The following is a 57,671-nucleotide window of genomic DNA, read 5'->3' on the forward strand; positions in this document are numbered from 1 at the left end:
AATAGAAACGATAAGCTAAAATCTTTTACTCAAAAAATATCTGAAGACATTACCGCTTATCAGAAATACAAAGAAATCGAATTTTGTTACGAAAAATTAATATCAACACTAATATAAACTACAGCCATTAAAATAATTAAACATCTGATTATCAGGTTTTAATATATCGAACTCACGTTAAAATATTATATTTAAATGTACTGTTATGTAGAAAGCATCAGGCATATTCTTGCGAATGTCTGTATCCTCATAAAAAGGTTAAAAAGATGGTAGTTATATATGTATTAATATTTTTTACCTATCCTACAAAATAATATTCAAGGTATATCGTTATTTCGCAGTTAAAGATTCACTAATACAGCTGGTTCTAAAGTGATAATCTTATCTGTTGCTTGTATTTTTTACTCTTCTAAAGCTGTCAACTCAGCAATCTTACAAATCACTTCTGTTGCTTTAATCATACTTTCAACAGGCACATATTCATAACGGCCATGAAAGTTATGCCCACCAGCAAATATATTAGGGCAAGGTAGGCCCATATAGCTTAATTGAGATCCATCAGTACCACCACGAATAGCTTTAATGAGTGGTTGAATACCAAGTTGTCTCATCGCTTTTTCTGCAATGTCTACAATATGCATTACGGGTTCGACTTTTTCTTTCATATTAAAATACTGATCCTTAATTTCAGTAGTAACAACTTGGCGTTCGTATTGTGAATTTAATTCGTTTGTTAGTTTCTGCATGACTTCTTTACGAGCTTCAAAATGCCCTCTATCATGGTCGCGAATAATATATTCTAAAACAGTTTCCTCAACATTTCCTTTCATGTTGTGTAAATGAAAAAAACCTTGATAGCCTTCAGTATGTTCTGGAGTTTCTAGTCGTGGTAGAGAATTAATAAACTCTTGCGCGATGTACATAGAATTTATCATTTTTCCTTTAGCATATCCCGGATGTACAATTTTACCTTTTATTTTTACTACAGCACCAGCTGCATTAAAGTTTTCGTATTCTAATTCACCTATTTGACTTCCATCCATGGTATAAGCCCAGTCTGCATCAAATTTTTCAACATCAAATTTGTGCGCGCCTCTGCCTATTTCTTCATCGGGAGTAAAACCGACTCTTATTTTTCCATGCTTGATTTCCGGATGATTCACTAAATATTCCATAGCTGAAACAATTTCGCAAATACCAGCTTTATCATCAGCACCTAAAAGCGTAGTACCATCTGTTGTTATTAAAGTTTGACCTTTGTATAGCAGTAAATCTTCAAAATAATCTGGAGATAATACAATGTTTTCGGTCTCATTTAAAACAATATCATGGCCATCGTAATTTTCAACAATTTGGGGTTTAACGTTAGCTCCTGTAAAATCTGGAGAGGTATCAAAATGAGAAATGAATCCAATAGTAGGAACATCATGATCTACATTACTTGGTAGAGTCGCCATGATATAGGCATTTTCGTCAATACTAACATCTTGTAAGCCAATTGTTTTAAGCTCTTCGGTTAGTTTATTAGCCAAATCCCATTGCTTTTTTGTGCTAGGTGTTGTATTTGAAGATGGATCGGATTCTGTATCAATAGTAACGTAACTTATAAATCGTTTTATGATGTTTTCTTTTGAAATCATTTTAGATAAGTTTGGCATGGTTGATTAAAATAGCTCAATATAATTATTGGGTTTAAAAATACGATTATTAATTTTTTTTGCTTTTGAATTGTTCAATTTTTTATTTAGAAGTACTTTTGCATAAATAATATCGGATGTACAAATTATTCCTTCGCCCTCTTTTTTTTCTGTTCGACCCTGAAAAGATTCATTATTTTACATTTTCGCTAATAAAATTTACGTCTAAGATTCCTGGTTTTACGGCTATTTTTAGAAGCCTGTATGTGGTTAAAGGGGCGAAGTTGAAACGAAATTTGTTTGGATTAACTTTTAAAAATCCTGTAGGTTTAGCAGCTGGTTTTGATAAAAATGCTTTACTGTATAACGAATTAGCAGATTTCGGTTTTGGATTTATTGAAATAGGCACGGTAACTCCTAAGGGACAAGCAGGAAATCCTAAGAAAAGATTATTTAGACTTAAAGACGATCAGGGCATTATTAACCGAATGGGGTTTAATAATGAAGGACTAGAAGCGGCTATTTCTCAATTAAAAAAGAATAAAGGGAAGCTCATTATTGGTGGTAACATTGGAAAAAATACTAGTACAAAACCAGAAGATTATACCAAAGATTACCTAGAGTGTTTTAATGCATTACATCCGTATGTTGATTATTTTGTGCTTAATGTTAGTTGTCCTAACGTAGGCAGTCATGCTAAATTAAATGATAAAGATTATTTAGAAGAGTTGATAGGGGCTGTTCAAAATGCAAATACAACATTTGAAAAGCAAAAACCAATTCTTCTTAAAATAGCACCTGATTTAAATGAAGGACAATTAGATGAAATTGTAGAACTTGTTGCAGAAACAAAGTTAGATGGGGTTATTGCAGGTAATACATCTATGGATAGAAGTGATTTAAAAGCCTCAAAAGAATTACTGGACACAATAGGTCATGGAGGTTTAAGCGGACAACCTATAAAGGATAAAAGTACAAAGGTTATAAAATATTTATCTGATAAAAGCAATAAATCATTTCCAATAATTGGGGTGGGGGGCATACATTCTGCTAAAGATGCTCTTGAAAAAATAGATGCTGGTGCAGATTTAGTACAGATTTACACAGGTTTTATTTATGAAGGCCCGAGCCTTGTAAAACAGATTAATAAAGGGTTGCTTAAAAGAGCGTAGCTATAAAGAAAGCTACCTAGTGGGCAGAGCTTCTGATTATTTAGCTATTTACAATCAAATAAATTTTACTTAACAATCTTCTTAACGATTCTGGAATTTTTATTAGTAAGGGTTAGGAAGTAAGTGCCAGAAGCCAAATCACTAACATCAATGGGCTTTTCGGTTAATGTTCCCGATAAAAATACTTGTCCAAATAAATTAGAAATTTGGTATTTTATAATGTCTTTGGTATTTGTCGTTTTAATATATAGGGAATTGCTTGTAATTGGATTTGGATAAGTTTTTATATTTGCTATGGTATTGGATATGGTTTGTTCTTTTTCTTCATAACTCTTAATAAGGATATCATCAATAGCAATATCTCCATCCCAACCAGCTCCTCTTACAGCTCTAAAGCGAATTTTTATGGTTTGATTCTCATAAGATGATAAATTAACAGTTTGTTTTAAAAACGGATCATTTTGATTTGCTTGTTGATTCCCATAAAGAGCAGGTATAATATCATTAATGTAGCCACTATCAGTTTTTATATCTACATGTAATGCTCCTATATTTTTTCCAAACATGTGATATGAAAATTCCAGTTCGGTATTCGATGTCGTTATATTAATACATGGAGAAATAAATTCAGCGACATCTCCAAGTTTTGCTCCAGAAGCTTCAGCATAAATATATTTTCCTATGTTGTTATTTGATTTATTATCATTTAAAGGTCCAGTACCATTTGTTATCGTTTGTCCTGTATTGGAGTACCAATTATAACCATTTTTTGAAGCATCAATTGTTGTCCAACCATGATCTCCTGCAATTTCAAAATCATCAAAACTTTCTTGAAGAGGATTGATTTTTGTACCAACTTTTATAAATTTAGAAAATGTTTTCTTTATAGTTTTAGATTTATTAGAAACTGTAAGCGTTACATCATATATACCAGCATTATAGGTGTGTGAGGGGTTTTGATTTGTATAGTCAATAACACCATCAGAGTCTATGTCCCATTGCCAATTGGTAATGTTAGAGCAATTATTTTTAAAATTTACAGTTAATGTTTCCTCACAGGTTACATTAGTATCTGCAATGAAATTAGCATTAAATGATGGACATGCTAAATAATTTTTTGTGGTTTGATAAAACGCATACATTCTAGCTAGCTGCTGATCTGTAAAATGATTTCTACATGGCTTTCTGGAATAAGACATCATATTGCCTGTATCTGGATTGAATGTATGTCCGTTAGCATCTGTTTCTATGCCTGTAAACTCACAAAAGTTATTGATATTATTAGAAGAAAGCATAGGGTCTGCAGGTGTGTCGCAAATACCATCTCCATCTGTGTCGCAGTTGCTACCATCCACTAATTCAGAAGTCATTTTGCTATTGTCTGGTCCATGAGTATGCACTAAAGAGAAAAAATGTCCTAATTCGTGAGACAGAGAAGAATTGTTAGTTGCACAGCTATTTTTCATAACAATAATGTCATCGTTTCTTCCAACATTATTGCTATACCCGCAAATACTTTCTTCAGAAGCATTTTCTAAATAATCAGTAAAATAAATATTTATTAAACCAGTAGTATAGTTTGTTGCTTTTAAATCACTTTCATTTCCTTTTTTAAAATGACAAAATGCATCATCATCTATATAATTAATACCATCGCATAAGAAAAATTCCATGTAAGCATCTGCATAAATATCATTAAGGTTATCAATAGTATCATTAAGATCCGAAATATTAAGTCCTCCAGTTCCATTTGAAGATCTAATAATATGAGCTTTAATAGGAATGGAATTAACTATTTTATGGGAATTACTTTTACTAGATTTATAAGTAGTAAATTCTTGCTCATGTTTCTTAATTTGTGGCTTTATACTATTAATGTATTCAAGAGATTCTGGAGTGGTGACTGTGCCACAACTAGATTCTAATTTATTTTGACCTGAAATATAATAAGATACTGATAAAAATACCGAGAGAAGTAAAAATTTTGGGCTAGGAATAAAAATATTCATTTGGGCAAAACATTTTTTCAAATGTATACCTTAATGAAAAAGATGAATAATAAAAACGTTTAAACGTAAATTTTATCGGTTACCTTATTAATTATGTGCTTAATTATTAGTTGATTACTAGCTTTTGAGACCTGTTTGTACCGTCAATGGCTTCTAAATTTAATAGATAAATTCCTTTATTCAGGTTACCTAAATTGGTGCTTAATTTAGATAATCCTTTTGCAATTTCTATTTGTTTAACTAGCTTACCTAATACGTTGTAGACTTTAATTGAGTTTAATTCAATATCCTGAATATTTGAAAGCGTTATACGTCCATTAGTGGGATTTGGAAATATTTTTACAGCATCAATTTTGTTTACTGTTCTGGTACTAAGAGTTGATGAATTATATGTAAAAGTAAGTGTCCCAATTTTCTTTTCATTAAATGGGGTTGTATTAGATCGACTTGTTATGACTCCTATAGGATTACTATCTACATTATCTAATGAATAACCACTTCCATCCTCAGTACCCGCATCATAAGGAAATAAATCTATAGAAAATGTATCTTTCCAGCCATTGTTTATGTTATTATTTCCTGATCTTAAGTTTATACCATTAACAGCTATAAACCAATCAGGGCTGGGAGCTATCATTGAAGCTAAAGTAACCAAGGAAAAATCTTCATTAACGTCCAGACTATTTATTGTAATAGTTCCCTTGGCGCTACTAAGTCCACCGCCATCAATAAATTTATCTGCATCAGCATTATTATTAACTTCAGATTCGAAAGTACTTGTACCTCCGGTTTCAGCAACAGATTCAATACCGGGCGAAGCGGCTGCTCCCATCATTAAAAAGGTATTAGCAGTTTTATGTGTAGCAACAACTAGAGGTGACCAATGGGCTGAACCAGGTAAATCAATTGTACTCTGGCCTTCAGTTGGATTATCAGCAACAGATTCCCAAATACTTTCAAAAACAACCGTATAATTAGCTGTACTTTGGCTAAATGAAGTTATGGAAATAAAAGAAACAAATAGAAAAGTAAAATTTTTCATGGTATGATTTTTAAAAGTTAAAGATAGTGTCGTTTAATTATGCCAAAACTTACAGGTTAATTAAAAAATCTTTATTTTATTGTTAATCGCTTAACTAAATTAATAGTATTTTTATCCTCCTATTTTTTGACTAAATGCAAAACAAAGTAAAGATTATTGAATGCCCAAGAGATGCCATGCAAGGCATTAAGGATTTTATTCCTACTGAGAATAAAGTCCAATACATTCAATCGCTTTTACGCGTTGGTTTTGATACGATTGACTTTGGTAGTTTTGTATCACCTAAGGCGATTCCTCAAATGGTTGATACTGCTGAGGTTTTATCAAAACTTGATTTATCTAAAACAACTAGCAAGTTACTCGCTATTATAGCAAATACAAGAGGAGCAGATGATGCAAGTAAATATTCAGAAATAAATTATTTAGGCTATCCGTTTTCAATTTCAGAAAACTTTCAAATGCGTAATACTCATAAAACGATAGCAGAATCTGTTGTAACGCTCTCAAAAATATTAGAAATTGCTAATAAGTCTGGTAAAGAAGTGGTCGTTTACATATCTATGGGATTTGGTAATCCTTATGGAGATCCTTGGAATGTAGATATAGTGGGGGAGTGGACCGAAAAACTTTCAAAGATGGGAGTAAAGATTTTATCTTTAAGTGATACCATAGGAAGTTCCAATGCGGAAAGTATAGATTACTTGTTTTCAAACTTAATACCTCAATATCCAAATATTGAATTTGGAGCCCATTTGCATACAACACCAAGTACATGGTTTGAAAAAGTTGATGCAGCATACAAGGCAGGCTGTAAACGTTTTGATGGCGCTATTCAGGGGTTTGGAGGATGTCCTATGGCTAAAGATGAATTAACAGGTAATATGCCCACCGAAAAGTTATTGTCATATTTCACTTCTAATAAAAATAACAGTTTAAATGCACTCAGTTTTGAGAGTGCCTATAACGAAGCTTCCAAGGTTTTTAATTTCTATCATTAATTTTTTAATGATTTAATCAATTGATTTTTAGTTATTTAAATCATTTTTAAAAAGTTTATTTAAATTTAATCTAAATAAACTTTGCGTAATTAATTATGAGTTTTATATTTGCAACTTCAAAACAATAATTATTTATAATAAGTCTAAATAAGAATAACAATTTAATCTAAAAGATGAAAAAATTAACCCTACTATTTACAATTTTAATAGCATCTGCTACTTACGCCCAAACGGCACAAGATACTATTACATTTAACCCTCAAAAACAATTGAATGCAGCGCAGCGTATACTTTCTGGTAATTATGGTGAAGCTGTTACTGTTGGTGCTTATGGAGAGCTAACATATAACCAACCTGAAGCCGATAATGGTGAATTAGATGTACAGCGTTTAGTGTTACTTTTTGGATATAAGTTTAACGATAAAACACAATTTGTAACAGAAGTAGAATTCGAGCATGTAGAAGAAGTATTTATAGAACAAGCTTTTGTAAATTATGCTGTAGCGCCCAATGTAAGCTTACGTGGTGGTTTAATGTTAGTACCTATGGGTATTGTAAATGAATTTCATGAACCAACTACATTTAATGGTGTAGAAAGACCAGCTGTAGATAATGCCATTGTACCAACTACTTGGCGTGAAATTGGGGTTGGTGTTACGGGTAGATTTAATGAAATCTCCTTAGGTTACCAAGCTTATGTTTTCAATGGATTTCAATCCGTTAACGGCACAAAATTACTAGGAGGAAGCAGTGGATTAAGAAATGGAAGACAGAAAGGAATTAAGTCGACTATAAATTCTCCTAATTTATCTGCTAAATTAGACTATTACGGACTTCCAGGGTTACGATTAGGGCTATCTGGTTATTTTGGTCGTACACAAGCTGAAGATGATGTTGATATGGTAGACGGATCTGATATAGGAATTTCTATGATTGGTGTTGATGCTCGTTATGCTTACCAACGTTTCACTGCTCGTGGACAATTTATTCACGCAAGCCTTAGTGATACAGAAGATTACAATAATTTATATTATGATTTAGCCACAGAGCCAAATGAAGGCTTAGGTAGTACACTACAAGGATGGTATGTAGAGGCAGCTTATAATTTATTACCACAAAATAAAGCACAGCGTTTATTCGCTTTTGCAAGATACGAGCAATATGATACACATGCAGATACTGAAGGCGCTTTGCAACAAAATGATGCTTATAACAGAAATGATTTTACAACAGGTTTAAGTTATCATATTGCACCAGGAGTTGTTTTAAAAGGAGATTATCAATTTAGAGATAATGCTGTATCAGGTTCGGATGTAGATAACAGACTTAATTTCGGAATAGGAGTTTGGTTCTAATTAAGTTTAGACGTTATAACGTTAATTGGTGGTTGGTTTTTTTTGCCCCGCCCCAAATCTTTAAAAACAAAAAATATCATTTTAAACGTTAACGTATAATAATCAATTGCTTGATAGCTAATTTAGAGATGAATGTTTCTAAATTAGCTATTTGGCATTTAAGTTGTAAGTAACAATAAAAAAACAATACTTTTGCAGCATGAATTTTAAATATATTTCATTTCTATCATTAATGTTACTGTTAATGTCTTTTGGTTTGCCAAAGAATATTCAGAAAAAAGTAGATAAAGAAATTAAAGGTATCTTTAGTGTTGAAACATTTAAATTCACTGGTGTTATTATTTCTTCAGATATAAAAAAAGACTTGCCTTCTAAATTTGAAGAAGATAATTTATTTAAAATTGAAACTAATGATGAATTATTAGGATATGCCTATCTATCTCAAGCCTCAAGTAAAACAGCACAATTTGATTATCTGGTATTACTTGATAAAGATTTAGTTGTTTTAAAATCCAAAGTATTAATATATAGAGAAGAATACGGAGGAGAGATTGGAAGCAAACGTTGGTTAAAACAATTCATAGGGAAAAAAGGAGGTGATACGTTAAAGTATGGTGACAATATAGCTGCCATTTCTGGAGCAACTATTTCTGTACGATCCATGACGAATGCTATGAATAACTTATTAGAATCATTAAAAATACTTCATTCAAAAAACATTCTGTAAATGCAGCTAAACGGATTAATATTTTCACTTCCTAAAGAAATTAAACTGTTAATAGGTGCTTTTATAATTATATTAAGTGTTGGCTTTTACACTGGTTTGTTATTTGTTGGAGAAACTTCTTCTGCGAATCCAAATGGAATTGAAGAACAATATCTAGGAAATGAAGATGATGAAAATGCTGAGGTAATGCGTTTTAAAAAGAGCGATCAGGAAATGCTCACATTAGTTCATAATCATATTTTATCTATGTCAATTATCTTCTTTTTAGTTGGCTTGATAGTTTCTATAACTAAGCTTAATAAAAAGCTGAAATCATTTTTAATAGTAGAGCCGTTTATATCTGTTATACTAACATTTGGAGGCTTATACATGCTATGGACTGGTGTCCTTTGGATGAAATATGTTGTTATGTTTTCAGGAATTTTAATGACACTTACTTTTACTGTTTCGGTACTTGTTATTTTAAAACAGTTACTTCTTAAAAAGTAACATCAACATAATTTCTCGTATTTTTATATACTATGCGATGGATTATATTTTTCTTCATACTAATTTCTAATAATGTATTATTTGCAAAAGAATGGAAAAGCCTTAAGGTTTATCAAAGAGAGACTCAACAAAAATTCTTGTCTCCCTCGGATTGGTTAAAATGCGACAGGACTAAAAACACTTTGGTATGGCAACGCGCTAATATTTATAACTTATCTCATAACTTGCCTGAAGAGTATGTAAACATCAAACAACGTCGAGATTTTTACAAATGGCTTTTTAATGAGTTAAATAAGAAAGAGCATGAGGTAATTTGGGTAAAAATGGCATATTTTATTTCAAAAAAAATGCACCTAGTAGAAGTGTTTCCTTATTCAATATTTTCAAAAAGAACAATAAAGGTGTATGCAAAACAAGGAAGTAAAACGGTCTTCAATAATGTATTTATTGAATTACAAAAACTTTATAATTCACAAGTAATATTAAAAACAGGAAAAGCTATAGGATGGGATAAAACCATTCTTAAAAAAGAACAGTATGAATGGATAGATGGTATTTATAAAACTATGGACGCTAAAAATTTAAAAACCCTAGAACGAATTGCTAAAGGAAAGTTTTTATATGGACTATTGGTACCAAAAATAATTAGGTTTAAAGGAAACCTTTCTGAAGCAGAAATACGCTATAATTATGCTATTGAAGTACTTAAGCCTTATTGTGAAAACAGATACAAATAATATCATACTATCTTAGAATTTAGTTGTATATTTGCACGCAATTATAACGTAATTGCATCATGACTGCACATCAAAATAAAATAGTAGGGGAGGGATTAACCTACGATGACGTCCTTTTAGTTCCAGCATTTTCTGAAGTTCTTCCACGCGAAGTTAATATTCAAACAAAATTTACTCGTAACATTACTATTAATGTGCCTATTATTTCGGCTGCAATGGATACAGTTACCGAGAGTAAAATGGCCATAGCTATGGCACAAGAAGGCGGTATTGGTGTTTTACATAAAAATATGACTATTGAAGCCCAAGCTTTAAAAGTTAGAAAAGTAAAACGTGCAGAGAGTGGTATGATTATAGATCCTGTTACTTTGCCTCTTACAGCTAATGTCAATGATGCCAAACAAAATATGGCGGAGCATGGTATTGGAGGGATTCCTATAGTTGATGAAGCGGGTGTGTTAAAAGGGATTGTAACAAATCGTGATTTACGTTTCGAGCATGATAATTCAAGACCTATTGTAGAAGTAATGACAGGTGAGAACCTTGTAACTGCAGCAGTTGGTACGTCTTTAAAAGATGCTGAAAAAATTCTTCAAAAACATAAAATCGAAAAATTACTTATTGTTGATGATGCTTATAAGTTATCTGGTTTAATTACTTTTAGAGATATTACGAAGCTTAGTCAGAAACCAATGGCCAATAAAGATCAGTACGGACGTTTACGTGTTGCGGCAGCCATAGGCGTTACAGGAGATGCTGTAGATAGAGCAGAAGCTCTTGTAAAAGCAGGTGTAGATGCTGTTGTAATTGATACAGCACATGGTCATACAAAAGGAGTGGTTAGCATACTAAAAGAAATTAAATCTAAGTTTCCGGAACTAGAAGTTATTGTTGGCAATATAGCTACAGGAGTAGCTGCAAAATATTTAGTAGAAGCAGGAGCCGATGCGGTTAAAGTTGGTATTGGACCAGGATCTATTTGTACAACACGTGTTGTAGCTGGTGTAGGATTCCCACAATTTTCTGCAGTTTTAGAAGTTGCTGCAGCTATTAAAGGTACTGGTGTTCCTGTAATTGCAGATGGAGGAATTCGTTATACAGGAGATATTCCAAAAGCGATTGCAGCAGGTGCAGATACGGTTATGTTAGGATCACTATTAGCAGGGACAAAAGAATCTCCAGGAGAAACCATTATTTACGAAGGAAGAAAATTTAAATCTTATCGAGGAATGGGGTCTGTAGAAGCCATGAAACAAGGTAGTAAAGACCGCTATTTCCAAGATGTTGAAGACGATATTAAAAAGTTAGTACCAGAAGGTATTGTGGGGAGAGTGCCTTATAAAGGCGACCTGTACGAAAGCGTTCACCAGTTTATAGGCGGATTACGTGCTGGTATGGGCTATTGTGGTGCTAAAGATATTGAGGCATTAAAAGAGAATGGAAAGTTCGTGAAAATTACGGCAAGTGGCATTAATGAAAGCCATCCACATGATGTGACTATTACTAAAGAGTCTCCTAACTATTCTAGATAGTTTTTGTTTTCTGCTTAATGCAATAAAAATCCAAAAAGGAGTAAAACTCTCATGCTATTTCGAATGGAGAAATGTGTCACTTATATCGTGACAGTTAGACCTTATTCAGATGAGAACCATGAGTTCCTTAAAATTATTAATAGCATTAAACTTGCTATTAGAACAAATCTCAAGTTTTCAAAGGAGGCTGTCTAAAAAGGGTCATTCTGAATGGAATGAAGAATCTCTTTAAAATATATAACTCTGATTATGAGTGAAATAAGATTCTTCGCGTTGCTCTGAATGACAAGATTAACCACTTTTCAGACAGCCTCTTTGGTTCTTTTATTTTAAAAGTCTTTTTAAGTGTTTATTATTTCACAATTTTCTTTATAAATTGCTGTCCATCAACATCAACTTTTAAGATATAAATACCTTTAGCTTTTAATGAGCTAGAAGGAATAGTAATGATATTGTTATCTGATGTTCCAGATGTGACAGATCTTCCATTCATGTCTGTAACGATGTAAGAAGCAGATCCTTTTACTCCTATCAGTTCAACTGTTAGATTCATTTGATCCATAGGGATTGGATAAACTCTTAGACTAGTGCTACCTGTAGCCGATACATGAGGCTTTCTTGTTTTACTATTCAATGATTTTGCTGAAGTACTTACAATATCAGCAAATGCTATTTTTTTATCAATGTTCGTAGAGTAATTGCCTCCTACAGTTCGTAATGCAGATACAAACTTGTAATCAGACCCAATAGCTAATGCGTTTGATACTGTTACATTAACTACAATGGTTTGATTGGAACCAGCACCTACTGTAATAGTCTGATCTGCAATGTGATTATCGGTTGGGCTTTTTATTGCTACATTAACATCTCTTTGCTGATTAGCGGAATAGGTTACCTGAATTGGAAAAGTGGTCGTTTGGTTACTAAACGAAGCAGGAAGATTTGAGAACCCTACAGATTCTGTGATAGAACCATTACCTTTAGTAACTAATACTACCCAGTCTGAATTCGCATTATTAGGAGGGTTTCCGATACTCTTGTTGCCGCCACCAGTTATAGAAGTAATAGATCCGTTTTGTAAACTCCCACCATTTCTAGGATTAAACCACTTAACATTAAAGTTCCCTGATTGTCCAGTAAGGTTTAGGTTTGATGAACCACCGTTTTCAAGATAAATAACATAAGTGTTACCTACTTGAGCTAAACATCTGTTTTTACCACCACTAGCTAATGCATCATTGTTTTGCATTTTCCAGTATTCTAGCCCTTGGCCCTCGAAAAATTGTAATATAGCGATTTTTGACCAGTTGAATAAGGTACTGAATCTGTTGAAATTTTCAGTTCTAAAATCTCCATTCTTTCCACCGTACCACATAACACCAGCCCCACCAGCTATAAGGCTTTTCCATAGAATCTTTGTTCTCGCCTCAACTTTTACACTAGAATTACCTATATTTTCAGATACGAACATGCCTGTTTCACCAGGGTTTTGCTCATCACTGGCTACTACCCAAGGGATATTATTGTTTTTTGATTTGTTAATCCAGGTTTTAATCCCCGATTTCCCGTCATAAGCATCGTCATAGCCGTCACGCGTAGAGCTTTGAACCGATGCTCCAGTTATTTTAGCATTATTATTAATTAAATAATTGTAATATTTTTCATGTCTATCTGGATAAGTATGTAAAACACGGTGGTTTTGCCAAGGGTCAATACTTGCTAACCAGTCTATTCTTGGTATAACATGTTCAGGTTTTGCATCTTCGTCTTGATTATTTCCGCCATATTCTTCAGAGATATTCCATTCAACAGCCAAGTGGTGTCCAAATCTGGCTACCATTTCACGATAGTATACTTTAATCTGGTCTAGAGTTAATTTATCCCAGTTTTCAGCCTCAGCTAATTTAAAGTGTAATACCAATCCGTTTTTTTCAGCATGGTCAAAAACTATTTCCCACTGTTCAAGTTTAGAAACATCATATTTAAACTTATTATTAGGTTCAGTCCAAGGAAATACATTTAAGTCATCTCCACCAAATAACGACATGGACATTGAATTCATTTGTTGGTTTTTCAAATAGTTAACCGCACCAATCAAATTCTTGCCTTTTTGTCCATCCCATGTAGGGTTTCCAGATTGCCAGTCACTGGCATGAGGATTAAATGAATGTTCTGTACAGTTTCCACAACCATTTTTACTAACATCATGATCAAAGTCATTATAATTAAGTAAATTCTCGGGCGAATCTGGACCAAACTTTAAGAAATAATCTCCTGTTTCAGCCCATCGTAGGTAACGACGCTGATTATTAGTGCCCGTTTTCTGGTATTCCAAACGTCCTTTTGCTCTTAGGTCGGGAAGCGTAGCGTTTGTTCCAGTAACATTTCCAACAGCACCCGTTAAGTTGTGTGTTGGACTAGGTAGTTGATTCACATTTTTTAAAGCAACATCTGTACCTGTATAGTAAAGTACTCGATAAGTCCATTGACCTGTTTCGTAAGGTCTCAGATATGCTTTAAAAACCTTACCAGATACAGCATTGGTATTTGCAGCATTACCATCTGCAGCAAAAAAACCAGGGACTCTGATGTTGTTTCCACTTGGATCTGTAAAAACCACATCCATACGGTTGTTTTTAAAGCTTGTGTTAGATTCACTTATATTAGAAGGTAGGGTGAGTGAAACAGCAATTTTGTGCCATTTCCGATAGGGCGATGTACCACTTACGTTGACGGTTTGACTATATCCCGAAAAGGGAATAATAGTCATTAGGATTACTAATAACATCAAACGTGTTATTGGGGCAAATTTAATCATAATAATAAAAAATTTAATAGTTAAAAAAATAACTTAGTTGTCTCTCAACTAAGATTTTAAGTTTGGTTTAGGTTAAATTAAAAGCATTAGTTTTATTTATATTAAGTAAATACCTTACTTTTTATATAAGTTAATACTTGTTAAATTAAATATTTATATATACAATAAGGAAGACATATGATTTTATTAATGCAACAAAATGTTATTTTTTTGAATATTTATTTTTTGATATGATCAGGAAATGTTAGAAATAACGAGGCTATTTAAGGTTTTTATTCAAAACATATTTATTTGAGTAAACACATAAACCCATTAAGATAACGTCAGTTTAATTTTTTTAGAAAAATAATATTAAAGAAATGATTTTCAATTGTTTGTCATTTCTGACAGAGCGAAGTATGAGCCTTTCGACTTCGCTCAAGATAAACTTTCGAGAAATCTCATAAGTATGTCATTCGAATGAGGAACGAAGAGGAATGACATAGTTTCTTTATTAAAACAATTAAACAACTGATTGTCAGGTTTTAATAAGAAGTATGTATTACACTATAAAGGCAACTTGTAAAGAGTTCATTTGTTATAATTTTAGTTCGTTTTGCTTTTAGTTTTTAAGAAGTTTAGACACGAATTTCATGAATTCAGTTATACGAACCAGATCATTTTATATTCCATTATTTTACGAAGCAGACTTTTAGTCTGTCAAACCAAACATAGGAGTGGTTTAGTTATATAGAACTCATCTTGACTTTTTCTATTTCCTAAAAAATGGCTAAAATTCGCCCATATTTTGTTACTTTTTTTATGCTTAGCACAGCTATGCCTTGCAAAAAAATGCCTCATCTGAACAAATTTTATCTCATTTTCGGTTAAAAACAAAAAGTCAAGATGAGTTCATAGTTTAAAACTTAATATTTAAAGCACATAACATAATTGTTGTTACATACATACAATTAGGATGACTTTAATTTTTCAAAAACCTGTTTGTATGTAGCATTATTTGGTGCTATTTGTATAAGCTTTGAACAAGTATTATAAGCCTCAACATGGTGTTTCAAATTAATTTCTCCAAGAAGCTTTACATATAATAGGTTTTCGTTTTCAGGAAAAACAACTAACGCCTTATTAATTATTTCTATCGATTTTTGATTTAAATTTTCTGCTTGAAGTTTTAAAGCATAATTATAGAATGCCCGAATATTTACAGGTTTTTTATCGCATGCTTCAGCAAGATATTTTAAAGCATTTTTAGTATCCCCAATTTCATTAAACAACAAGCCTAGCATATAATAAGAATTGCTATAATCAGGTTCTAATTCAATCACTTTGAGGTAAAGATTTTTAGCTTCTTCAATATTACCTTTTTTATAAAGTAATAGTGCCAAATTCATTCTAGATACATTATAACGATTATCAATCTCTAAGGCTCTTTTATAGGCTTCAATTGCTAGATCCGTGTAGCCTTTCATTTCATTATAAACAGCAATCTGATGTTGACCAGAAGCAAAATCAGCACTCATATCTAATGATTCTAAATATTCTTTTTCAGCTTTATTAAAATCACTATTACCTTCCATGTTGGCTCCAATACTATTAAAATACTTTACCGCAGCAATTCTTACTAATCTCGTAGAGTCTTTTAATAAAGGCTCAATATCTTTATGATAACTTTGATCTTGAATCTTTTCAAATGCACGTACCGCTTCATGTCGCACAAGAATAGAAGAGTCTTTTAAAAACTTTCTAACATCGTTAATTTCTTTACGTGATAGTAAATTGTTTGTGTATTGATATAAGGCAGTTGCTCTTGCGATCTCTGGAAATTTATTCTGAGATATTAGTGTGTAAAAGGCTTCATGATTATCATTATAACCTTCTAGAAGATAATTAGAAAAATGATCAGGGCGTTTAGTGCCGTATTTAGCATCAATAAATTTACTTGCCCATTCAGCAGATTTGTCTTTGTGACACCCGTTGCAAGCGTTTGGCGTTCCATATTTTACGGACTGGTCTGGTCGAGGTACTCTAAAACTATGATCGCGTCTAAAGTCATTACCCATATATGTTTTACCAGTCATGTGACAATTAATGCATTGAGCTCCTTCTGTATTTAATGGGTGATAATGATGTGATTTACTGTTGTATTTGGGTTCATGACAACTTAAACAAAGATTATTTCCAGATTGTTTGAGTTTTAACGAATGTGCATCATGACAGTCAACACAAGTCACATCATTTTGGTACATTTTACTTTGCATAAAAGACCCATAAACATAATCCTCATCTTTTATTTGGCCATCGAGTTCGTAAATAGGATCAATAAGTAAACTAGGACTATAATGATCTAAAAAATGGCCTTTGTAATCGAATTTTTTCGTTATTTGAGATCTTCGGGAATGGCATCTCGCACATTTCTGTACAAGACTTTTTGAAGTCAATGATTTTCCCATATATAATTTCTGGGGCAAAGCATCTGTATTGCCATTTTTATAAAAAGACACATGATTACTTGCAGGACCATGACAGGCTTCACAACTTACATTAATTTCACTATAACTAGTATTGAAAGTGTTCGTATTTGAATCAAAATTTTTATCAAGATTTGTAGAATGGCAATCTGCACAAGCAGTATTCCACCTCATAGCGCCTCCTGTCCAATTTATCCATTCATCGTGAGCCAATTCTAAATTTGGTTGTAAATGGAACCATTTGTTCTTTTCAGTATCCCAGGCGGTTATTAAACATTGATAGGCGCCATCTGGAAATTTAACAATGTATTGTTGCAAAGGAGTTACACCAAAAGTGTATACTATTTTATAATCTTGATAGTTACCATTTTTATCTGCAGTATTTACGTAATAATCATTTCCTCGTTTAAAAAAAGTGTGTTTAACGCCTTTGTGCTTGAATATTTTATTATTGAAATTAGCTAAAACAGTCGTAGAATCAGCAATTTTCATGGCTTGATCATGGTGAGAGCCATTCCAGCTATCATATTCTGATTTATGGCATTCTATACAAGTCTCTTTTCCTACAAATTTTGGATGTTCAGTTTTATTTTGAATATCATTTTTAGGTTGATATTCATTCTTTTTACAAGCAAAAACAATAAAGAATATTATAAGGTAGTAGGCACTTTTTAAATAAAAGCTAATTTTTTGGTGATTCATAATTTTAAAAACTCATTATATAACATTCTTAGTTGCTGTAAACTTGACCTCGATGTGGTTTTAAAGCATCTCTTAGAGGTTTCATTTTATGTTCCTCGACTACTAAAAAGGTTATAGCATGTACATCATTTAAATTTTCGAAGCCAGTAATGGAAATATTTAAATTTTCTAATTGGATATATTCTTTTAAATGAATTTCATGATGTTGTGCTATTTTATTAGCTTCGGGTCCATGAAAATCCCAAATAAGTTTTAATTTACGCATGAAAAAGATGGTGATATATTGTAATTCAAATATAATCTAAAAAAGCGTAATAACGGCTTTTTTTTATCGTTAGTAAAACAACTTGTAATATAGCTATATATTACTATTTTTGTAAATTATTGAATAATTTTAACTTCTATGCAATTAAGATACTTATTTACCTTTTTATTAATGACATTAATATTAAATGTTAAAGCGCAATCAGCTCAGAAAGACGTTCTTTTCTTTGTTGATGATTCGCCCGTGTATACCTCAGAATTTTTAAGAGTTTATAATAAAAACTTAGATTTGGTTCAAGACGAGTCTCAAAAAGATATAGATGAGTATTTAACTCTTTTTACCAATTATAAATTAAAGTTAAAAGAAGCTAGAGCTTTAGGATTAGATGAAAGACCATCATACAAAAGAGAACTATCTAATTACAGGAAACAATTAATAAAAAGCTTTATGACCGATGCAGAGGTTACAGATGCCATGGTGGCTGAAGCTTATGAGCGTATCTCTTATGATGTAAAAGCGACACATATATTAGTGAAAGTTGCAGAAAATGCAAGTCCTGAGGATACATTGGGAGCTTATAATAATATTGTGAAACTTCGAAATAGAGCTTTAAAGGAAGGTTTTGAAAAAGTTAGGAAAGAAGTACATAATGGCCAGACTATTTTTGGCGAAGAATTGGGATACTTTTCTGGTTTTAGTATGGTGTATAAGTTTGAAACTGCAGCTTTTAATACGAAAGTAGGAGAGATGTCAAAGCCTTTTAGAACCCGTTTTGGGTACCATATAGTAAATGTTTTAGACAAACGCAAATCTAGAGGAGAACGCACCGTATCGCATATTATGGTTGTTGAGAAAAAAGGGGATTCTTTAGCAGAAAAACCAGAAGTTAGAATTCAGGATATTTATAAAAAAATTAATCAAGGAGAAAGTTTTGATGTATTGGCCAAACAGTTTTCTGATGACAGAGGTTCAGCTTCTAAAGGAGGCGTTTTACCTGCTTTTTCTAGTGGAAAATTAGGTTCACAAGAATTTGAAGATGTTGCTTTCGGTTTAAATGATGTCGAAGCCGTTTCAAAACCTTTTAAGACTAAATATGGATGGCATATTGTTAAGTTAATTGCAAAAAAGCCTATACCATCATTTGAAGCTATCAGACCAGAATTAGAGCAAAAAGTTAAAAGAGATGATCGTTCTAAATTAATAGACGAAGCTTTATATAAGTCATTAAAAGAAAAGTACCATGTTGCAAATAATCAAGCAGCATTAGACTATTTTGAGTCCATACTTACAGATGACTTTTTTAAAAGAACATGGAAATTACCTAATAATTTTAAAGAGGATATACCATTGTTTAAAATAGGTAAGAAACAGTTTTTTTATAAAGACTTTAGTAACTATTTGTTAAAAGAACAGCGTAGAGGCACACAAAAAACATCATTAAAATCAGTTGTTTTGAAAAAGTATAACAACTTTTTAAATAGCAATTTGGTTAAATATCAAGAAGATAATTTAGAAACAGAAAATGAAGAATTTGCTCATATTGTTAATGAATACAGAGATGGTTTGTTACTATTTGATTTGATGGAAACAACCATCTGGAATGCAGCAAAGACAGATTCTATTGGCGTTGAAGACTTTTACAAAACACATAAAAATAAATATGTATTGCCCCAACGTATAGATGCCGTTGTAGCATCTTCGTCCAAGCAGAAAATATTAAAAAAAGTAACCAAATTGTTTAAGCGAGGGATGGAAGTAGATCAAATAAAAGCGCTTGTAAATAACAATGATAAAATAGAAGTCATGTTTACTTCAGGAATAATGGATGCGAAACACCAAGCACTTCCTAAATCATTTCAATTTAAAAAAGGCATCTCAAAAATTCATAATCATAATGGAACTTTCGTGGTCGTTCAAGTCAATGATATATTAGAAAAAACACAACAAACTCTTGAAGAGGCCAAAGGAACTGTTATGAGTGATTATCAAGTGTTCAAAGAAGAAAAATGGCTAAAAGACTTAAGTAATAAATATAAAATTAAGATAAATCAAGAAGCTTTAAATAGTATAAAAAATAAAATTAAAAAGTAAGTCATTTGGTGGGGGATAAAATCATTGTATTTTTTTTATTAATAACAACCGTATTGTCATGTCGTTTTTTTAAAAAAACTGACGAGCAAATTCCTATTGCCAGGGTCAATGAATCTTACCTGTATTATGAAGACATTAAAGATTTGGTTTCAGATGGTACATCAAAAGAAGACAGCACTCTTGTAGTACAGAGCTTTATTAATCGTTGGGCAACACAACAGTTATTTGTAGATGGTGCCTTGCTTAATTTAAATGAAGAAAAGCAAGACGCGTTTAATAAATTAGTAGCTCAATATAAAAACGATTTATACACCAAAGCATATATTGAAGCATTGGTTAAAAAAAATATAGATACGATAGTTAATATTAATCAAGCGCAAGATTATTATAATAGAAATAAAGAGGTTTTTAAACTAAATGAAGAGCTCCTCAAATTTCGTTACATACATGTAGATGAAAATATTATTGATTTTAAAAACATTAAAGAAAAGTTTAAACGTTATAATGATAAAGATAGAAAAGAGTTAGATTCTATATCAATACAATTTAAATCTTATTCGCTAAACGACTCTATTTGGATACGGTTAACTCAAATAGTTGATAAAATTCCGGTAGTTACCACAGAAAATAAAAAGGAACTGTTAAAAAAATCTAATTTTGTACAACTCAAAGATTCATTAGGAGTATATTTGATGCAAATTAATGATGTTTTATTGAGAAATGATAATGCTCCGCTTGAGTATGTTAAACCTACCATAGATCAAATAGTTATTAATAATAGAAAGCTTGAGCTTATTAGAGAATTAGAAAAAGACATAACAAAAGATGCTATTAAAAACAAACAATTTGAAATTTACGATTAATTTGAAACATATATCAGTTCTATTCATAACCTTGCTAGTAGTAAATGTTGTGTCTTCACAAGAGATCATTGAAGAAGAAGTAAAAGAAGACGTCGTCAAGAAAGTAGATACAACACTTACTTATAACGCTACAAAAGTAGATGGAGTGGCTGCGGTTGTTGGTGATTATATTATTCTAGATTCGGATATACCAAAAAAAAGAGAGCAGATAATAGCAGCAGGAGGATCAGTAGAAGGAGTCACAGATTGTCAATTATTAGGAACATTATTGGAGAACAAATTATATGCTCATCATGCCATTCAAGATAGTATTCAAGTATCTGATGCAGAGATTCGACAAGAAGTAGATTATACAATTCAGCAATTCTTACAACAGAAGCCAGATATAGATGAATTGGTTAAATTCTATAAGCAAGAAGATGAAAAAAGCCTAAGAGATTATATCTTTGAAATTATTAAGGGCAATAAGCTTTCAGGAAGAATGCAAGCTAAAATTGTTGAAGAGGTTGAAATAACACCAGAAGAAGTTCGTGCTTTTTTTAATAAAATACCAGAAGATGAACGACCATTTTTTGGTACCGAGCTTAAAGTGGCTCAAATTGTTGCTAAACCAAAGGTATCTGAAGAAGCAAAACAAAAAGTCATTGACCGTTTAAAACAATTTAAAGTTGATGTTGTTGAAAATGGTGCCAGTTTTCGTTCAAAAGTAGTACTGTACGGAGAAGATCCGGGCATGAAGCAATCGGGTTATATTTACACATTAAATAGAAAAAAACCTAAGATGGTAAAAGAGTTTAGGCAAGTGGCTTTCTCTCTTCAAGAAGGAGAAGTATCTGACCCTTTTGAAACAGAATTTGGGTATCATATTATACAATGCGAAAAAATTAGAGGTCAAGAATACGACGTAAGCCATGTTTTATTATTCCCAAAAGTTTCTAGTGAAGCTGTACAAGAAGCTAAAGAACGTTTAGAAAAAATAAGACAACGTATTATTGATGGAGATATTACGTTTGCAGATGCAGCAAGAGAATCTAGTGATGAGAAAGAAACTCGTGGAGATGGCGGACAACTTATTAATCCAAGAACTCAGGATTATAATTTTGATTTAACAAAAATGGGAACAGAGCAATATGCGCAAATTCAGAATTTAAAAGATAACGAAGTTAGTCAGGTTTTAACAGAACAAGACCGCAAAGGAAACCTTTCGTTTAAAATTATGAAGGTTACAGATAGAATAGATGAGCATAAAGCCAGTTATGCAAGAGACTATTTGAAAATTAAAGAACTGGCGCTAGATGAGAAAAAAATTAAAGCTATTGAGAAATGGCAAGAAGAAAAAATATTAGATACGTATATTAAAATAAGTGGAAAATTTAGAGATTGTGAGTTTTCAGGTAATTGGTTAAAAAAATAATGTATGTCTGATGTAGTAGCCATTGAACAATTTGTAAAACAATATAAAGATTTAAAAACTGAAATTGCTAAAGTTATTATTGGGCAAGATACAGTTGTAAATCAAATTTTAATATCTATTTTTTCTGGGGGACATTCCTTACTCATAGGTGTGCCTGGCTTGGCGAAAACCTTAATGGTAAATACCATTGCCCAAGCATTAGGGTTAGATTTTAAGCGTATTCAATTTACTCCTGATTTAATGCCAAGTGATATATTAGGTAGTGAGATTTTAGACGAAGACCGTCATTTTAAATTTATAAAGGGACCTATTTTTTCTAATATTATTTTAGCAGATGAAATTAATAGAACCCCACCTAAAACACAGGCAGCTCTCTTAGAAGCTATGCAAGAACGTGCAGTTACTGTTGCTGGTCATCATTATAAATTAAGTTTACCATATTTTGTTTTAGCAACACAAAACCCTATTGAGCAAGAAGGAACGTACCCATTGCCCGAAGCTCAATTAGACCGTTTTATGTTTGCAATTAATTTAGATTACCCTTCATTTAATGAAGAAGTAGAAGTTGTTAAAGCAACCACTTCAGATAGCCAAGCAAAAGTGAATTCTTTGTTTTCTGCACAACAAATAATCGATTTTCAACATCTTATTCGTCGTATTCCAGTGGCAGACAATGTTATTGAATATGCGGTTGCCATGGTAGGTAAAACAAGACCTAATGGAGATACGGCTACAGATTTAGTGAAAACATATATAGATTGGGGAGCAGGCCCTAGAGCCTCCCAAAATTTAATTTTAGCAGCTAAAACCCATGCAGTTATTAATGGTAAGTTCTCTCCAGATATCGAAAATGTTCAAGCTGTAGCAAATAGTATTTTAAGACATAGAATTATTAAAAACTATAAAGCAGAAGCTGAAGGTATTTCGGAAAGTCAAATTATTAAAAGTTTGTTTTAATACTTAAGACAGTTTGACTTTTTAGTAAATTGGTATCCTTCCAAGACTAATTTGGTTTCAAGAATTTTTTTATTTCACCTCTTTTTCAATTAAGATAGACTTAAATCCATCAGCTAAATTTTTACTTCGCTGTTGTGGTATATAGTTATAGTAATACATTATATAGTCAATTTGTTTTTTATTGACACAGGGTATATTACCATTACCTGTACTCCAAAAGAATACATCGTCGTCTGGCGAATTAAATTCAAAACCATTAATGGTATGTTTGTTAAATGACGTAACCGTTTTAGAGTTTCTTTCAGGTACTACTAGATGCCTTAATTTAAACTGACTTAATGTCATTGAAAAATGATTATTGGTAAAAGTATTCAGATTTATATTAAAAAATACAGGAAAGGCACTTGCTATAATTGATAGGTAAACTAAAGACACTCCAAGAGACTTGTGTTTTATAATAGAAATAAAAAATTGAATAGATAAAAAGATAATAAAAATAAAGAAAAACCTATACTGAGGGGACGTGTTCCATAACACAATAAACTGCAAGATGGCTAAAGTATAAATCACCATCATACTAGATTTGTCTTTACTCCTAACAATAAACCAAGGAAATATTAATATAAATAAAATATAAATTTTATTAAAAACGCCGTGTAATTTTGGAATGCTAATCCAATATTTAAAGCGCTCTATAACATTTAATGTTGAGACATCAGCATTGTTATTCATACCAGCTAAGTACGTGCCATTATTGTAAAATTCTAAAAGAATTTTTGGTTGTTTCCAATTAACATCCAATATGTCGAGTGATTGAATTGGATAAATTAAATATCCGGAAACTATAGCATTTTTTAAAAGAAATAAGATTAGAATACCCCCACTTAGAATAAAATAGTGGATTATCTTATTTTTTAAGGTGTTGAAATGCTTAATAAACAATATAATTACCAAAATAGATAAAATACCCATGGTCACTTTTACAAAACATAAAAAAAGAACTAGGCTTAAAATAATTTTGAAGTCGTCTACTTCCATGTTTTTATATCCAATTATAAAGAGATAAAAAACATAAGGCGCTAATAAGAAAATAATAAGATCAGGAGAAGGGCTATTGATAAACTGCATTAAGAAGAGGGAAAATATCAAGATCATACCAAAAGCAAAATCTTGAATAGAACCTCTAGGTTTATAGTTATTTAATTTTTCAATTGCGAGGTAACCAATAATAACAAATAGAAATCCATTTAGATCGTTAAAATCAATTGAAAAGAAGGGGAAATTTAAACCAGCTTGTAGGGCGTGCCAGGCGGAGTTTTGACCAAGAAACATATGTAGATTTGCCAAACCTTTTACATAGCCGTATTCATTAAGCCATTTTATAGTTTGGATATAGTAAGATTCGTTGTCCAAAAGATAGGGCTGGGTACTACTTTGCGCCAATATGATAAAAAACAAAAAGAGGTAAAGTAATTTGTAATTTGTTTTTAGTTCACGAATTGATTTTACTAAAGCATTAATATAAAATTTAAACCTATTTCTATATATATATGCGATCAAAATATTTATAGTTAGAATACCTAAATAATATTCAATATGTATCCTTGTGAAAAAGGCAAATACACTTGTAATAATTGTATATAAGAATAACCCTAAAACCTGATGAATAATGATATGGCAATTTTGAATGCCAAAAAATAATCTAAAAAGAATCCCAAAATTGATGGCTATTGTTAAGATGTAAACCCAACTTAAAAAAATAAGTATCATATAAAAATTCTATTATTACAAACTTAAAGATTAATACATTATGAATGGGTTGTTAATTTATCAGTTTTTATTTAAATTATAGTGATAAAAAGCAAATCATATTAATTTATAATGTCACTATAATAAATTAGTATTGCAAGGTCATGTATTACATCGTTTATTTTTAAAACTTTGTTTTTATTTTGTAATTTGCAAGACTTTAAAAAAAATCAAAATTTAAAATATTTTTTATGGCATTTGACATCGATATGATTAAAGGTGTATACACCAAAATGGCTGAACGTGTTGATAAAGCACGTGATATAGTAGGAAAACCATTAACGCTTTCTGAAAAGATTTTGTATTCTCATCTTTGGGATGGCAATCCTACTAAGGCATTTGTAAGAGGAAAGGACTATGTAGATTTTGCACCTGATAGAATAGCGTGTCAAGATGCGACTGCTCAAATGGCTTTACTACAGTTTATGCAAGCTGGAAAATCTAAAGTAGCTGTACCAACTACAGTGCATTGTGATCACTTAATACAAGCTAAGGAAGGTGCTGTAACAGATTTAAAACATGCGAATTCAGTAAGTAGCGAGGTATTTAATTTTTTAGAATCTGTTTCTAATAAATATGGTATTGGTTTTTGGAAACCTGGTGCAGGTATTATTCACCAGGTAGTTTTGGAAAATTATGCATTTCCAGGAGGTATGATGATTGGTACCGATTCGCATACGGTAAATGCAGGTGGGCTAGGAATGGTTGCTATTGGTGTTGGTGGAGCTGATGCTGTAGATGTTATGGCTGGTATGGCATGGGAATTGAAATTTCCTAAATTAATAGGCGTAAGATTAACAGGTAAATTATCTGGTTGGACAGCACCAAAAGATGTGATTTTAAAAGTAGCAGAGATTCTTACTGTAAAAGGTGGAACAGGTGCTATTGTTGAATATTTTGGACCAGGAGCAACATCTATGTCTTGTACGGGAAAAGGTACTATTTGTAACATGGGGGCTGAAATTGGAGCAACCACTTCAACATTTGGTTATGATGATTCTATGGAGCGTTATTTACGTGCCACAGATAGAGCTGATATTGCTGATGCAGCAAATAGTGTAAAAGAACACCTAACTGCCGATGCAGAGGTGTATGCAAATCCTGAGCAATATTTCGATCAAGTTATCGATATCAATTTATCTGAATTAGGACCACTCTTAAATGGACCATTTACACCAGATTTATCGACAGAAGTAGGTTCAGCAATGACGGAAAAAGCCAAAGCTAATGATTGGCCAATTAAAGTAGAGTGGGGATTGATAGGTTCTTGTACAAATTCTTCATATGAAGATTTGTCACGAGCATCTTCAATTGCACAGCAAGCTTTAGATAAAGGGGTTAAAATGAAAGCAGAATTAGGTATTAATCCAGGTTCTGAACAAGTAAGATATACAGCTGAAAGAGATGGTATTCTTGATGTATTTGAGAAGTTAGATGCTAAAATATTTACGAATGCTTGTGGCCCTTGTATTGGGCAATGGGCCAGATATAGTGATCCTAAAAATGCACCTAAAAATAGTATAGTACATTCTTTTAATAGAAACTTTGCTAAGCGTGCAGATGGAAATCCAAATACACATGCATTTGTTGCCTCACCAGAGTTAACAGCAGCAATTGCTGTTGCTGGGCGTTTAGATTTCAATCCATTAACAGATAAGTTAATTAATGAAAATGGAGAAGAAGTTATGTTTGATGAGCCAACAGGATGGGAATTACCTCCAAAAGGCTTTGATGTAAAAGATAATGGATATTTAGCACCAGAAGCTGATGGTAGTCATGTACAGGTATCTGTAAAAGATGATTCAGAGCGTTTACAATTATTAACACCATTTGTACCATTAGGAGATTCCATTACAGGAGCAAAACTGTTAATTAAAGCATTTGGTAAATGTACTACAGACCATATTTCCATGGCCGGACCTTGGTTGCGTTTTAGAGGCCATTTAGATAACATTGCCAATAACACTTTAATAGGTGCGGTAAATGCTTTTAACCAGAAAACAAATTTTGTTAAAAACCAATTAACAGGCGATTATGGAGGTGTACCGGATGTGCAGCGTGCGTATAAAAAAGCCGGAATTAAAACCATAGTTGTTGGTGATCATAATTATGGTGAAGGATCATCTCGTGAGCATGCTGCCATGCAACCGAGACATTTAGGCGTTGCGGCAGTTATAGTAAAGTCTTTTGCTCGTATACATGAAACAAACCTTAAAAAACAAGGTATGTTAGGTTTAACCTTTGCAAATGAAGCCGATTACGATTTAATTCAGGAAGATGATACTTTTAACTTTACAGATTTAAATGCATTTGCACCTGGTAAGCAATTAACTATTGAAGCAGTTCATTCAGATGGGAGTAAAGATGTCATTAAAGTAAACCACACCTATAATCAATCTCAAATAGATTGGTATAATGAAGGTTCAGCATTAAACTTAATTAAAAAGCAAAATGCCGTTTAATTAACTATATCTTATTCATAAAAAAAATCCAGCTTAAAAGCTGGATTTTTTGTTTTTATATTTTTAGACCTGTCAGGTTTTTAAAACCTGACAGGTCTAATAAATCAATAAAACCATTTATAATTGTATTTTTACTGAAACACTTTATATGAATTCTAGAGCAAACCAACTTAAGGCCTTTGATAGATTGTTAACCATTATGGATGAGTTGAGGGCTCAATGTCCGTGGGATAAAAAGCAAACCATGGAGACTTTAAGACACCTTACTATTGAAGAAACCTATGAGCTGGGAGATGCAATTTTGGATAATGATTTAGAGGAAGTTAAAAAGGAATTGGGAGATGTATTGCTGCACATTATTTTTTATGCTAAAATAGGAAGTGAAACGAATGATTTTGATATTGCTGATGTTTGCAATAGTATTTGCGAAAAATTAATTAGCAGACACCCACATATTTATGGCGATGTTAAAGTGGAGAATGAAGAAGACGTAAAGAGAAATTGGGAAAACTTAAAGCTAAAAGAAGGTAAAAAAAGTGTTTTGGAAGGCGTCCCTAAAAGTTTACCTGCATTGGTAAAAGCGAATAGAATACAAGAAAAGGTAGCTGGTGTTGGCTTTGATTGGGAAGCACCTAATCAAGTTTGGGAAAAAGTAGAAGAGGAGTTGGCAGAATTTAAAACAGAAGTACAATCCGGAAATCAGGATGCTATGGAAAGTGAATTTGGAGATGTTATGTTCTCTATGGTAAATTATGCCAGATTTTTAAACATTAACCCAGAAAATGCTTTAGAACGTACCAATAAGAAATTTTCCAAGCGTTTTCAATACTTAGAAGAAAAAGCTAAAGCTATTAATAAACCTTTAAAAGATATGTCTTTAGCAGAAATGGATGTTTTTTGGGAGGAAGCAAAATCGTTATGATCTTTATCTGTAAAGAGGTATTTGAATTTTAAAGAATTTCTAAAGAATATACGAGAAGAAAGTATTTTATTTGGAGATAACTGATAACTGATAAAGTATTAGTATTTTATCTTTTTTAATTACCGTTTGGTATATAAAGTTGAATATTCAAAAAAATATTTGTTTAAATTGTATATTTTTTAATTATCAACTTTTAAATTAATGTTTTGTAGAATAAGTACATTATTCACGTTTTTAGTTTTTTTAATTCATGTTAATGGGTATACACAAAATGTTGCACCTGCTTTAACTGCGACTGGAAACCAAATATATTGTCCTACAATTCCAATTAATATAGTTACCAGTTTCAATATTGTAGATCTGGACGATACAGAAATTGAGGCATTATTTGTTCAAATTTCAACAGGTTATCAATCAGGAGAAGATTTTTTAGCACTTACAGGTTCACATCCAAGTATTTCAACATCCTGGAATACTCTTGAAGGAAAGCTAACCTTAGAAAGCAATACAGCTGGTGGACTAGTTAGCTATATTGATTTAATTACGGCGGTTGAAGCTATAGAGTTTCGAAGTACGAGCACACGCTCATTAGATAAAACATTTTCTATTACTATTGGAGATGCTAATTATTTACCTTCTACAGATCATTATTATGAGTATGTTCCTGCATTAGGTATTACCTGGACTGATGCAAGGGTTACTGCAGAGGCAAGGACATATTTTGGGCTTAAAGGTTATTTAGCAACAATTACATCACGAGAAGAAGCACAACTATCAGGAGAACAAGTTGCTGGAGCTGGATGGATAGGAGGAAGTGATGCCGAAACCGAGGGTGTATGGAAATGGGTTACTGGTCCTGAAAATGGTACTGTGTTTTGGAATGGTTCCATCAATGGGACAACCCCTAATTATGCTAATTGGAATACATCTGAACCTAATCAAGCAGGAGACGAAGATTATGCACATGTAACTGATCCAAATGTTGGTAGAGCGGGTTCTTGGAATGATTTGACTAACACAGGACTTGCGTCTGGAGTCTATCAACCTAAAGGTTATATCGTTGAATATGGTGGCCTGCCTGGAGACCCTAGTCTCAATATATCTGCAAGTACAAGTATTTATACGGCTAGTATCATTGATAGTGAAGGGAGCTCCAGATGTGGAACTGGAACACTTACCCTTACTGCGACACCTTCTTCTATTGCAACAACAGTACTTTGGTATACTTCTGCCACGGGAGGAAGTCCAATAGGTTCTGGAATGTCATTTACAACACCAATAATAAGTACAACAACAACCTATTATGCCTATGCGTCTATTAATGGATGCACCGTAGGAGATAGAATACCCATACGAGCTGAAGTTATCGCTATTCCAACCATATTATCTGTTAATGGAGATGTTGTTTGTGAATCAGGGGCTGGGGTTTTAAGTGCAACCCCATCATCAGGACATGTTAATTGGTATGATTCAGTCACTTCAGTCACTCCACTTTTTACAGGAAATAGATATACTACACCAGTACTTTCTAATACAACTACTTATTATGTCGAAGCAGAAACAGCAACACTTACTAGTTGTAAATCGACATCCAGAACTCCAGTTATTTTAACAGTACAAAAAACACTTCCACCAACAGCTGTTAGTACATTCCAAACGTTTTGTGACATCGAAGAGGCTTCTATTTCAGATTTAGTCGCTACTGGGGATGCAATACAATGGTATTCAACAAGTACAGGTGGATTGCCATTAGATACTACTGAAAAATTAGTTCATACTACCTATTACGCAACACAAACGGTCAATAATTGTGAGAGTATATTGAGGCTCTCTGTGGATGTAGAAATTTATGAAACAGTAGAAGTGCTTCAATCTGAAGATATTCCTGCTTTATTCGAGTGTGATACAAATGCGGATGGAGATGATACAAACGGTTTTTCTACTTTCGATTTAACTTTAAATGAAACCATATTGTTAAATGGTAAAAATGCGGCAGATTTTACTTTTTCTTATTTTATAGATAACGCCTATAACATCCCCATATCAATGCCTTATAATACTTTCGAGAATACCATTAAGAATGGACAAGCCATATATGTTAGAATATCAAATAATATACATAGCTCGTGTTATACTAATACTTCGTTTGAAATTGCTGTACCTGCTAGAGCTACTATAGACATGGAAGATATTACCATTGTTGAGCTGACTGATAATAATAGCATCGCCATTAATAACGAAAATAATAATTTAGGTAATGTAGCGTATGAATTTGCTTTGGATGACATATTAGGCCCTTATCAAGATGAACCATTTTTTGATCGGTTAGAGGCTGGATTGCATACTATTTATGTACGGGATAAAAATGAATGTACTAGTGTCAAATTAGAGGTATTTATTCTTGGGTTTCCTAAGTTTTTCACACCCAATAATGATGGAAGTAATGATACTTGGCAAGTAAAAGGATTAGGAACAGATTTTTCTAATGCTTCAGTTGTAAATGTTTATGACAGGTATGGTAAGTTGATTAAACAATTAAATGCTAGGAATGGTAAGTGGGATGGTACATTTAATGGAAGCCAATTACCAGCATCAGACTATTGGTTTGTTGCACAGCTTATAGATCAAACAGGCACAAAACGCATTTATAGAGGGCATTTTAGCCTAATTAATTAACTAAATCACCACACGTTTTTATCTTTGTTAAACAATAATTCTAATAAAAATCCTTAATTTTTTGAAGTTTACTTTGCCAAAGTTTTAGAGATTCTTTGTGTGTTTTAATGTTTTGATGAACTTCTTTTACAAGCGGATTATCATCATTAACATTTGTGAAAAACTGTAGATTATTTTCTAACTGATTAATTTGACTTTTTACTTCATCAATTTTTTTACGAATAAAGACACGTTCGTTATCTAAGTTTCTATGATCGTCATCAGAAGTATTAATGTTATCCAGTTTGTTTTCAAACTTTATCATTTCAACTTCATTTTTATCCATTTCTAAACTTGTAAGCAAGCTATCTATAGTCTTTTGAAATTTACCTTCAATATATCGTTTATCATTTGGTACTTTTCCAAAAGTTCGCCATTGCATGATTTGTTCTTTTATAAGAGCTAGATTTTTCTCTTTAGTTTCTTCTGTTAATTTTAACTCTTTAAGAGCTCCTAAGAATTCATTCTTTTTATTGAACGCATCTATGTTTTCTTGATTAGCAGCATTTCTTTTGGCATGTAATCTATCGAAATAACTATTGCATGCAGCTTTAAATTGCTTCCAAATTTTGTCACTATCCTTTCTAGGTACATGACCTATTTTTTTCCAATCGCTCTGAATTTTTTTCATCAAAGGCGTTGTTGCTTCAAAATCATCACTATCTTTATTATCTTCAGCTATTTTAATTAGATCTAATTTTAGTTGTAGATTATTATATTGTTCTTTTTTAAGACCTTTATAAAAAGCATTTTTTTGCCTGTTAAAGATGCGCACAGATTCTTTAAACTTAGCCCAAGTACTTTCATTTACTTTTATTGGTACTTTTCCAGCATTAAAAAAGGCGTTACGAAGTTCTTCAATTTCTTTAATTTTCTTTTGCCAAGCACTGTGGGACTTGTTCTCTTCTGTATTTACAGCGTTAATTTTAGCTATAATTTCAAGCTTGGTTTCTAGATTTTTTTCGTAAACTTTATCTATTTCTTGGTAGTAAACTTGTCGTTTATCATTAATAATTTTTGTGGCTGCTTTAAAGCGTTCCCAGATTTCTTCTCTGTGCTCTCTAGCTACAGGACCAAGTTCTTCTTTCCACATTTTATGTAGTTCTTGTAGCTCTCTAAAAGAACGCATAACATTATCATCTTGAGCTAACTCTTCAGCTCGGGCAATAATTAATAACTTCTTTTCTAAGTTATGTTTAAAATCTAAATCTCGTAAATCTCTATTTAAGTGTAAGAAATCGTAAAATATCTCTACGTGGTGGTGATAACTATTCCAGGCATTATTATACTTGTCTCTTGGTATAGGGCCCGTTGTACGCCAGCGTTCTTGTAATTCTTTAAAGTGCTTATAAGTTGTGTTTATATTCTCTTCTAGGTTTATTAAGCCTTTTAACTCTTCAATGATCTCTAGTTTATTAGCTAAATTTTGCTTTAGGTTTTTTTCTAAACCTTGGTAATGTTCGTTTAATCTTTTTCGATATTCTTTATAAGCTTCTTTAAATCTTTTTTGAACAGGAGAGGAATAATAAAAATCTATTTCGTTACCACCATCATTTAAAAAATCTTCTTTTTTCTCATCTATTAAAGCTTGAAACTTAGTTTTAAACTCATTATTTATATTGTCTACATGAGATTTTATGGCTTGTACCTTTTCATTTTTTAAAAGTTTCTCTAATTCAATAGCAAGTGCTTCTAAAGACATCGTGTCATAAGCTTTAACTTCAATAGTATGTCTTTCTTTATTACCTTCGTCTTCTGCATCTTCTGCATTAGACTCTTCTATTTCGTTAATGACTTTATCTGCTTCTTTTTCTGTTTCAGGAGCTTTGGTTTCGGTTTTAGTGTCCGATTCGAGTTTTGTATTTTCGTTAGGACTTTCAATGTCTTTACTATTTTTGCTAACAGCTTCATTTGTATCAACTACATCCTCAGAATTGGCAGTATCAGCCTTTTCAGTTTTGTCATTTGACTCTGATGAAGCGTCGTTAGTTGAGTCACTATTAGATTGATTCACTATTGAAGTTTCTTCATTACGATCTTCAGTTTCTGCTGTTTTAGCTTCAGTATCAGTACCTATCTCAACATGTGCTTCTGTCTCAGGTTCTTCAATGTCTTGCTTATCAACTGTTTCATCAGTATTAACTGCATCCTCAGAACCAGTAGCATCCTCAGTCCTGTCAATCTCGTCATTTGATTCTAATGAAGTGTCATCGTTCGTTGTATCATTAGATAGACTTACAATTGACTTATCTTCATTGTTTTCTTCTATTTCTTGCAGTTTTTTATTATCAGACATTTTAAAAAATGTTAAGGTTCATTAAATACTTTAGACTTTAAATATACTAACAAGTCTTATTATTTACAAAGAATAAGAAGGGCTTTTAACTATTGTAAGACCGTTTAACTATAAATCCCATATAGACCAGGCCTTTTCTGCTTGTAATTTTAACATATTAAGTCCGTTAATTATTACAGCATTATGTTGTTTGCCTAATTTCAAGAACTTGGTTTCTTCTGGATTGTATATTAAATCGAATAAAATATGTTGATTTGTTATAGATTGGTATGGGATGTTCGGGCAATCATCAACATTTGGAAAGGTGCCTAACGGCGTACAATTTATAATTATTTGGTGTTTTTTGATAACATCATCAGTCAAAGAATTATAAGTAAAACCAATTCCTTCTGATTGATTTCTTGAAACATATTGATATGAGATACCTAGTTTTTTTAAACTGTAGGCAATAGCTTTACTGGCTCCACCGGTTCCTAAAATCAGTGCATTTTTATGATGTGCTTTTAAAAAAGGTTCTATCGTTTTCTTAAAACCATAACAGTCTGTATTATAACCTACTAATTTTCCTTTTTTAGTAATTTTTATGGTGTTTACTGCGCCTATAGCTTTTGCTTTTTTATTTACTTTATCTAGGTATGGTATAACGACTTCTTTATAGGGTATGGTAACATTTAGCCCCTTTAAATTTATAGTGTCTTTTATTATAGAAGGAAATAGATCGATTGTTTCAATATCGAAGTTTTCATAGGTCGTACTAACTATCTTTTCATTTTCAAATTTCTTTTTAAAATATGCTCTTGAAAATGAATATGATATATCTTTACCTAATAGTCCTAATTTATTCATGAGTTTTTCTGGTTTTTTGTCCGTACCATTCCAAGGCTAAAACAATACCAATTCCAAAACAAACGAATGCAATGGCATAGTAGGTTTCTGTATTTAATTCTGGAATGAAACGCTTATAATTTTCTATTATTTTTTGGCCTGTCGAATCTAAAACAAAATTACCATCAATATCCATTTTATATGCCGTTTTTTTCCATGGCCATACAACACCTAGTGAACCAATGATGAAACCTATAATGACAGATATTGTTATGCTCTTGTAGTGTTTCAAAATATAACTAAGTGCATGAGAGAAAGTGACTAAGCCAGCTACAGACCCTAATGTAAAAACAGCTAAAACTTTGAGCATTCTTATACGTTCTAAATTATCAGTAAAAGTGAAATTACCTCCTAGAACTTCATAAACGGTATCATAGAGTGCATTTACAGAATCCACTAAAAGGAGCACATAGTTGCCTAATAAAATGAGTATGAAAGAACCTGAAAAACCAGGAAGTGTCATTCCTGAGACACTTATGATGCCACAAAAAAATACAAACCAAAGGTTGTCGTTTTCTTTTGCAGGATTAAAAAAACTAATACTTAAGCCAACTATTATTCCAATAACTAATGAGGTATAAGTTTTGAGGTTCCAATCTTTAAAATCTTTATTTATGTAATAAATAGATCCTATTATCATTCCAAAAAACACACTCCAAACATAAAGCTCATAGTATTTTATTAGGTAATCTAAAACTTTAGAAATACTAAAGTAGCTAATAATCATTCCTAAGAAAAGTAGACTTAAAAAACGACCGTTTATATAATTAAAAAAACTTTTAAACCGACCATTAATAAGTAATTTAAAAGCTTTAATATTTACTTTTTTAAGTGAATAAATAAACTCTTCGTAAAAACCAGCAACAAAAGCTACAACACCTCCAGATACACCAGGAACTTTATTGGCAGCTCCCATACCTAATCCTTTTAGAATAAGAAAAATTTTATCGGTAAGTGTCCTGGTACTTTCCATTATTGTTTTTTTGAACCTACTTTTTCTAGAATAAAAATAGTTAAAAAACCAATAATCATTAAAATAATAGCAAACAAAAGTTGGCTTTCACTATCGAAAGAAAAAGGAGAAATACTTTCTTGTAAAATGGGTGTTTTTATGCCTTTGGAATTAGTATGCCATGTTAACGTTTTTTTCCATGGCCATACTTTATTTAGAGATCCAAAAATAAAACCAGTAAGTAATGCTAATGTAATATTATGATAATGTTTGAAAAGCCATTTTAAAATATGACTAAAACTAAGTAGTCCTACAAGGGCTCCACCAACAAAAACAAGTATTTTCTTTATATCTATATCATGAATAGCATCGCTAAGCGTTTTATATGCGCCTAAAATTATTAATATAAAAGATCCTGAAATACCAGGTAATATCATGGCACAAATAGCAATAGCTCCAGCAAAAAACAGGTATAAAGAACTTTCACTTGTCGTTAAAGCTGGAAGCCTTGTAATATAAAAGGCAATCCCAGCACCAACAATTAAAGCTATGATTACAGATGTATTCCATTTAGAAATTTGTTTTCCAACAAAATAAATGCTGGCCACTATTAGTCCAAAAAAGAATGACCAAATTAAAATAGGATGATTTTCTAATAAATACTTGGCAAGTTTCATGAATGATACAAAACTGATTATAATACCAGCTGCCAATGCAAGTAAAAAATTTCCGTTTAATTGTTCCCAAAAAGCTTTCAAACCTTTACTGAAGAGCGTTTTAAAAAGAGAAATGTTTATATTACTAATAGATGAAATTAGTTCTTCGTAAATACCAGATATGAATGCAATAGTACCGCCTGAAACACCAGGGACTGCATCTGCAGCTCCCATAGCTAAACCTTTTAAAGAAATAATGAAATAATCGATTAAACGTCTTTGCATATTCTGATTTTTAAACTAAAATCAAAGGTATACATTTTAATAAACATTCATGATTAAAAATTCGACTAGAAATTAAGAATATTATTACCAAACACGTTCATATTTAGTGGTTATATGGGCATTATACGAATAGTGGAGTCTATGTTAACGAAAAAACTCATTTTAAACACCAACCTCTAATTTTGTAGCTTGTCGCCTTGAGCATTATCAAAATATAAAATGTATTTTATATTGAAGATACCTAGCGAAGCTTAACGAAAGACCATAAAAATATACAAGTTTAAATGGGTTTCGACTTTGGCCTGTCTTGATTTCTTGAACTTGAAAGACTCGGACTGATAAAAAGCGTGTAATTTGTGTATTTTCAGTAAAATAATACTATTTCAACCCTCCTAATTTTGATAAAATCGAAATTGTCCTCTCTTTTGAAAAAGGAGGAATCTCATCCTTCTGATATTTTTCGTCACTCATCAAGGTTATTTTACAGTCCTATTTTTAAGTAGTGCTTTTACCAGTATTCTGTTAGAAACTTTAGGGAAAAGTTCTTCGATTATAAAGGCGTATTCTTTATTATAACGAATTCCATTTTTTAAATGGAAAGTACCTTTGTCATTTTCGTTTAGAGAAAAATATAAACCAGCTAAACGGTATTCCAACTCAGCGTTTTCGGGATAAAATTCCTGCGCTTGCTCAAAATTATAAATAGCAGCTTGCGGTTCGCCAAGTTTGATTAATAAATCACCACGAGATAACCATGTATTGAGTTCATAATTTCCTAATTCCAGAGTTTTTTTGAATCCACGTTCTGCTTCTTCATAAAAGTTAAGGCGTTGGTTAATTTGTGAATATAATTTCCAATAGATAACATTTTCAGGATCTATATTAATTGCTTTATTTATATAATATAATGCTTTTTGGAAATTCTTTTTTCTGTTATAATATTTTGTTATTGCTATCCAGCCTTTATCTAATAAAGGGTCTTCATGTACAGTCTTGTAATAGTATTGAACAGCTAAATCATCATTTCTTAATTTTTCATGGCAGCTGCCTATACGTAATAAAGCAAAAGATGTTGGTTCATCTAGTTTTAAGGAAATACTATAATTTTCAATGGCATCTTCATAACGTTTCAATTCCTCAAGGACTTTTCCTCTTTCTAGGTATGCACCTACAAAAGTATCGTCAGAAATAATAGCAAAATCAAAAGCAGCCAATGCTTTTTTATGCTTTTTTAAGGCGTAGTATTGTTTTCCTAATTGATGCCATGCTACTTCACAATATGGGTTTTTGTCCAGAAATGTATTTAAATAAGAAATAGCCTCTTCATTTTGACCTAGATATTCAAAGCAATATATTACATTGTAAAGTGAAGAATAGTCATCCATATCTTCATCTAAACATTTTATGAAATATATTTTGGCATTTTCAAATTGGTCTAAAAAGAGATATTCCATACCAATTAAAGAATACAAATCAATAACATCATCTGTGAGCTCTAATGCTTTTTTTAATACATCTATAGCTTGTTGATGCTCATCTTTTTTAGATAATATGTTGGCTTTTTGAATGTAGATTTCCTCATTCATGGGATCTAGACTATAAAGCTCATTCAATAAAGTGTCTGCTTTTACTAGTTTATCTTCGAAAACATAAACTTCAACTTTAAAAAGTCTTAGATTTATAGATGTGGTATGTTGGTCTAGACCTAATTTAATCGCTTTTTTTGCTAAAGCTATTTTGCCTTGATTTAGATAATAGTGAATAATGTTTTCAAACTCTTCAGAATCGAAGAATAAAACATGATTTGTTTTTAGCATCGATTCAAATTTCGACAAAGGTAAATTGTTATTGTCATTATGACTAAACTCCATACACACTATTGTAAGTTTCTATATGAATAAATTTAAGCTTCTATTTGCCTTAATCATGACAGGCCAAGTAAATGTTTTTAACAAAGTAATCAACAACTATGCCTTTTGTGGAGTTTTAGGCTTTTTGATTTGATTTTCAGAAAGTTGAGAGGTGTGGTTAGTCTTCAATAGTACTTAAAGCCTTAATAATTATTGAGCAGCCTTTAGAAATTTCTTCATTTGTAATGGTTAAAGGCGGCGTTATTCTTACTGCTTTAGATTCAAAAAGGAGCCAAAATAGTATTAAACCTGCTTCTTGGCACTTAAGAATTAATGAATTTGTTATCTCTTCTGAAGGTGTTATAATGGCAAGCATAAGTCCTTTTCCTCTAATTTCTTTAATAAGCGGATGTACCAGAAGTTTACGAATTAATTTTTCTTTTTCTAGTGCTTGCTGCATTAAGTTACTTTCTGTTATTTCTTTCAAGGTTGCCAGAGCAGATGCCGCAATAACAGGGTGACCTCCAAAAGTCGTAATATGTCCTAATTTTGGGTTGTCCTGTAATAACTCCATGAGTTTTCCAGATGCTGTAAAAGCTCCTATAGGCATACCGCCACCTAAACCTTTACCAGTAACTAAAATATCTGGAATACAATTATAATGCTCAAACCCAAAAAGCTTACCTGTTCTGCCTATACCTGGTTGAATTTCATCTAAAATCAGAAGCGCTCCAACAGCATCACATCGGTTTCTTACCTTTTCTAAATACGCTTCTTGTGGTTCTATAAAACCAGCACCACCTTGTATTGTTTCTAAGATTACGCAAGCCGTTTTAGTCGTGATGTACTCTAAATCGGTTTCATTATTAAAGGTAATGAATTGTACATCTGGTAATAATGGTCTGTATGCTTGTTTTCTTTCTTCATACCCCATAATACTCATAGCTCCCATGGTGTTACCATGATATGCTTTATGTGCTGCTATAATTTCACTTCTTCCAGTAGCACGTTTGGCTAGTTTTAAGGCGCCTTCAATGGCTTCGGTACCCGAATTGGTTAAATATGTTTTTTCTAGAGAACTGGGGAGATTGTTAGCTAATAATTTAGTGAGCTCTACAGCTGGTTTCTGGATATATTCTCCATATACCATGACATGCAAATAACTGTCTAATTGAGCTTTAATTGCATTTATAACTTTAGGATGATTATGCCCTAAAGGGCACGCCGAAACTCCAGCTACAAAATCTAAATATGCTTTATTATCGGTATCATAAATATAGGAACCGCTAGCATGAGAAATTTCCATAGCTAATGGGTGAGGCGTTGTTTGTGCTTGATATTTAAAAAAATCTGATTTCACTATTTCCTGTTAGGAGGGTTAGCTTTAGATTCAATAAGTTTCTTTCGGTTTTGTTTTATAGTTTTTGGAGTCAAAGGAACTTGTTTCTTTTCAACTGGTTTTGGAATATTTCTCGATGCTTTTAAGGGCTTTTCTCTGTTGTTTTTTGGTCGAGTATCGGAATTTTCAATGCGTTTTAGCATCTCTTCGTCAAAGAATTCTTCTTGAGGAACATAATCTTCTAATCCTTTTATAACAGGTAATACTAAAGGAGGATCATCTTTAAATAAATCCTCTACACTCATAGGACGCTCATCTTCACGCCAATCAAAACCTTTTAAGATTTTTTCTTTTTCTGGATATTCAGATTCAGGATATAATTTACCATCCACTTGATTTATTCTATTATATTCTTCTATATCACCGGCAGCAAAAAGCATGGAAATACTTCCCGATTTAGCTTTGTCAATCCCTATAAGTTCTTGCTTATCATTGCGAGTATAAAAAATAGACTCAGCATTTTTGACGATATCAACTTGCCTTAGCTCATTTTCTTCATTAAATAGACCTGTTAATCGCATGCCGTAAATTTGATTATAACCATTTTCACTTATCGTGTCTTTACTAATAATAAAGGCATTATTGAAAACCCTTAGCGAATCTATTTTTTCTGTTTCTGTATTTGAAATTAAATGAATGGTATCACCTGTCATTTGATTTTTTATATTCCAGATAATAGGTCTTCGTTTTGTGGAAAACTTATCGCCAGACGAAAACCGGTCTATATTTATTAATTCGGTAATACCAGTTCTTTGGTTTGAATGTATGGAATCTGCTTTGCCGCTAAGATCAGACTTAAATATTTTAGCATTATAATAAGCTCTGATAATACGATTTTCAGGCTTTCCAGTTACCATGATTTTATCTGCGTGCATATAGATAGAATCATTTTCTTGCTGTGTAATTGCTAAAGCTCGCTTTGTAATAAATACAGAATCTTTTTCTTTCCCTCTAAAAACTTCGGCGTAATGTCCCTTTATGATACTATTATTTATAGTATCTGTTACTTTTATGTTATTGGTAGCCGAAGCAAAACTAATATTATTATCAAAATACAGACTGTCTCCTTCTATAATACGATTATCATAATCTATTCTTGCTTTTTTTAAGGCATAGCCCACTTTATTTTCGGTATCGTAAAATCCTTTTTCACAATACGTTACGCTTGTTTCTGTTGTTATTGTTGATGGACCAAATAAATAAGCATGACCGGTATCTGAATAGAAATCGAAAAAATTGGAATTAATGGTCGATTCTTTATTTACTAATACTACATCTTCAACAAATTGGTATTTTTTAATATCCATGTAATACCTCCCAATTTTACTTGTAATAGTACCAGATGAATCCTTTACAACTGTTCCACCATTTTTATAAAAAGCCTGTTGTTTGGTGCGGTCTAAATATAAAGTGTCTGAAGATATTGTAGAATTAGGGTCTTTTAAGACAACATCTCCACTTGCAAATGCTAAACCAGTCAGACCACTATATTCTACATATTTTGAAGTCATGTCTATGGTATCACCTTGTTTTAATTGAACGTTACCATAAGCTTCAATGAAATTTTCTTTACCATAGTGAATGGCTTTATCGCACCACATATTTGCTCCTTTATGTTTTATATGTACTTGTTGTGCATCATCACGGGTTAGCACTTTGGCACCTGGGTAGTTATCTTCATCTATAGTAAGTTTACCAGCGTATTCAATTTCAATTTTCTTTTTTTCTTGGGCATTGGTTGTTAATGAAACAAAACCAATAATAAGGATGAAAAATAAAACTTGTAGTTTGTTCAAAATATAAAAAGTTTGTCGTAAAAATAACGATTATAATGATGTTTAATTATCTGTTGTGTATTTTTTATGATTTGGAATAAAACAAAAACCGCTCCAAAATACTTTGAAGCGGTTTTTATAATAAAAATATGTCTAATATTTAGTGAACCAACTGCTCTCTAAAAATAGTCTGTTTTCTATCAGGTCCTACAGAAACAATAGTAATTGGAATTTCTAGTTCTTTTTCTAAAAATTCAATATACTCGTTTAAAGCTTGTGGTAATTGAGAAGCTTCAGACATTTCTGTTAAATCTTCTTCCCAACCATTAAACTCGGTATAAATAGGTTCTACGTTTTCTGGTTCAATATTATAAGGGAAATGTTCAATAACGTCTCCTTTGTATTTATAAGCGGTACATACTTTTAAAGTTTTAAAACCAGAAAGAACATCGCCTTTCATCATCATTAATTGCGTAACGCCATTTACTTGACATGCGTATTTTAAAGCGATTAAATCTAACCAACCGCAACGTCTTGGACGCCCTGTGGTAGCTCCAAACTCATTACCAACGCGTGCCATAGTTTCTCCATCTTTATCAAAAAGTTCTGTTGGGAAAGGACCAGAACCTACTCGCGTTGTATAGGCTTTAAAAATACCAAATACATCACCAATTTGGTTGGGCGATACGCCTAACCCTGTGCAAGCGCCAGCGGCTGTTGTATTACTTGATGTTACAAATGGATAAGTGCCAAAATCGATATCTAATAACGATCCCTGAGCGCCCTCAGCAAGAATTGTTTTCCCAGATTTTTGTGCTTGATAAATATATTCTTCAGAATCGATAAACTTTAAAGATTTTAAAACGTCTATAGCTTTAAAAAACTCTACTTCAAGCTCTGCTAAATCATATTCTATATCTACATTGTAAAAAGAAATCATCGATTCATGCTTATCTGCCAAAGCTCTATAACGTTCTTTCCAGTCACTTAATTCTAAATCGCCAACACGAATACCATTTCTACCAGTTTTGTCCATGTAAGTTGGGCCAATACCTTTAAGAGTAGAACCTATTTTAGCTTTCCCTTTAGATGCTTCACTAGCAGCATCTAACAAACGATGCGTTGGTAAAATGATATGTGCTTTACGAGAAATAACTAAGGATTTTCTATAATCTACATTTTGTTCTTCCAGTTTGTCTAGTTCTCCTTTAAAAATAACAGGGTCTATAACAACGCCATTACCTACTAAATTTGTAGCATCATTATGGAATATGCCAGAAGGAATAGTATGTAAAACATGTTTTCTGCCATTAAAAACCAAAGTATGCCCTGCATTAGGACCACCTTGAAAACGTGCAATAATATTGTAGTTAGAGGTAAGTACGTCAACAATTTTTCCTTTGCCTTCGTCCCCCCATTGTAATCCTAGTAGTAAATCTACTGCCATTGTAAAAAATTAGTTAAGTGTTTGATTTTCTATTTCCGTAAAAATAGAGTGAATGGTTATTAATTTCTATATCGAAGATTTCTTCGATTGTTTTTTTAATAGATTGAATTCTAGGGTCGCAAAACTCTATAACTTCTCCTGTATCAGTTAGTATAACATGATCGTGTTGTCTATCGAAATATGATTTTTCGTAATGTGCTTGGTTCTGTCCAAACTGATGTTTTCTTACCAAACCACATTCTAGAAGTAATTCTATGGTATTGTAAAGTGTAGCACGAGAAACACGATATTTCTTGTTTTTCATGCTAAGATATAAGGATTCTATATCGAAATGTTCTGTATTATTATAAATTTCTTGCAGTATAGCGTAGCGTTCGGGAGTTTTTCGGTGCCCGTTATTTTCTAAAAAGCTAGTAAATACGCTTTTTACGATGTCTTGATTTTTTGTATCTGCCTTTGCATTCATAATTTCGTCGCAAATTTACACTTTTTTTACACTCTAGTAACCTTATCTATACCATTAATTTTTTTTAACTTCTCTAAAAGTTTTTTTATAATGGTATTATTTTTCACAACGACATTGATTTTTCCAGAGAATAAACCATCGTCACTTTCAAAACTTAAGCTCTTCATATTCACATGCATATTGTCTGAAATGATAGAAGTGATATCACTTACTAATCCTATATGATCAATTCCTGTAACTTTAATTTTAGCCAAGAACTCTTGTTGCGAAGAGTCTACCCATTTAGCTTGCATAATTCTGTAAGCATAATTGGATTGTAAACTAAGCGCATTAGGGCAGTTTTTTTTATGAATCTTAATACCTTCATTAACGGTTAGAAAACCAAAAACTTCATCTCCAGGAATTGGGTTGCAGCAATTAGATATTTTGTAGTCTAGTTTTTCCTCTTCTTTACCGAAGACTAAAGAATCGTATTTAGCAGTAACTTCTTCTTTTTCTAAGTCTTCCTTTTTTATAGTTGCTTTTCTGGTAATTTTATTTTTAATAAAACTCATTAAAGCGTTGCTTCTGGAAGCTGCATAGCTTTTAATCATGGTATTGTCAATAGTACCAATACCAACCCTATAAAATAAATCTAAACTTGTTTTAAGCTTAAAATAGTTAACTAGCTCGTTTGTAGAGGCTTCGTTTAGCGTTATTTTTAGTTGCTTTAGTTTTCTTCTAAGAATTTCTTTGCCATCTTCGCCAATGCGTTTTTTATCTTCTTTTAAGGCTGATTTTATTTTGCTTCTAGCTCTAGCTGTGGTGGCATAGTCTAACCAGTTGGCATTGGGTTTTGCCGTTTCAGAGGTTAAAATATCTACCTGGTCACCACTTTGCAATTCGTGACTCAATGGCACTAATTTACCATTTACTTTGGCACCTCTTGTTCTCATACCAACTTCGGTATGAATATTAAAAGCAAAGTCCAATGATGTAGCGCCTTTCGGTAATGATTTTAATTCTCCAGTAGGTGTAAATACAAAAATTTCCTGAGAATAAAGGTTAAGTTTAAATTGCTCAACAAAATCTACTGCATTGGTGTCTGGGTTTTCTAAAGCTTCTTGAAGTTTATTAATCCAACTTTCTAAATTATCTTCTTTCTCGTTATCCTGTTTGTATTTATAGTGAGCGGCATAGCCTTTTTCGGCAATTTCATTCATACGTTCACTTCGTATCTGAACTTCTACCCAACGTCCTTTAGGTCCCATAACGGTAATATGTAAAGCTTCATATCCTGTAGATTTAGGAGAGGAAATCCAATCACGAAGACGTATGGGATTAGGTCTAAAATGATCTGTTACAACGGAGTATATTTTCCATGCGTAAAACTTTTCATTAACCTCGTCGCTTTTGTAAATAATTCTTACCGCAAATTTATCGTATACTTCATCAAAAGATACCCCTTGTTTAAGCATTTTTTTTCTAATTGAAAAAATAGACTTAGGTCGTCCTTTTATAGTATAATCAAAACTTTCTTTATTTAATGAGTTCCTTATTACCTCACTAAATTCTTCAATATATTTATCTTGCTCTTCCTTGCTTTCTTTTATTTTATCAAAAAGGTCATTATAAACATTTGGTTCGGTATACTTTAAGCCCAAGTCTTCAAGTTCGGTTTTAATGTTGTATAAACCAATTCGGTGTGCTAACGGTGCATAAATATATAAGGTTTCTGAGGCTATTTTTTCTTGTTTATCAGGACGCATCGATGCCATTGTTTGCATATTATGGAGCCTGTCTGCAATTTTTATTATGATAACACGTACATCGTCATTAAGTGTAAGAAGCATTTTACGGAAATTTTCTGCCTGTAAAGACACATTCATGTCTTTTTCCTTACTTAAAGAAGATATTTTTGTGAGACCATCTACAATGGTGGCTATTGTTTTTCCAAATAGTTTTTCAATGTCTTTTATTTTATAATCCGGACTATCTTCAACAACATCATGGAGTAGGGCAGCAGCAATAGAAGTGCCATCCAATCCGATTTCCTGAGCAACTATTTTTGCTACAGCTAAAGGATGAAAAATATAAGCTTCTCCAGATTTTCTACGTTGGTCTTTATGACCATCTATAGCAACATCAAAAGCTTTACGTATTAGTTTTTTATCATCACCAGATAGCGTCGTGTAGCTAACTTTTAATAATTCTTTGTAGGCTTTAGTAATTGCTGCATTTTCTTTTTCAATATCTTCCTCTGTCATGGATTAAAAGTAAGATAAAGAATATTAACCACCAACATGATTTTTGGTTTTTTATACCTGATTTTTTAAGGATTAGGAGTTTAAAAAGTTTACTAATTGAAGAATAGCTTTTCCTCGATGGCCAATACGATTTTTAAGCGTCAAGTCCATTTCAGCAAACGTTAGCTGGTATCCTTTAGGTTTAAAAATGGGATCATAGCCGAAACCAAGCTTACCTTTTTTAACGTGCGTTATTTCTCCCTCACATATGCCTGTAAAGGTGTGTTGTTTATTATTAAGCTGTAATGTTATAACTGTTTTAAATTGTGCATTTCTACTAGTTTTTGTGTTTAACTCAGTCAGTAATTTATTCATATTGTCATTAGCATCGCGTTGCTCGCCAGCATAACGAGCAGAGTAAACTCCTGGTGCTCCGTTTAATGCTTCTACTTCCAAGCCTGTATCATCAGCAAAGCAATCATATCCATAATGGGTTTTTACGTAATTAGCCTTTTCAATACTATTGCCTTCAATTGTATTTTGAGTCTCTGGAATATCTTCAAAACAGCCAATATCATTTAAGCTTAATAATTTAATATGATCAGGAATCAGTTCTTGTACCTCTTTTATTTTATTAAGATTGTTGGTCGCGAAAACAAGTTGCATAAATGAAACGGATTTAAGTTTTCAAAAATACTATTATATTGATTTATAATTAAAAATATTTTATAACTTTTTTATGATTTTTGTTATTAAAAATTATTTAGAAAACAAGTATCTTAGATCAGAATTCTAATATTAAAAATAGAAATAATTATGACAGTAAACATTCAGTATGTAGGTGTAGATGTAAGTGAAACACTTTCGACTTTCACAGAAGAAAAATTAAAAAAAATATTTAACAGATATGAGTTTTTAATAAGTGCTAGTGTGCATTTTAAACAAGATGAAAAAGAACATGATATAGGTAAAATTTGTAATATAGAGTTAAGTTTACCTGGACCTCGAATTTTTGCTACGTCTAATGAACGGAATTTTGAAGTATCTGTAAGAGAGACTATTAAAGATTTAGAGCGCCAATTGGAAAAAAGAAAAGAAGTTTTTAAAACGCATTAAGGCGATATAATATTCTATAAGGTGAATATTGAAGAATATAGATTGTATTGTTTATCTAAAAAGGGAGTGACTGAGTCTATTCCGTTTTCTAAGTTGCCTAATGTTCTCGTCTTTAAAGTAAAAGGTAAAATGTTTACGGCTACCGATATAAATACATTTGATAGCTTTAGTATTAAATGTGAACCAGAAACTATAGAAGAACTTCGTTTACAATATGATGCTTTAGAAGAACCTCCATATTTTAGTAAGAAACATTGGAGTAGAGTTGTGGTTGATGGTTCAATTTCTGATAAAATATTATATGAATGGTTAGATATTTCTTATCGTTTAGTGGTAGCTAAACTTACTAAGAAAGAGCGATTGGAATTAGAGCATTTATAACGAATACCAATTAAGCCTTAAAGTATACCTTATAATTTGTTTCTATAGCACTCAAATTTTACAAGTGAATAAATCCGTGACTAGGGCTTAGTGTTATTACATAAAGCAATTTTGTTGTCATTTAAGGAATGACAACACAAAAAAATAGTTGCCTCCGAGGTAAAGCCTCGGAGGTAATTCGTTTTAAGAAATCCTTTATTTTCAGGAAAAACTTTAATTATATTAGCAAGTTTATTGAAGACGTATTTTTTATCCCTCCCCAAGGACACAGTGATCGTTCTTATTAAAAAAGGGTATACCTCTAAGAACCTTTTCTAAAACGAATAGATGGATCAAAACAAGACACGCGAGTTAACTTTGAAGGAGTTTGAAAATATTTTCAATCGTCTATATGACTCACTATGTCTTTTTGCTTATAAGTATGTTAATGATTTAGACCTTTCTGAAGATATCGTTCAGAATGTCTTTATAAAAGTATGGGAGGACAAGGTTTCTTTTCGAGATCAAGATAAGCTAATGGGGTTTTTTTATACTGCTGTAAAAAATAGATCTCTCGATTTTTTAAGAAGTAAATATGCCAAAGATGTTAAGGCATATTCTCCACAGGATATAGAAACTCTACAAACGGAAAATTACTTTTTATCGGAAGCTATTGTATTAGAAACATCAGATATTATTGAAAGAACAATCCAATCGCTACCTAATAAATGCGCTGAGGTCATGAGATTAAGTATTGGAGGTTGTACAAACAAAGAAATAGCCGAAGAAATGAACATATCCGTTTATACGGTCAAGGAGTATAAAAAGATTGCTTATCAAAAATTCCGAAAAACTTTAGGCTATTTAAGAATTAAATAAAACTTTTTTAATTTTTCACCCCCTCTCTTTCTTTTTCTTTACGTTATAGTTGTATACAATTGTATGTAATTGTTTACAATCGTTATTGTTTTTTAATTTATGGACAGTTCAGATAAAAATAAAAGGGAAGAACGTTTATAATTTATAAATAAATTAAATAATCAGAAAGCCCGAAATATTATCATAGGTAACGAAAAGCGAAGATATGCCAAACGAAAAATGATTTATTGATATAGTGCGATAGCTGCATCTATAGTCATTTAGCTTGGCATAGCGTTTATTTTTAAATAGAAATGATGTTATCAACACGCTCTAACTTTAGTTGATAGCTTTATTAAAGTCTTATCTTTTAAGTTCAAGGCTCTGTTACAGAATTTTTTGTGTTTTGACCCAAAAGGTTAAAACCTGTGCTCAATTTGATTGGGTATAAAACCAGCAAAATATCTCTATGGCTATGCTTCGAGAATAGTTGGTTTCAAGAAATTCTTTATTATTCTAGAAACACTGATAATTGTATTATCAAGCTTCTGGAAGATATATTTTAATATCCCCAAAGATATAGTGACCGTTCTTATTTAAAATGGAGGTTCCTTTTAAGAACTTTTTTTAACGAATAGATGGATCAAAACAAGACACACGAGTTAACTATGAAGGAGTTTGAAAATATTTTCAATCGTCTGTATGAATCATTATGTCTTATTGCTAATAAGTATGTTAATGATTTAGCCCTCTCTGAAGACATCGTTCAAGATGTTTTTATAAAAGCATGGGAGAACAAGGTGCCCTTTAAAAATAAAAACAAAATTGAAGGATTCTTTTATACAGCAGTAAAGAATAAGTCTCTTGATTTTTTGAGAAGTAAATATGCTAAAGATGTAGAAACTTATTCTTCGGAGGATTTAGAAACCCTACAAACAGAAAGTTACTTTTTAAGGGAAGCTGTTATAATAGAAGCATCAAGTCTTGTTGAAAGAGCATTGGAATTACTACCTGATAAATGTGCTGAGGCTATGAGATTAAGCATTGAAAGTTATACAAACAAAGAAATAGCTGATGAAATGGACATATCCGTTAATACGGTCAAGGATCATAAGAAAGTGGCCTATAAAAAACTCCGAAAAATGTCAGGTTACTTAGGAATTACTTAAGAAGTAAATGATTTTTTTTAATCTTTTACCCCTCCCTTTCTTTTTCTTTACGTCATTAATATATACAGTGACTATTAATTCTTTAATTTATGGACAATTCAGATAAAATAAAACCACTTTCGGAGAAGATTGTTACTTCTCTATTAAAAGATGAAACTTCCATCGATTTAGATACATTTAATACACTTACCGAAGATGATAAGAAACATATCCTTTTTAGTGTTACTAATAAAAATAAAAGAGAAGAACGTTTACAGCTTAAAAATAAATTAAATAAGCAAAAAGCCTGGAAAGCGATAATCGGTAGTGAAAAGCAAAGTAATACCAAACGAAAAATGATTTATTGGTATAGTGGGATAGCAGCATCTATAATCCTTTTACTCAGTATCACGCTTCTTTCAAATAAAAATGATGAATTAATTAATACAGCAATTGTAGCAGAAAACAATATCGTAATAGGCACGGACAAAGCCATTTTAACATTAGAAGATGGTTCTGAAGTGCGTTTAGAAAAAGGCCAGATTTACCAAGCAAACAATATCACTAGCAATGGTGAAGAAATAATATATCTACTAGCCAGACAGGCAGATCATACAGAAGCAAGAACAAAAGAAATTGCTTATAATACACTAACGGTTCCTCGAGGAGGGCAATTTCAAATAAAATTATCAGATGGCACTAAAGTTTGGCTAAATTCTGAATCCCAACTAAAATATCCAGTAGTATTTAATGGTTTAGAAACTAGGAAAGTAGAACTTGTTTATGGCGAAGCCTATTTTGATGTGTCATCAAGTACATTACATAATGGTACGAAGTTTAAGGTGTACAATCAATCTCAGGAAGTCGAAGTTTTAGGAACTGAGTTTAATATCAAAGCCTATAAAGATGAGGCAAACATTTATACGACATTAGTAGAAGGTAAGGTGGTTGTTAACTACCAAGATAAAAAACAATCCCTTGAGCCTAACCAACAATTAAATCTAAATATCCAAAATAATAACATAAACATAACCAAAATTGACAATACGTATAAAGAAGTTTCCTGGAAAAAAGGCGAGTTTAATTTCAAAAACAAGACCTTAAAAGGTATCATGAAAACGCTTTCCCGTTGGTACGACATGGAAGTGATATTTGAAAACAAAAATGCTGAAGACAAAATATTTACGATATCATTCCAAAAAAGCTTTTCAATAGAAGAGATTCTGTCATCAATTAAATACGCAAATAGTATCAATGACTATAATATAAAAGGTAAGACATTAACCATCAAGTAGAATACGGCATGTAAAAGTAACCTGCAACACTTTTAAAGAATGAGCTGACTGTTTGGTTTTTACATAAATTAAATAATAAGTTAACAATTAAATAGCCCTAGCCATGAAAGCAAATATAATTTTATTTACACTATTCGATTTTGATCAGAATACTAATAACAACAGGGATAATATCACAAAAATAATAGATGATATTGCCGTAACCTTATCAGGTTGTTCTAGACTTGAATTATCCCCAGGTTCAATAAGAGGTGAAGCCCCAAATCTCACCTCTGTTGGCCTAAATTGTATTAATGCCATGTCCTTTACAGTAAAGGAATCTGCGATTGAATATGATGATTTATCAGTCAATTCTTTTCAACAAACATGGTCTAATGATAATGATCCAAACTCGGTATCGTATATGTTGCATATAAAAGATGTCTCGGGTTTAAAGTTTATACGAGTGTATAATAATTTAAGGCAAAAGGTGTTACAGATTAAAGGCATCGATGCAAGTCATTTAACGAAAGGTTTGTATTTTTTCAAATATCTACGATTCAGTAGATTATAGAAACTAAAAAAATATGAAGACGACGAACCAGTTAACGTGATAGTATGGAAGCACATAAAAAACAAATAAAATAAGGCAGCAATTTCAAAAAGGGAACGGGAATGGTTTATATTTATTATTAAGTGAGAGAATTAATAATTCTAGACCGTTTTCGCCCTTTTAGATTAGGGACAGCATTATAAAAAGTTTTGAGAAAACTAAAGACTAGTGCTTAATGAGTCATTTGGAAGTAGTCAAATAGTAAGAAAAAGATGAAGAATAATATAAATGAAAGGTAAATCGGTTTATCTTTAGTTTAATAAAAAAACAAAAACTAACCTTATGAAAAAGACATAACTATTTTGAAATATAAAAATTGAACAAGTAAAAATGAATATAAAATAAGGCAGACTCAAATACATAAAGGAGGAACGTAGCTTATACATAAACAGTATGAGGCTACATTCCTCTTTTTTAATGTTAATTACTTAATTAAAAAGTTAACTAAAAAAAGCAATCAAACTAACCCATGTTTTTTATTTAAGAAAACACTCTCAAAACTTATTATGCGCAGATTTATATTGTTGATGTGTATCACATTGTTCAGTTTTATACCAAAGCATACATACTCTCAAAATACCAAGGTTGTCATAGGTTCAACCATGGAGGTAACCGTTTATGAAGTATTCGATATTATTTATGCACAGACGGATTATTCATTCATTTATGAAGACATTTGGTTTAAAGATCTTCCTAAAATAGTACTCAAAAAAGGAGCCATTCGCGTTAAAAAGTTATTAAAAATGAGTCTTCCAATGGAAGATTTCAATTTTGCTGTCATGGAGAATAATATCATTTTAATTAAGAAGAAAATGAATGATAACAAGACCCAACAGCGAAGACTTTCTGGTGTCGTCTTAGATCAGGAAGGTCAGCCTATACAAGGCGCCACCGTTTTAATAAAAGGCTCAGCGAAAGGAACCATCACCAATTTGGATGGTCAGTTTAACATCATCGCTGCCCACTCGGAAACTGTTTTAGTATTCTCATCATTAGGGTATAAAACACAGGAGATTACCATTGGCGATCAAAGTAGTATTAATGTAACCCTTAAGGAAGATATTTATAAATTAGATACTGTAGAAATTGTAGGATACTACTATAAAAGATCTCAACGAGAGAATCCAGGGAACGTTTATAAAATAGATGCTAAAACCATAGAAAAGCAACCTGTATCCAATCCATTGGCAGCTATGAATGGTTATATTCCAGGAGTCAATATTGTTCAAAATACAGGACTTCCTGGTAGTGGTTTTAAGATAGAGATACGTGGTAAGAACTTTCTAGATGCAGGTACAGATCCGCTGTATATCATAGACGGTGTCCGCTATGGTTCTAAATCATTGTCGTCTCCTGTTGTTAATCCTGTTTTGCCAGAAGGAGGTCCGTTAAGTTTGATTAATTATTTTGATATTGAAAGTATTGAGGTGCTTAAGGATGCCGATGCCACAGCTATTTATGGTTCTCTTGGTGCTAATGGCGTGGTACTTATCACAACCAAAAGAGGTAAGGCAGGGGAAACCAAAATTAAAGTTAATGTTACTACTGGGTTTGCAAGGGTGTCACGCTTTATAAAATTATTAAATACGGAGCAATATTTAGACATGCGATTGGAAGGGCTTACCAATGATGGCTTTGCGCTTGAAACGATACTTTCTCCGATACAAGATGCCATGCCAGATTTGTTTGAATGGGATCAAAATCGTTATACAGATTGGCAGAAGGTGCTTATAGGAGGTACGGCTAACCGAAACACGGGACAGCTGTCTTTTTCGGGAGGTAGTAAACAAACTCAGTTTATGTTCAGTGGGAACTATCAAAATGAAACTACAGTATTCCCTGGAGATTCAAAATATGGGAAAGCTTCCGTACAAAGCAATATCAATCACCAATCGTCAGACAAGCGTTTTCAAATAAATGTCTTAACGAACTATGTCGTAGACGATAATCGCCTACCGTTAGGTGGGCTTACGGCAGAAGCTTATAACCTAGCACCTAATGCTCCAGCACTCCACAATGTTTATGGAGATTTGAATTGGGATGGATGGGTTCCATTTATAATGGATAACCCGTTGGGGCTATTAGAAGGAGAGTATCGGGCAAAGAGTAAGAATCTTCTATTGAGTACGGTGATTTCTTATTGTCCCATACCTTCTCTGGAATTTAGAACCAATTTAGGTTATACGGATTATCGCAGAGAAGAGTATAAAGCAACCCTACATACTGGATTTAATCCAGTTTTAGAATTGACAAGCATTACAGGGTCGTCAATTTTTATAAATAGAGCTTCGCGCCATTCCTGGAATGTAGAACCACAGATTAAGTGGGAAAAGCGTTGGGGCAATACGAATCTTAATATCCTGGTTGGGACCACATTCCAGCAACGTGTAACAAACCAGTTTAGAATATCGGGAGAAGGTTTCCAAAATAATAATCAAATTTTGGATGTTTTCGCAGCCAATAAAATCTCAGATGGATTAGATCTAGAATCCAAATATAATTACCATGCCGTATTTGGGAGGCTAAATTTTAACTGGACAGGAAAATATATTTTGAACCTTACGGGGCGGCGAGATGGCTCCAGCAGGTTTGGACCGGGTAAACAGTTTGGTAATTTTGGAGCAGTTGGAGCTGCTTGGCTCTTTTCTGAAGAAACCTTCTTGGAGGATCATAAAATTTTAAGTTATGGGAAGCTCCGTTCCAGTTATGGAATAACTGGTAGTGACAATATTGGGAATTATGGCTTTTATAACACCTATGAGACCCCGAAAAATGCAAGCTATGACGGATCGATACTATTACCGGATAAGTTACGTAATCCAACTTTGGGTTGGGAAGAAACCAAAAAATTTGAAGTAGGTTTGGAGTTGGGGTTTTTACAAGATCGTGTGTTATTTACAATGGCATGGTATAGAAATCGCTCTTCAAGTCAATTGTTAGATATTCCTTTACCTGGAACGGCAGGTTTTAATTTCGTAAATACCAACTTTGATGCTACGGTGGAAAATATAGGTTTTGAAATAGACTTTCGGTCTGTAAATATTAAAAACACCGATTTTGAATGGACTACATCTTTTAATATTTCGATACCCAAAAATAAGCTGGTAAAATTTGATGGATTGGAATATTCTTCTTTTGCAAATCAATATGTAGTAGGTCAGCCGTTAAATATTCAAAAGCTGTATCGTATGACTGGCGTCAATCCAGTGACAGGTATGTATCAGTTCGAAGATTATAATAACAATGGTGTTATAGATTCCGGTCCTCTCTTAGAAGATCGTCAATGGATCGAGGATACGTCTCCAAAATTTCATGGAGGTCTAAACAATATTTTTAATTACAAGAGGTTAAGTTTGGAGCTTTTTTTCCAGTTTAAGAAACAAAGAGGAGCCGATGTTTTCTATGATTCAAATCATCCCGGTGGTTTTTCTAATCAACATGCATTAGTATTAAATCGCTGGCAGAAGGGAGGAGACGAAGTTTCGGTACAGCGCTATACTATAGGTAGTAGTGTTCGGGGTGCAGAAGCGGTCACTGCTTATTCCAATTATCGTAATAGTAATGCTCGGTATACAGATACCTCTTTTATCCGGCTAAGAAATGTTTCTTTAAACTATGCTATTCCTAAAGTGGGTATTTCTGGACTGGATGCCAGTATATATGTGCAAGGGCAGAACCTGTTCACTATTACAAAATCCTTAAAGGCAGATCCGGAACATTCAGGCGATATGATAACGCTTCCAGTTTTACGATACCTTACACTAGGGCTGGAACTGAGTTTTTAATATTAAAAAAATAGACGTCATGAGATTTAAACACAGAGAAACAGTACCTTATCGATGGTTTTTTATATTGACTATAAAACAATACAATCTATTGTATCTAACTATTTTGATGGGGTGCTTAACAGCCTGTACAGATTTTGTAGAGGTAGATCTACCAAAAAACTTAATATCGACAGAGTCCATTTATAAGGATGCATCTATGGCGAATTCTGCGATTCGTGCTGTCTATTATCAAATGAGGACCAGTGGACTGGTATCTGGTGACGGTTTAAATGTCTCTATGGGGCTATACACCGATGAGTTGGATTATTACCTACTCGATCGGGAAGAGGCACTAGAGAATTACCAAAACCATACCGTACAGTCAGACGACCTAATTGTAGCAGATTTGTGGGACAGTGCCTATACCCAAATTTATACGGTCAATGGGGTTATAACGAATGTTGAGAGTTCGTTAGATTTGACTTTGGAAGATAAGAATCAATTTAAAGGTGAAGCCTTGTTTGTAAGATCCTATCTGCACTTATTGCTTGTGGAGCTTTTTGGGGACATCCCTTATGTTACCGAGACAGATTATTTAGTCAATAGAGACGTAAAACGTGCGCCGAGAGCTTTGGTATACAGTCATATTATAAGAGACCTAAATTTGGCTGTAGACTTGTTGCCCGATGAGGATATTAGCGGAGAACGTATACGTCCCTATGCCGCAGTGGCTGAAGCGGTGCTTGCTCGTGCCTATTTATATTCTCAACAATGGGATCTGGCAGAGGCGATGGCCGATAGGGTTGTTACTAAGTTTGGGTCTTTAGAACCCGATTTGAACAAGGTCTTTTTAAAAGAGGCCTCAGGAACGATTTGGCAGTTTAAGCCAAATGCGGATGGTAATAATACTGGCGAGGGAAAAAGGTTCATATTTACTACTGTACCTCCATTTGATGTTGCTATGAACGATCTCTTGTTTGATGCATTTGAACCTGGAGATCTGCGCCAATCCTCCTGGATAAAAGAAGTTAGTAATGCTACAAATACAGAAACTTGGTACCATGCTTTCAAATATAAGGAATCAGGCAATACGGATAGTTCATTGGAATATTCGGTACAGTTGCGTTTGGCAGAACTATATTTAATTCGTGCCGAAGCGAGAGCACATCTAGGTGATATTTCTGGAGCACAAGCCGATATAAATGTTGTTAGAAACCGAGCAGGATTGAATAATACAACTGCTATTACATTAGATGAATTGTTGGATGCCATTTTACAAGAGCGTCGTGTAGAATTGTTTACAGAGCAAGGCCATCGTTGGTTCGATTTAAAACGTATGGGAAAAGCCGCCGAAATATTGGCACCGATCAAACCCAATTGGAAAGATACTCATATATTGTTACCTGTTCCAGATCTGGAGTTAACGCTTAATCCAAATTTATTACCGCAGAATGAAGGCTACTAAAAGACTAGCTGTAATGTACGTTTAATGTTGTATTGATGTTTTAAATATTGATAATCAATGGTTTAGTTGCTGCGATGAAAGGGGTTGTGTCGTTCCGAACAAGGTAACGAGGAGGAATCTCATCCTTTTGAGATATATCGAAAGTCTATCTAAAGAAGCGAAGTCGAAAAGGTTTATAGAACCTAACAAGTTTAAATAGGTTTAGACTGCGCTCTTTGTCATGGACTAAGTCATATCGAAAAGAGGTACGATTGAGATATCACATAATACAACGTCAAGTTCGGCGTAAACAATACTCAAAAAAATAAGTTAATATCTGACATACAAATGTTTGTCATGTCGACAGAGCGAAGCATGAGTGACGAGACATCTCACTATGATGAGATTCCCTGCTGGCAGGCTCCTCGAAAGCTCCGCTTTATATCTTCAAACAAAATATATTTTGTTTTCGATAGCGTTCGGAATTGAATGACTAGGTTTCTTCTTTGAAATATTTTAAAATACTGATTATCAATTTATAGTGAATCGAATTGATGTTAATACAGGTTTAGTATTAATAAAATGGTGTGATTTCTCACTGCATTCGAAATGAACTAGCCAATTATGTTTATAAGGTTGTTATTTTTTTTGTTACACCAAAAATCTTTTTAATAGTCAATATCGGTTTTTGCAAAGGCAGAACTTATTTTATTTGAAGTACTATCTATGTTCTCTTTCGGATTAGGTGAAAGATTCTTAAACAGATTCGTATTGAGTTGGTAAGTCACTATATGATTGCCAATAAGCCCAATAAATTTATCATGGAGTACCCGAAATGATCTTAGTTTATCTTTTTTAAGGTGATGGACATAAAAACTGAATTCGTAAGTGTTATCCACAAGATTATATACGTCAATAATAGAAGCTTTTTTCCATATATGAATAGGCTCATATTTTCCTATTAATTTAGAGTTTACAAAAAGATAATTGCCATAGGTCGCACTATTTTTGTTTACCATTAGTGGGGGCGCAGCCATTTTTATTTGATTCTTAGAGGCTATAGTTCCTACTTTTATTTGCGCATGGCTTATAGTATCTATGGTCTTTCCAAGGTGACTTAGTTGGAGATCGGTATCAGCAACAATAAATTGGTTACGATAATGATAGGTATACACCAATTTTTGTAACTGGTGGTTATATAGTAAGATACCGTCGGTGTCAAAAATACCATCAATTTGTTTTTGTAGCAGATTGCGGGAAAGGTCTATCCTCCCTCTTCCAGAAAGGTTTATCTTGCCCAAGATACTTTCCCTGGTCTCGCTGCTTATACCTCTAATAATCAAACTCACGGAATCTATAGGTTCGACATGTGAGAAATAAGCAGGCTTATTCATAACAGAACGTGCTTTCCAATCAGTCGTACTACCCCTAAAAACATAAGGCATAACACCATCCATAAGAAAGAAATGGGGTGGAATTACCCGAAGTTGCATAGATTTGTACGGGAGACTGTCCTGGTCTAAAGTCAATTGAATAGTTTCTTTGTTCTGAAGTATCGTATCTAAAGTAACCATATGAAATGGTGCGATACTATTTCCCAAATATACTTTTCCCTGGTCGGCTCCAGCAATATAATACGAATTGTAAGTCAAATCCAATTGTTTGGCTTTTATT

The 57,671-nt window shown here is 32.5% G+C and carries 41 protein-coding genes (1 of these 41 running past the window's edge); 22 read left to right on the plus strand and 19 right to left on the minus strand.

The window, feature by feature from the left end; all coding sequences use genetic code 11:
- Positions 1-401: 401 nt before the first annotated feature.
- Complete coding sequence (gene pepT, locus EM932_RS00005) at positions 402-1,640, minus strand: peptidase T (protein ID WP_135874205.1); 1,239 nt, start codon at positions 1,638-1,640, stop codon at positions 402-404.
- A gap of 134 nt (positions 1,641-1,774) precedes the next feature.
- Between pepT and EM932_RS00010 the strand changes: the two genes are divergently transcribed.
- Positions 1,775-2,809 carry a quinone-dependent dihydroorotate dehydrogenase gene (locus tag EM932_RS00010; protein ID WP_135874207.1) on the plus strand — a complete coding sequence of 345 codons (1,035 nt, stop codon included), beginning with the start codon at positions 1,775-1,777 and terminating at the stop codon, positions 2,807-2,809.
- A 65-nt stretch (positions 2,810-2,874) separates the two neighbouring features.
- On the opposite strand, the gene EM932_RS00015 is transcribed toward EM932_RS00010, so the two are convergent.
- Together EM932_RS00015 and EM932_RS00020 are read right to left on the minus strand one after the other, a co-directional pair.
- A complete protein-coding gene (locus tag EM932_RS00015; protein WP_135874209.1) occupies positions 2,875-4,818 on the minus strand; it encodes a T9SS-dependent choice-of-anchor J family protein in 1,944 nt (647 codons plus the stop codon).
- 106 nt (positions 4,819-4,924) lie between these two features.
- Positions 4,925-5,860 (minus strand): T9SS type A sorting domain-containing protein, encoded by a 936-nt coding sequence (locus tag EM932_RS00020; protein ID WP_135874211.1) that lies wholly within the window; start codon positions 5,858-5,860, stop codon positions 4,925-4,927.
- 134 nt (positions 5,861-5,994) lie between these two features.
- Between EM932_RS00020 and EM932_RS00025 the strand changes: the two genes are divergently transcribed.
- The 6 genes from EM932_RS00025 (at position 5,995) to guaB (ending at position 11,698) form a co-directional block, all read left to right on the plus strand.
- Positions 5,995-6,858 (plus strand): hydroxymethylglutaryl-CoA lyase, encoded by an 864-nt coding sequence (locus tag EM932_RS00025; protein ID WP_135874213.1) that lies wholly within the window; start codon positions 5,995-5,997, stop codon positions 6,856-6,858.
- 173 nt (positions 6,859-7,031) lie between these two features.
- On the plus strand, positions 7,032-8,213 hold the full coding sequence (locus tag EM932_RS00030; RefSeq protein ID WP_135874215.1) for a hypothetical protein: 1,182 nt from the start codon (positions 7,032-7,034) through the stop codon (positions 8,211-8,213).
- Positions 8,214-8,412: 199 nt separating this feature from the next.
- Positions 8,413-8,940: an FMN-binding protein gene (locus EM932_RS00035; RefSeq protein ID WP_135874217.1), complete on the plus strand. Its 528-nt coding sequence runs from the start codon at positions 8,413-8,415 to the stop codon at positions 8,938-8,940.
- On the plus strand, positions 8,941-9,429 hold the full coding sequence (locus EM932_RS00040; protein ID WP_135874219.1) for a hypothetical protein: 489 nt from the start codon (positions 8,941-8,943) through the stop codon (positions 9,427-9,429).
- Between the two features lie 32 nt (positions 9,430-9,461).
- Positions 9,462-10,166 (plus strand): Insecticidal toxin complex protein, encoded by a 705-nt coding sequence (locus EM932_RS00045; protein WP_135874221.1) that lies wholly within the window; start codon positions 9,462-9,464, stop codon positions 10,164-10,166.
- Between the two features lie 59 nt (positions 10,167-10,225).
- Positions 10,226-11,698, plus strand: coding sequence for an IMP dehydrogenase (guaB, locus tag EM932_RS00050; RefSeq protein WP_135874223.1), 1,473 nt, complete (start codon positions 10,226-10,228; stop codon positions 11,696-11,698).
- A gap of 352 nt (positions 11,699-12,050) precedes the next feature.
- Here guaB and EM932_RS00055 read toward each other — a convergent pair whose 3' ends face one another.
- The 3 genes from EM932_RS00055 to EM932_RS00065 form a co-directional block, all read right to left on the minus strand.
- Positions 12,051-14,516 (minus strand): DUF5060 domain-containing protein, encoded by a 2,466-nt coding sequence (locus tag EM932_RS00055; protein ID WP_135874225.1) that lies wholly within the window; start codon positions 14,514-14,516, stop codon positions 12,051-12,053.
- A 950-nt stretch (positions 14,517-15,466) separates the two neighbouring features.
- Complete coding sequence (locus EM932_RS00060) at positions 15,467-17,683, minus strand: multiheme c-type cytochrome (protein WP_135874226.1); 2,217 nt, start codon at positions 17,681-17,683, stop codon at positions 15,467-15,469.
- 28 nt (positions 17,684-17,711) lie between these two features.
- Positions 17,712-17,948: a hypothetical protein gene (locus tag EM932_RS00065; protein ID WP_135874228.1), complete on the minus strand. Its 237-nt coding sequence runs from the start codon at positions 17,946-17,948 to the stop codon at positions 17,712-17,714.
- A 171-nt stretch (positions 17,949-18,119) separates the two neighbouring features.
- On the opposite strand from EM932_RS00065, the gene EM932_RS00070 reads away from it, so the two are divergent.
- The 4 genes from EM932_RS00070 to EM932_RS00085 are packed head-to-tail and all read left to right on the plus strand — an operon-like array spanning position 18,120 to position 23,273.
- Positions 18,120-20,039 carry a peptidylprolyl isomerase gene (locus EM932_RS00070; RefSeq protein ID WP_246040809.1) on the plus strand — a complete coding sequence of 640 codons (1,920 nt, stop codon included), beginning with the start codon at positions 18,120-18,122 and terminating at the stop codon, positions 20,037-20,039.
- Positions 20,040-20,047: 8 nt separating this feature from the next.
- Positions 20,048-20,902, plus strand: a complete 855-nt coding sequence (locus EM932_RS00075) for a peptidyl-prolyl cis-trans isomerase (protein WP_246040812.1) — start codon at positions 20,048-20,050, stop codon at positions 20,900-20,902.
- The gene (locus tag EM932_RS00080) at positions 20,865-22,316 is read left to right on the plus strand and encodes a peptidylprolyl isomerase (protein WP_135874232.1); all 1,452 of its coding nucleotides are present in this window, start codon (positions 20,865-20,867) and stop codon (positions 22,314-22,316) included. Before EM932_RS00075 ends, EM932_RS00080 begins: the two co-directional genes overlap by 38 nt.
- 3 nt (positions 22,317-22,319) lie before the next feature.
- Complete coding sequence (locus tag EM932_RS00085; RefSeq protein ID WP_135874234.1) at positions 22,320-23,273, plus strand: AAA family ATPase; 954 nt, start codon at positions 22,320-22,322, stop codon at positions 23,271-23,273.
- A 69-nt stretch (positions 23,274-23,342) separates the two neighbouring features.
- Here EM932_RS00085 and EM932_RS00090 read toward each other — a convergent pair whose 3' ends face one another.
- A complete protein-coding gene (locus EM932_RS00090) occupies positions 23,343-25,043 on the minus strand; it encodes an LIC_10190 family membrane protein (protein WP_135874236.1) in 1,701 nt (566 codons plus the stop codon).
- Between the two features lie 230 nt (positions 25,044-25,273).
- Between EM932_RS00090 and EM932_RS00095 the strand changes: the two genes are divergently transcribed.
- The 3 genes from EM932_RS00095 to EM932_RS00105 all read left to right on the plus strand — a co-directional run bounded on the left by EM932_RS00095 (position 25,274) and on the right by EM932_RS00105 (position 31,142).
- Complete coding sequence (locus EM932_RS00095) at positions 25,274-27,544, plus strand: aconitate hydratase (RefSeq protein ID WP_135874238.1); 2,271 nt, start codon at positions 25,274-25,276, stop codon at positions 27,542-27,544.
- Positions 27,545-27,692: 148 nt separating this feature from the next.
- Positions 27,693-28,466 carry a nucleoside triphosphate pyrophosphohydrolase gene (mazG, locus tag EM932_RS00100; protein ID WP_135874240.1) on the plus strand — a complete coding sequence of 258 codons (774 nt, stop codon included), beginning with the start codon at positions 27,693-27,695 and terminating at the stop codon, positions 28,464-28,466.
- Positions 28,467-28,667: 201 nt separating this feature from the next.
- Positions 28,668-31,142 (plus strand): Ig-like domain-containing protein, encoded by a 2,475-nt coding sequence (locus EM932_RS00105; RefSeq protein WP_135874242.1) that lies wholly within the window; start codon positions 28,668-28,670, stop codon positions 31,140-31,142.
- 40 nt (positions 31,143-31,182) lie between these two features.
- On the opposite strand, the gene EM932_RS00110 is transcribed toward EM932_RS00105, so the two are convergent.
- The 11 genes from EM932_RS00110 to EM932_RS00160 all read right to left on the minus strand — a co-directional run bounded on the left by EM932_RS00110 (position 31,183) and on the right by EM932_RS00160 (position 46,083).
- Complete coding sequence (locus tag EM932_RS00110; protein ID WP_135874244.1) at positions 31,183-33,477, minus strand: DUF349 domain-containing protein; 2,295 nt, start codon at positions 33,475-33,477, stop codon at positions 31,183-31,185.
- Positions 33,478-33,585: 108 nt separating this feature from the next.
- On the minus strand, positions 33,586-34,323 hold the full coding sequence (locus EM932_RS00115) for a shikimate dehydrogenase family protein (RefSeq protein WP_135874246.1): 738 nt from the start codon (positions 34,321-34,323) through the stop codon (positions 33,586-33,588).
- Positions 34,316-35,335 (minus strand): DUF368 domain-containing protein, encoded by a 1,020-nt coding sequence (locus tag EM932_RS00120; RefSeq protein WP_135874248.1) that lies wholly within the window; start codon positions 35,333-35,335, stop codon positions 34,316-34,318. Before EM932_RS00120 ends, EM932_RS00115 begins: the two co-directional genes overlap by 8 nt.
- On the minus strand, positions 35,335-36,255 hold the full coding sequence (locus tag EM932_RS00125; RefSeq protein WP_135874250.1) for a DUF368 domain-containing protein: 921 nt from the start codon (positions 36,253-36,255) through the stop codon (positions 35,335-35,337). The genes EM932_RS00120 and EM932_RS00125 overlap by 1 nt, the downstream gene beginning before the upstream one ends.
- Positions 36,256-36,731: 476 nt before the next feature.
- A complete protein-coding gene (locus EM932_RS00130) occupies positions 36,732-38,126 on the minus strand; it encodes a tetratricopeptide repeat protein (protein WP_135874252.1) in 1,395 nt (464 codons plus the stop codon).
- Positions 38,127-38,283: 157 nt separating this feature from the next.
- Positions 38,284-39,465 (minus strand): aspartate aminotransferase family protein, encoded by a 1,182-nt coding sequence (locus EM932_RS00135; protein WP_135874254.1) that lies wholly within the window; start codon positions 39,463-39,465, stop codon positions 38,284-38,286.
- Positions 39,465-41,300, minus strand: coding sequence for an OstA-like protein (locus EM932_RS00140; RefSeq protein ID WP_135874256.1), 1,836 nt, complete (start codon positions 41,298-41,300; stop codon positions 39,465-39,467). The genes EM932_RS00135 and EM932_RS00140 overlap by 1 nt, the downstream gene beginning before the upstream one ends.
- 139 nt (positions 41,301-41,439) lie before the next feature.
- The gene (locus EM932_RS00145; protein WP_135874258.1) at positions 41,440-42,726 is read right to left on the minus strand and encodes an adenylosuccinate synthase; all 1,287 of its coding nucleotides are present in this window, start codon (positions 42,724-42,726) and stop codon (positions 41,440-41,442) included.
- 13 nt (positions 42,727-42,739) lie between these two features.
- Positions 42,740-43,192: a Fur family transcriptional regulator gene (locus EM932_RS00150; RefSeq protein WP_135874260.1), complete on the minus strand. Its 453-nt coding sequence runs from the start codon at positions 43,190-43,192 to the stop codon at positions 42,740-42,742.
- Between the two features lie 26 nt (positions 43,193-43,218).
- Positions 43,219-45,438 carry a RelA/SpoT family protein gene (locus EM932_RS00155; RefSeq protein WP_135874262.1) on the minus strand — a complete coding sequence of 740 codons (2,220 nt, stop codon included), beginning with the start codon at positions 45,436-45,438 and terminating at the stop codon, positions 43,219-43,221.
- 72 nt (positions 45,439-45,510) lie between these two features.
- On the minus strand, positions 45,511-46,083 hold the full coding sequence (locus tag EM932_RS00160) for a non-canonical purine NTP diphosphatase (protein ID WP_135874264.1): 573 nt from the start codon (positions 46,081-46,083) through the stop codon (positions 45,511-45,513).
- A gap of 150 nt (positions 46,084-46,233) precedes the next feature.
- Between EM932_RS00160 and hpf the strand changes: the two genes are divergently transcribed.
- The 8 genes from hpf (at position 46,234) to EM932_RS00200 (ending at position 56,018) form a co-directional block, all read left to right on the plus strand.
- Positions 46,234-46,533 (plus strand): ribosome hibernation-promoting factor, HPF/YfiA family, encoded by a 300-nt coding sequence (gene hpf / locus EM932_RS00165; protein ID WP_135874266.1) that lies wholly within the window; start codon positions 46,234-46,236, stop codon positions 46,531-46,533.
- A gap of 21 nt (positions 46,534-46,554) precedes the next feature.
- Positions 46,555-46,914 carry an MmcQ/YjbR family DNA-binding protein gene (locus EM932_RS00170; protein WP_135874267.1) on the plus strand — a complete coding sequence of 120 codons (360 nt, stop codon included), beginning with the start codon at positions 46,555-46,557 and terminating at the stop codon, positions 46,912-46,914.
- A 327-nt stretch (positions 46,915-47,241) separates the two neighbouring features.
- Positions 47,242-47,772 carry an RNA polymerase sigma-70 factor gene (locus EM932_RS00175; protein ID WP_135874269.1) on the plus strand — a complete coding sequence of 177 codons (531 nt, stop codon included), beginning with the start codon at positions 47,242-47,244 and terminating at the stop codon, positions 47,770-47,772.
- A gap of 617 nt (positions 47,773-48,389) precedes the next feature.
- Positions 48,390-48,920 (plus strand): RNA polymerase sigma-70 factor, encoded by a 531-nt coding sequence (locus EM932_RS00180; RefSeq protein WP_135874272.1) that lies wholly within the window; start codon positions 48,390-48,392, stop codon positions 48,918-48,920.
- An 89-nt stretch (positions 48,921-49,009) separates the two neighbouring features.
- Positions 49,010-50,194 carry a FecR family protein gene (locus EM932_RS00185; protein ID WP_135874273.1) on the plus strand — a complete coding sequence of 395 codons (1,185 nt, stop codon included), beginning with the start codon at positions 49,010-49,012 and terminating at the stop codon, positions 50,192-50,194.
- Positions 50,195-50,297: 103 nt separating this feature from the next.
- Positions 50,298-50,747 carry a hypothetical protein gene (locus tag EM932_RS00190; RefSeq protein WP_135874275.1) on the plus strand — a complete coding sequence of 150 codons (450 nt, stop codon included), beginning with the start codon at positions 50,298-50,300 and terminating at the stop codon, positions 50,745-50,747.
- Between the two features lie 545 nt (positions 50,748-51,292).
- Positions 51,293-54,571 carry a SusC/RagA family TonB-linked outer membrane protein gene (locus tag EM932_RS00195; protein WP_135874277.1) on the plus strand — a complete coding sequence of 1,093 codons (3,279 nt, stop codon included), beginning with the start codon at positions 51,293-51,295 and terminating at the stop codon, positions 54,569-54,571.
- 280 nt (positions 54,572-54,851) lie between these two features.
- Complete coding sequence (locus tag EM932_RS00200; RefSeq protein WP_246040831.1) at positions 54,852-56,018, plus strand: RagB/SusD family nutrient uptake outer membrane protein; 1,167 nt, start codon at positions 54,852-54,854, stop codon at positions 56,016-56,018.
- 647 nt (positions 56,019-56,665) lie between these two features.
- Here the strand turns inward: EM932_RS00200 and EM932_RS00205 are convergent.
- A protein-coding gene (locus EM932_RS00205) for a MauE/DoxX family redox-associated membrane protein (RefSeq protein WP_135874279.1) crosses the window boundary here: on the minus strand, positions 56,666-57,671 show its 3' portion. It continues 581 nt past the right edge of the window; only the last 1,006 of its 1,587 coding nucleotides appear in the window; its start codon lies beyond the right edge, outside the window; its stop codon occupies positions 56,666-56,668.

Source organism: Flavivirga rizhaonensis, assembly GCF_004791695.1.
In the GTDB taxonomy this organism is placed as follows: Bacteria; Bacteroidota; Bacteroidia; order Flavobacteriales; family Flavobacteriaceae; genus Flavivirga; species Flavivirga rizhaonensis.

Excerpts from the sequence above, each read along its gene's own strand:
- pepT (WP_135874205.1), bottom strand. The coding sequence starts at position 1,640 with ATGATTTCAAAAGAAAACATCATAAAACGATTTATAAGTTACGTTACT.
- EM932_RS00010 (WP_135874207.1), top strand. The coding sequence starts at position 1,775 with ATGTACAAATTATTCCTTCGCCCTCTTTTTTTTCTGTTCGACCCTGAA.
- EM932_RS00015 (WP_135874209.1), bottom strand. The coding sequence starts at position 4,818 with ATGAATATTTTTATTCCTAGCCCAAAATTTTTACTTCTCTCGGTATTT.
- EM932_RS00020 (WP_135874211.1), bottom strand. The coding sequence starts at position 5,860 with ATGAAAAATTTTACTTTTCTATTTGTTTCTTTTATTTCCATAACTTCA.
- EM932_RS00025 (WP_135874213.1), top strand. The coding sequence starts at position 5,995 with ATGCAAAACAAAGTAAAGATTATTGAATGCCCAAGAGATGCCATGCAA.
- EM932_RS00030 (WP_135874215.1), top strand. The coding sequence starts at position 7,032 with ATGAAAAAATTAACCCTACTATTTACAATTTTAATAGCATCTGCTACT.
- EM932_RS00035 (WP_135874217.1), top strand. The coding sequence starts at position 8,413 with ATGAATTTTAAATATATTTCATTTCTATCATTAATGTTACTGTTAATG.
- EM932_RS00040 (WP_135874219.1), top strand. The coding sequence starts at position 8,941 with ATGCAGCTAAACGGATTAATATTTTCACTTCCTAAAGAAATTAAACTG.
- EM932_RS00045 (WP_135874221.1), top strand. The coding sequence starts at position 9,462 with ATGCGATGGATTATATTTTTCTTCATACTAATTTCTAATAATGTATTA.
- guaB (WP_135874223.1), top strand. The coding sequence starts at position 10,226 with ATGACTGCACATCAAAATAAAATAGTAGGGGAGGGATTAACCTACGAT.
- EM932_RS00055 (WP_135874225.1), bottom strand. The coding sequence starts at position 14,516 with ATGATTAAATTTGCCCCAATAACACGTTTGATGTTATTAGTAATCCTA.
- EM932_RS00060 (WP_135874226.1), bottom strand. The coding sequence starts at position 17,683 with ATGAATCACCAAAAAATTAGCTTTTATTTAAAAAGTGCCTACTACCTT.
- EM932_RS00065 (WP_135874228.1), bottom strand. The coding sequence starts at position 17,948 with ATGCGTAAATTAAAACTTATTTGGGATTTTCATGGACCCGAAGCTAAT.
- EM932_RS00070 (WP_246040809.1), top strand. The coding sequence starts at position 18,120 with ATGACATTAATATTAAATGTTAAAGCGCAATCAGCTCAGAAAGACGTT.
- EM932_RS00080 (WP_135874232.1), top strand. The coding sequence starts at position 20,865 with ATGCTATTAAAAACAAACAATTTGAAATTTACGATTAATTTGAAACAT.
- EM932_RS00085 (WP_135874234.1), top strand. The coding sequence starts at position 22,320 with ATGTCTGATGTAGTAGCCATTGAACAATTTGTAAAACAATATAAAGAT.
- EM932_RS00090 (WP_135874236.1), bottom strand. The coding sequence starts at position 25,043 with ATGATACTTATTTTTTTAAGTTGGGTTTACATCTTAACAATAGCCATC.
- EM932_RS00095 (WP_135874238.1), top strand. The coding sequence starts at position 25,274 with ATGGCATTTGACATCGATATGATTAAAGGTGTATACACCAAAATGGCT.
- mazG (WP_135874240.1), top strand. The coding sequence starts at position 27,693 with ATGAATTCTAGAGCAAACCAACTTAAGGCCTTTGATAGATTGTTAACC.
- EM932_RS00105 (WP_135874242.1), top strand. The coding sequence starts at position 28,668 with ATGTTTTGTAGAATAAGTACATTATTCACGTTTTTAGTTTTTTTAATT.
- EM932_RS00110 (WP_135874244.1), bottom strand. The coding sequence starts at position 33,477 with ATGTCTGATAATAAAAAACTGCAAGAAATAGAAGAAAACAATGAAGAT.
- EM932_RS00115 (WP_135874246.1), bottom strand. The coding sequence starts at position 34,323 with ATGAATAAATTAGGACTATTAGGTAAAGATATATCATATTCATTTTCA.
- EM932_RS00120 (WP_135874248.1), bottom strand. The coding sequence starts at position 35,335 with ATGGAAAGTACCAGGACACTTACCGATAAAATTTTTCTTATTCTAAAA.
- EM932_RS00125 (WP_135874250.1), bottom strand. The coding sequence starts at position 36,255 with ATGCAAAGACGTTTAATCGATTATTTCATTATTTCTTTAAAAGGTTTA.
- EM932_RS00130 (WP_135874252.1), bottom strand. The coding sequence starts at position 38,126 with ATGGAGTTTAGTCATAATGACAATAACAATTTACCTTTGTCGAAATTT.
- EM932_RS00145 (WP_135874258.1), bottom strand. The coding sequence starts at position 42,726 with ATGGCAGTAGATTTACTACTAGGATTACAATGGGGGGACGAAGGCAAA.
- EM932_RS00150 (WP_135874260.1), bottom strand. The coding sequence starts at position 43,192 with ATGAATGCAAAGGCAGATACAAAAAATCAAGACATCGTAAAAAGCGTA.
- EM932_RS00155 (WP_135874262.1), bottom strand. The coding sequence starts at position 45,438 with ATGACAGAGGAAGATATTGAAAAAGAAAATGCAGCAATTACTAAAGCC.
- EM932_RS00160 (WP_135874264.1), bottom strand. The coding sequence starts at position 46,083 with ATGCAACTTGTTTTCGCGACCAACAATCTTAATAAAATAAAAGAGGTA.
- hpf (WP_135874266.1), top strand. The coding sequence starts at position 46,234 with ATGACAGTAAACATTCAGTATGTAGGTGTAGATGTAAGTGAAACACTT.
- EM932_RS00175 (WP_135874269.1), top strand. The coding sequence starts at position 47,242 with ATGGATCAAAACAAGACACGCGAGTTAACTTTGAAGGAGTTTGAAAAT.
- EM932_RS00180 (WP_135874272.1), top strand. The coding sequence starts at position 48,390 with ATGGATCAAAACAAGACACACGAGTTAACTATGAAGGAGTTTGAAAAT.
- EM932_RS00185 (WP_135874273.1), top strand. The coding sequence starts at position 49,010 with ATGGACAATTCAGATAAAATAAAACCACTTTCGGAGAAGATTGTTACT.
- EM932_RS00190 (WP_135874275.1), top strand. The coding sequence starts at position 50,298 with ATGAAAGCAAATATAATTTTATTTACACTATTCGATTTTGATCAGAAT.
- EM932_RS00195 (WP_135874277.1), top strand. The coding sequence starts at position 51,293 with ATGCGCAGATTTATATTGTTGATGTGTATCACATTGTTCAGTTTTATA.
- EM932_RS00200 (WP_246040831.1), top strand. The coding sequence starts at position 54,852 with ATGGGGCTATACACCGATGAGTTGGATTATTACCTACTCGATCGGGAA.